Genomic DNA, 57,671 nt, shown 5'->3' with positions numbered 1-57,671 from the left:
ACGAAGCCAGGCGAATATTATTGGGCGGATTTGATCGGGCTTGAGGTCCGTACGACATCCGGCATTAGTCTGGGTGCCGTGACCGGCATGATGGAAACCGGTGCGAACGATGTTATGACGGTTCACGGCGAGCGAGAGCGCTTGATCCCTTTTGTGGTCGGCGAATTCGTTAAGAGTGTCGACTTGAATGAGGGTGTTCTAATCGTAGATTGGGATCCGGATTTTTAGAGCCGTAGCTCAATGCGTTTCGATGTCGTTACCCTGTTCCCCGAAATGGTCGAAAGTGCCGCCAGGTGCGGTGTAACCGGGCGGGCAATCGAAAGAGGGATTGTCGATCTCAAGCTCTGGAATCCGCGGGACTGGACCTCGGATCGGCATAGAACGGTAGATGATCGTCCCTACGGCGGTGGGCCGGGCATGGTTATGAAAGTCGAGCCGTTGCGCAGTGCAATCCGTGCGGCACGAGCTGACTCGAATCTAGCCGCAAAGACGATTTATTTGAGCCCGCAAGGCGGTTTGTTGACTCAAGATGTTGTCGTTCGTCTTTCTCGGCAGCCGAGACTTGTTCTGGTTGCCGGACGCTACGAGGGAGTCGACGAGCGCCTGATCGAAGCCGAAATCGACGAAGAGTGGTCGATAGGTGACTATGTCTTGAGCGGTGGCGAGTTGGCGGTGCTGGTGATGTTCGATGCGGTGGTTAGATTGCTGCCTGGTGTTTTAGGGCATGCAGATTCGGCTGTTCAGGACTCGCACATGGCGGGGTTGTTGGATTGCCCCCATTACACTCGGCCTGAAATGCTCGATGGCCGGCGAGTTCCTGAGATTTTGCAGAGTGGAGACCATGCTGCGATCAGACGCTGGCGCTTGAAGCAGTCCCTGGGCCGAACTTGGTTAAGAAGACCAGATTTATTAGCTAAGCTTGAGCTCGATGCGGAGCAGCGGAATTTGCTGGAAGAGTTTAAACACGAATTGAAAGCCGGAACGAATTAAGGGGAATCGCAATGTCCAGTCACATTATTCAGCAACTTGAGCGCGAATGGATGAGCCAGAAAACGGTCCCGGACTTTGGTCCAGGCGACACCGTGGTCGTACAGGTGAAGGTGAAAGAGGGAAATCGCGAGCGCCTGCAGGCCTATGAAGGCGTGGTCATCGCCAAGCGGAACAGGGGATACAATTCCGCTTTCACGGTGCGTAAAATTTCTCATGGCGAGGGCGTGGAAAGGGTTTTCCAAACCTATAGTCCTCAGGTCCAGGATATTCAGGTTAAGCGCCGCGGCGACGTTCGTCGCGCGAAACTTTATTATCTCCGCAGCCGCACCGGCAAGGCCGCCCGTATCAAAGAAAAAATTTGATCGGAACGAGAAATCGCCGCGGCGATTGATGCGGGAATCGAGGACGGGCAGCGAGCGCTGCCCGTTTGTCGTATGGGGACCGAGATAAATCAGGCGCGTTTTGTGAAAACGCCATCGTTCATAAGGCATGAAGGCTGTTGGCTCGATTGAACCTCGCATTGCCGATTCGGATGGTGATCTGATCCGGCGTTTCATGAACGCCCTCTGGGTCGAAGAAGGATTAAGCGAGAACACTCAAAAAGCGTACGGAAGTGACGTCAGCCTGTTTGCCGTTTGGTTGAGCAATACGCACAAAAAATCGCTTTGCCAGGTAGAGGCGGGCGAGATAGAAGGCTACTTGGCGCTGAAATATCGTCAGAAGGCGAGTGAGCGGACCAGCGCCCGACTCCTTTCGAGCCTGCGGAAGTTTTACTTATTCGCCACTCGCGAAGGCTGCGTAGATAGAGATCCGACCGTGTCCATAGAGGCGCCTCGCATCGGGCGCCCGCTACCGAAAACGCTCACGGAGAAGGATGTGGAAGCCTTGCTGGAGGCTCCGAACACCGATGAGCCTTTAGGCTGCCGGGATCGGGTTATGCTGGAAGTCCTTTATGCCACCGGACTTCGTGTAAGCGAATTGGTCGGGCTTACGCTCGGGCAATTGAATCTCCGCCAAGGTGTCGTTCGCGTAGTGGGTAAGGGACGCAAGGATCGCTTGGTACCCATCGGCGAAGAGGCGGAAGATTGGGTGAACCGTTACCTGAAGTCGGCACGGCCGATGATCCTGAGGGGGAGACGCAGCGACGATGTGTTCGTCACGGATCGCGGAGCCGCAATGACGCGCCAGGCCTTTTGGCACCTCATTAAGCGCTATGCTTTGCTGGCCGGCATTCATAAGCCGCTTTCGCCCCATACTTTGAGACACGCTTTCGCTACACATTTGCTGAATCATGGCGCTGATCTTCGGGTGGTTCAACTCTTATTAGGGCACAGTGATTTGTCGAGCACACAAATTTATACCCACGTCGCCCAGGAGCGCTTAAAAGACCTTCACGCCCGCTGTCATCCGCGCGGTTGAAACCGTTCTGAGCTTAGCCGAGGATTTATGATTGCGAATATACATCCTACCGCCTGCATCGCTCCGGATGCCAAACTAGGGATAGGCGTTTCGGTGGGTCCTTACGCCGTGATTGAGAGCCGCACCGAAATCGGGGAAGGTTGTCGCATCGAGGCCCATGCCGTCATTCATTCGTACGTTCGCATGGGTAGGAACAACCACGTCTGTCCACAGGCGGTCATCGGCGGATTGCCCCAGGATCTGGGGTTCGATCCTCTAACGGAAACCTATGTGGAGATTGGCGACGCCAATGTTTTTCGCGAAGGCGTGACCGTGAGTAGAGCCACCCGAAAGGGCGACGCTACGCGGATCGGCGCGAATAACTATCTGATGAACAATAGTCACGTGGCACACGACTGCCGGCTGGGCGACAACAATATTTTCGCCAGCGGTGCCACACTCGGCGGCCATGTTCAGGTAGGGGACCGGGTTTTTTTCGGGGGCGGGGTCATGGTTCACCAGTTCTGCCGCATCGGTAGCTTCGCGATCTTGCAGGGACTTGCGGGTATCAATAGAGACGTTATTCCCTTTACGATGGTAGGTGGAAGACCGGGTAAGCATTATCGGCTGAACCTGGTAGGTATGCGGCGCGCGGGGATCGACGGAGAACGTCTGAAAGCCGTATCGACCGCCTACCGGCGTTTGCGGAACAAAAAGAGCCTGGACGACTTGCCGGATACGCCGGAACTGGCCTATCTTCGACGTTGGCTGGCGGAAGAATCGAAGCGCCACGGGACTTTGGGGTTTATCGATATACATGCCCGTGGTGAAGATTGAATCGGTCGATACATCGACGCATCCACTTTCTTTCTCAGTTTAAAAAGCGCCATGAGTTCACTGAAATGTGCCGTGATCGGAGTCGGTTACTTGGGGAAGTTCCACGCGGAAAAATATGCTGCACTTCCTGATTGCGAATTGGTCGCCGTAGTCGATACGGATCTGCGGACAGCCCAAGCCGTAGCGGATAAGACCGGTAGCCAGGCGCTGACTGACTACCGGGAACTGCTCGGCCGAGTCGATGCCGTGAGCATCGTGGTACCGACCAGCTTGCATCACCAAGTGGCCAAGGATTTCTTGGCGGTGGGAGCGCATGTGCTGGTGGAAAAGCCGATCACGGTGACGGTAGAGGAGGCCGATGAGCTTATCCGCATCGCCGAAGAAAAGTGCCGCGTGCTCATGGTGGGGCATCTGGAACGCTTCAACGCCGCTCTATTGGCTCTCGATCTGACCGAGGACAAGCCGATTTTTATCGAATCGCACCGTTTGGCGCCGTTCAAACCACGCGCCAACGACGTCAGCGTAGTGCTTGATCTTATGATCCACGATATCGATATCATCCTGGATTTGGTCGATTGTGAAGTCGACCGCATCGACGCCAAAGGCGTGCCGGTATTGACCGGTGACGTCGATATCGCCAACGCGCGCATTGCGTTCAAGAATGGCAGCGTGGCCAACGTTACGGCCAGCCGCGTCAGCCAGAAAGTCGAACGCAAGATGCGTATGTTCATGCCCAATGCTTATATTTCCGTTGATTTCCAAAATCGCGCGCTGACGCGCCATCGTAAAGGTGATGGCGAGATGTTTCCCGGCATACCGGAAATCGTCAGTGAAGAGTCCGTGTTCGACAACGGAGATGCTCTGATGGAGGAGATCAAGCATTTCGTCGCTTGCATCCGGAACGGACGCGAGCCTTTAGTGTCCGGGCATGCCGGACGGCGCGCTCTGGCAACGGCTACCGAAATCACCCGGCTACTCAACGCCTGACCATTCACGCCTGAATGGTTTTCCTGCCCCTGGCGCTGCGGTCGCGGGGGCATAATGTCGCTACGCAACGCTTGTCATGACAACGCCTACAGGAGAGATAGATCTCATGATCCCCATGGTCGACCTAAAAGCCCAATATCTGCAAATCAAGGACGAAATCGATCAAAGCTTGAGGCAGGTCTTGGATAGCTGCGCCTTTGTTCTGGGGCCGAACGTCAAGGCCTTTGAAGAGGAAACGGCGGCTTATCTGGGGGTCAAGCACGCGATCGGTGTCGCTTCGGGAACCGACGCCCTGCATTTGGCCCTTTTGGCAGCCGGTATCGGCGAAGGGGACGAGGTCATTACGACACCGTTTACCTTTATCGCGACGGCGGAAGCCATTCGCTACGTTGGCGCCAAGCCTGTTTTCGTGGACATCGATCCCAAGACCTTCAATATCGATCCTGATGCCATCGAGGCGGCGATCACCGAAAAGACTGCGGCCGTCATGCCGGTACACTTGTTTGGCCAGCCGGCGGACATGCAGCGGATTTCCGCGATCTGCGAAAAGCACGGGCTCAGGATGGTGGAAGACTGCGCCCAGTCGTTCGGCGCATCCATCGGCGGGCAGCAGACCGGCAGCTTCGGCGTGAGCGCCGGATTCAGCTTTTTTCCGAGCAAGAATCTCGGCTGCTATGGCGATGGCGGTTTGGTCACCACGAATGAGGATGATATCGCCGACAAGGTCAAGGTGTTGCGTAACCACGGGTCCGAGGTGCGGTACTACCACGACGTGATCGGTTACAACAGCCGGCTCGACGAATTGCAGGCGGCAATCCTGCGCATCAAGCTGCGACGTATCGACGATTTCAACCACAATCGCCGCCGTGTTGCCCATCTGTATTCGGACCTGATGGCGGATCTGCCGGTAACCACGCCTTATGAGGACGGCATAGGCGTACACGTTTACCATCAGTACACACTGCTGACCGACCGGCGCGACGCCGTCATGCAGGCACTCCAGAAGTCCGGCATCGCCTGCGCGGTTTATTATCCGGTGCCGTTGCATCGGCAGAAGGTATTTGCCGAAGAGTGTGCCGGGCTAACTCTGCCGGTCACGGAAGCGGTCGCGGCGCGTTGCCTGTCCTTGCCCATTTACCCCGAACTTCAGGAAGCCGATGTCCGCCGCATCGAGTCGGTCATCCGTGCGGCTTTGAATGACTGAGCGCTCGCCTCTCGTCATGTTGAGCGCCGGAGAAGCGTCCGGCGACCTCCATGCCGCCCATCTATTTCGGGAGCTCAAAAAACTCATCCCGAACCTCCGCGGCATCGGCATGGGCGGCGTCAGAATGCGCGAGGCGGGGATTGAACTCCGTTGCGACTCCACCCATCTCGCCGTCATCGGGCTCGCCGAAGTGGCCAAGCATTACGGTGAAATTCGGCGAGCGCTCCGTTCGATGCAGCAGATAGCTTGCGAAGAGAAACCGGATTTGCTGATCTGTGTCGACTACAAGGAGTTCAACTTTCGTTTGGCGCGGAAGGCAAAGGAATGCGGCGTCAAAGTCCTGTTCTATGTGAGTCCGCAGGTTTGGGCTTGGCGCCCTGGGCGGGTGAAGAGCTACGGCCGGATCGTGGACCACATGGCGGTGATATTCCCGTTCGAAGTGCCGTTCTACGAGGCCTATAAAATACCGGTGACCTACGTGGGCCATCCTTTGGCGGGAAAGGTAAAGCCCTCCATGGAGCGATCCGAAGCTATGGCTAAATTCGGATTTGCGGGCAAACGCCCGGTTATCGGACTGTTGCCGGGTAGCCGGGTCAACGAGATTAACCGGCTTATGCCTGTCATTCTCGACGCCGCGGGACGGTTGGCGCACGAGTTTCCGGGAGCGCAATTCGTTCTTTTTCGCGCCCCTTCGATATCGGACGAGTTGCTGCACAGCCATCTTGCGCTTAGCGATCTACCCGTCCGCGTGATCGAAGGGCAGGATTACGATGCCCTGCAATGCTGCGATGCCGTGATCACCGTTTCCGGCACCGCGACGCTTGAAGTGGCATTGCTGGGTATACCGATGGCAATCGTCTATCGGCTGACTCCGCTCAGTTATTGGTTGGGGCGCCTGCTGGTCCGCATCCCTTATATCGGATTGCCGAACATTTTGGCGGGTCGTCATGTGGTCCGCGAGTTTATTCAGCACGATGCGGCGCCGGACAATATCGCCGGCGAGATCACCCGAATTCTTCGGGATCACGATTATGCAGAAGCGATGCGGCAGGCGCTCAGGCAAATCAGGGACGACTTGGGAGACAAGAATGGCGCGCTCAAACTCGCGCAGCTGGCAGCGGAAATGCTGAACTTGGAATCGAAGCCGAAAGCGGCATCCGATCAATCAGTCAGTCAGTGCATGAACAACTTGGTTTGAATGGCGATTTCTTCCAGGGTCGAAGTCAGATTGATTCGTTCTTCGCTCTCGAGATTTTCGATGTACATCGCGTTGCCGCAAGATTCCTTAGCCTTCTTTTTGGCTATCGATGCCAGTTCGGCGATAACTTCCTTGGTCAAGCCATTCTGACTCGCGGCCACCGGCAAAATGCCGATCGAAAGAGATACGAAAGGAAAATATCGTTTCTCTCCATACCTGTCGCACGCTTCGATGCCGCCGATTTGTCGGTCTTTGGCGGTGTAATGTTCCGGTACGAGCGTCTCGAAGGTTTGTAACAGGTGTCGACAGCGTTCTTTCCAGTCGGCGCTCCGGAACAGGACGATAAAATCGTCGCCGCCGATATGCCCTACAAAGTCCAAATCGGTATCGGCCGTTTCTGTCATGAGTCGGCCCACAAGCTGGATGAGATCGTCGCCGCGTAAATAGCCATAAACGTCATTGTAAGCTTTGAAGTAATCGATATCGCAATATGCGACGACGAAATCCTCTCGATTACGCAGGAACTCATCCAGTTTCTGTTGAATCAAAACACTACCGGGCAATAGTGTCAGCGGGTTCGCGTAGCGGGCTTTAGTGATCTGCAAATCGGTGATCGTGCTCAGGAGATCCAGAAGAGTGCCTTTGCCGATCAAACGTCCGTTTTCCGTAATAATGAATTCGTCCGTTTGGTGATTGACCGCGCTGGTCAGGCAGCGACTGACGTCCTCGAGGGATGTGTGGAGGTCGAACTTGAGCGTTGGCCTGAAGGCGAATTCCTGTATGGGTTTTCGACCATGCAAGTCGCGTCCGTATCGGCTCGCCAAGAGATTCATCAGGTCGTTGCGCAAAATCAGTCCCAAGGGTTCGCCAGTGTCTACAATGGCCACCGATTGGAGCGTTTCACTGATTCGGAAGAGATCGCCGACTTCTTCCATGGTTGATTGTGGCGATATGGTCGGAACTTCTTTCAACAGGTGTGCGATAGTCAGCTTTTCCGAATAAACGTTGCGTTTTTGTCGGTCACTGAACAGTTGCGGGTTAAGCGCGATATCGGGAGTCTTTTTCGGTGGAGCAAAATAGAATCCCTGGGCCATGTCGATGCCCAGGTTGCGCAAGGCAGCATATTCGTGTTTATGTTCGATACCCTCGGTTATAGTCTGGCAACCCAGAGACTTGGCGATTTCTATGATGGACTTGATGAATTGGCGCTTGGTTTGGTCTTCGTCGACGCCCTCGATGAAATGCCGATCGATCTTGACGAAATCCGGATTCAGCTCTGACCAGAGCTTAAGACTGGAATGGCCGGCTCCGAGGTCGTCCAAGGCGACTTTGAAACCCATTCCGCGATAGTGCTGGAGGGCATGCTGAAAAACTGTCCAGTCTTGAATGGGTTGCGTTTCGGTGATTTCGACAACGACGCGATCCGGATCCAATTTGTGATTCTGTAGGTACATGAGTGTTCGTCCGTGAATGAATTCGTCGTCGGTCAAGGTAATGGGATTGATGTTGACGAAGAGATGTCCCGACAGAGCGAGTTTGGCGAATTGGCGGATGATGAGCTTGCGGCACAGAAAGTCCAGTTCCACCAGGCGCCCATACTTGGCCGCCGCGGCGAACAGAACGTTGGGCCTATGTAGCAAAGATTCGGACGGTCCTCGAATTAAGCCCTCATATCCAAAAATCGCTTGTTTATCCAATACGACTATCGGCTGAAACAAAACGGTTAGCTGTTCCAGCGCGAGAATACGATCCAGCAGGCTTTTGACGTGGACTTCTTGCTTCTGCACCTAGGACTCGTCGCGATCGGTGAATGAGGCAGTCGTTTAATGATGAACTATAGCAGTTTGTATCATTTTGACCGACAAATATGACAGCAAACGTTTTAGGAACGTGTAAACATAAATTGCAACTGGCCTTGGCATTGGCTTCGGCAATGACGCCGAATGCCTCGGCACTTCCGGGCACGGGATTTTTCCATGCCTCTCTCGGTAAGATTTTGAGGTGGTTATCATGAGTCGCGCTTTTGTCAAAGAACCGGATGGCGAACAGCTTGGTGACGATCTTCCCGAACGGCCTCGGAGCTCGTATACCAATTATGTTACTCCGCAGGGATTGGCGCAGCTGCAACGGCGGGTTCGCGAGCTTAGTGCGCAAAAAGAGGCCCTGATTGGGAACGACGATCTGGGCGCCCGGCAACAGCTTAAGCAGGTGGAGCGCGATTTGCACTATTACGAGGAGCGTGTTCAAAGCGCCGTGGTGGTGCAGCCGGAAGCCCAGTCCGACGACAAGGTACGCTTCGGTTCAACGGTCGAGGTTCTCGATTCCGACGGCCAGACGCTGCGTTTTACCATCGTTGGCGAGGACGAGGCGGATGCGACTCATGAGAAGATCAGCTGGATGTCGCCTTTGGCACGGGCTTTACTGGAGGCTCAAGTGGGGGATGTAGTGACGTGGAAGAGACCGGTGGGGGATAAGGAATTGGAAGTCGTCGCGATTCGAAAAGGCTAGGCCGTGTCGTCAGGCTTTCCTTTGCCTTACAGCATTCGCCATAGCCGACGGGCCAAGCATCTTCGTTTGGTCGCGAAACCCGAAGGAATCGAGCTCGTCGTGCCGCCCACGATCAGCGAAGCTCGAGCCCTGGCGTTCTTGCACAAGCATCGCGACTGGGCCGAACGCAAGCTTTCGGAGATGCGTTCGACGACTGCTCAATCCGGGCCGGCGCAGCGTTTGGAGAACGGTTCGACCGTTCCGTTTCAAGGTCGTGAAGTGCCGCTCGTGATCCGCGAGCATACCGGGCGGCGGACGCATATCCAGTATGATGGCCATTTCCTGGTCTCCGTACCTGCGGGTACGGAGAACCAGCCGCATCTCGCCAGGAATGCACTTTTTAACTGGACGAAGTTGTGGATACGAGATCAGGCCGGATTCATCATACAAAGACATGCTGTTCGCTTCGGATTGTATCCGCGTCAAATCAGGGTCAAGCGGATGAGTAGCCGATGGGGGAGTTGCGGCCCTAGGAACGACATCAACCTGAACTGGCTTCTGGCTTTTGCGCCGCCGTCGGTATTGGAATACGTGGTTGTGCATGAACTATGTCACATCCGCCATCGGAATCACTCGGCCGATTTCTGGGCCTTAGTCGCCCGGCATCTGCCCGCCTATTCCGGCGAACGCCAGTGGCTGCGCCAGAACGGTGCTGCTCTTTTGAGACGGTTCGAGTAGCGCCGTGGCAAACAAGCTGAAGCAAATAGTGGTATTCGGCAGTACCGCGGTTGTGCTGTACATCGGTGTGCAGTTGATCGCCACTCGCAGCTTGGTGTCCGGGATGCCGCCCCCGATACGGGCAACTGCTTTGGACGGCACGGCGTTGGATGTACCCAAGCCGGAAGGACGGCCGGCCGTAATCTACTTTTGGGCGAGTTGGTGTCAGATCTGCAAGGCGATGCAGAGCTCCATTCGATCATTGGCACGAGATACGCCGCTGGTCAGCGTGGCGCTGCTTTCCGGGGACGAAACCGAGGTCCGTGAGTACGTCAAGCGGGAAGGATTCGAGTTTCCGGTAGTTCTCGACCAGGATGGCGCTATCGGCAGAGACTACGGAATTCGGGGTGTGCCGGCCGTGTTTATTTTGGGTCCTGACGGTCATATTCGTTTTTCCACCATCGGCTACACCAGCGAATTGGGGCTTCGGTTTCGGCTTTGGCTGGCGGGTCTATAGGAGTTTTTTGATTTGACTGGTATTTTCCCCGGCACGATGGCGGCCGTCGAGATCGCCCAATCGGGCGGTCCGGAGGTTTTGCAGTTGTGTCGGCGACCGATGCCGCAGCCGGGGCCTGGCGAAGTGCTGATCAAGGTAGCTGCGGCCGGGGTGAACCGGCCGGATGTCATGCAGCGCAAAGGGCTTTACCCGCCTCCGCCGGAAGCGTCCGATATACCGGGCTTGGAAGTCGCGGGCAAAGTGGTAGCTTTGGGCGAAAGCGTGCGTGAGCCCGCCATCGGCGAATCGGTTTGTGCCCTGGTGAGCGGCGGGGGATATGCTGAATATTGCGTGGCCGCCGCGGCACTCTGTTTACCTATGCCGAAAGGATTTGGGCCGATCGATGCCGCCGCCATGCCTGAGACGTTTTTCACGGTCTGGACCAATGTATTCGAGCGGGGCGGGCTGAAACCCGGAGAAAGCATGCTGGTACACGGGGGCAGCAGCGGCATCGGCACCACGGCGATTCAATTGGCCCGTGCATTCGGCGCCAGCGTGTTCGTAACCGCGGGAAGCGCGGAAAAATGCCGGTTCTGCGAGCAGCTCGGGGCTACCGCGATCAACTATCGCGAGGAAGACTTCGTCGACCGCATCAGGGCACTGACCGAGAGCAAGGGCGTAAACCTGATTCTCGATATGATCGGCGGCCCTTATCTCCAGCGGAATCTCAGTTGTCTCGCCGCAGATGGCCGCTTGGTCGTGATCGCGGTTCAGGGCGGACCCAAGGCGGAAATCAACCTGCTCCCCATTTTTTTGAACCGTCTGACCTTGACCGGCTCAACCTTGCGGCCGCGGAGCGTGGAAGAGAAGGCCACGATTGCCGATGCGCTGAGGCGGAAAGTGTGGCCGCTGCTCGAATCGGGTCAGGTCAAGCCGGTGGTGCACGCCACGTTTACCTTGGCCAAGGCAGCAGAAGCCCATCGACTGATGGAAAGCAGCCGGCATATGGGCAAGATCGTCTTGTCGGTCGCTTGAGTGCGGACAGGCTAGCGGCTTGCGCGCTTTTTTAGCTGAATTCAAGAAACCGGAATAAATCGTGATCTCAGTTGGCTACAAGAAATTTCCAGTTCTGACGTTATTGGCGGCGAGCGTCTGGCTGGTCTCCCCGGCATCGGCTTGGGCCGGATTCGAGGAAGGTATGGCGGCCATCGAACGGCGTGACTATTCCGCGGCCTTCGCTGAATTCAAGCCTATGGCGGAGCAGGGCATGCCGGAAGCTCAAGTCAATTTGGGCAATCTTTACATGAAAGGGCTAGGTGTGCCGCTGGACTATGTCGAGGCGCGGCACTGGTACGAGCAAGCGGCCAGGCAAGGCGATACAACGGCCGAAAGCAAGCTCGGCGTTCTTTACTTCTATGGTCTGGGAGCTCCGATCGACATGGGCGAAGCTGCGCGTTGGTTCAGCAAAGCGGCCGAGCAGGGCGATGCCAGCGCCCAAGCCGTGCTGGGTTCGCTTTATGCATCCGGCAACGGCATCGACAAGGACAATGCTCAGGCGTATTTCTGGTACACGCTTGCGGCAGAACAGGGTAATCAGAACGCGGCCGATGCCAAGGACAGCCTGGTCGAGGAAATGGCTCCCGGCGAAATGGCCCTGGCTTTGGACCGTCTCGCCGAGTGGCAGAAGCAAAAGGAGAATGCTGAGGCGCTTTCGCTAGAGAAGCCAAAGGCAAAAAACGCGCACGTTAAGAAAGCATCGAAGAAAGCGACTCAAAAGACCAAGATGAACCGCAAGAGCCAATCGCGTTAGTTTTTGTTTGTCTCAGGCGAAGTGGCAAACATAATCCAGCATGTCAATCACTTCGATATCGAATCGGCTGTTGCCAGGAATTTCAAATGAATCGCCGGCCCCGTAAGTTTTCCATTCTGTCTCGCCCGCTAAGCGCACTCGGCAAGCGCCGGCATTAATTTCCATGATTTCCGGCGCGGCGGTGCTGAAAGTCAGGGCCGACGGGAAGATCACGCCGACGGTCTTGCGGCTGCCGTCCGGAAAAAGGACGGTATGGCTGACGCATTTGCCGTCGAAATAGACATTGGCTTTCTTGACGACGCTGACGTTGTCGAATTGCGACATGGTGGCTCCTTAAAAACAAAGGCCGCCATTATACGTGACGGTTCGGCGTCTTGAAGAATCTCGCGGTTTCACGGAGAGCGTAATCGATATCGAGTTGGTGAATGAGCATTCAGGCCACCTGGCCGTCAAAGTCCTTGCCGGTTAATATGAAAGGTTTCGTAAACCTCGCACCTGTCGAATGTTCGAGCAACTCCTCTGGTCCTTGATCCATCGTCCGTACATCACGGTTTTTCTGATCGCATTCCTGCTGCTTTCCTGGCTGGAGCAAGGCGCTCGGCGAACGGTGATCTGGGTGATCAGCAGCTATTTGGTGGCTCTGCTGGCCGAATGGGGGAGCATCAACCATGGAATTCCGTTCGGGAAGTATGTCTACCATTACGAGGCGCTGAGCAACGATTTGGTCGTTTTTGGCGTTCCGTTCTTCGACAGCCTGTCGTTTTCATTTCTCAGCTATGTCAGTTTCTCGCTGGCGCAGTTCTTTATGTCTCCCCTATGGATCAAGGCGTACGACGTGCAGCGCGTAACCTCGGTAGAGGTCCGAAATTCGGTGTCGGTGTTGCTGCTCGGTGCATTTCTTATGCTGGTCGTCGACCTTATCGTCGACCCGATCGCCAACCTCGGCAAATATTGGTTCTTGGGGGACATTTATCATTATCCTGACCCTGGCGTTCATTTCGGCGTGACCCTCGAAAATTACGCCGGCTGGTATATCGTCGCGACGGTGACGATTTTGCTGAATCAGCGCATCGATCGGCTGTTGCTGGACCGGGAGCAAAGGCGCGGAGAGCCGGTTAGACTGGTCTATGTGCCGTTGAAGGGATTGTTCGCTCCGTGTTTCTGGAGCGGCATCGTGATTTTTCAACTGGGAGTGACTTACTGGCTCGCCTATGGGGTAGAGGCGGTTCCCGATCAAGAACAATTGAAGTTACAGGCGCTGACCGGCAGCTTCATCATCGCGCCGATCCTGGTACTCGCCGCGGCGCAGCTGACCAAGCCTTCCAACCGTGTAAAGGGCGACGATATACGGGAACGAATCGGTACCTATCCGTTGGGTTCTGCTGTCCGCAGCGACGACGAACCACGCGGGGCGTCGCCGCCGGCAACGCTCGTTGCGGCGTCGCAAGACCATGAAGGTTTTTGACAGCTCCGGCGTCGCACAAACCGGCGCGGCCCACATCCGACCGGAGATAATTCTTGACATAAGATCCGGGCAGGGTTACGAGGCCTTGGCGCGTGCCGGCTTTGCATGTGAACCGGTGTCGGCGTAGCGCCAGGTCAGGCCCAAGGATTTTTGCAGGCTGTTCAGCAAATCCCCGAGATCTACCGGCTTGGTGATGAAGTCATCGAAGCCCGATGCCAGGCACATGTTCTCTGATGTCATCGAACGCATGCGCGGTGACTGCGATGACTTTGACGTTTTGCCCGGATTCCGTCTGCCGTAAATGTTTGACCGTTTCTGCCCCATCCATATCGGGCATCAAGAGATCGATCATGATCAGGTCAGGTTCGAAAAGCGCGAACTTGTCCAAGCATTCTCTGCCGTTCGAGGCCGTTTCTATGACAAAATCCAGTGATTCCAGAAGCGCCGACAGCATCGTCAGATTATCCGGATTATCGTCGACGATCATGATCCGTCGCGCTTTTCCGGTGTAACCAATGACCTGATTCTCATCGGCTTTCGGTTTCGACGGATTCGATGCTGCCGGCAACGCCAGCGAAACCGTAAAAACACTGCCTTGGCCGCGAGTGCTTTGCACGTCGATTTGTCCGCCCATGGCATCCACCAACCGCTTGCTGATAGCTAGCCCTAAGCCTGTTCCTTCCGTAGAGTCGTGATCGGCCACTTGCTCGAAGGCCAGGAAAATTCGTCCCATATCCTCTTCGGCGATACCCTGGCCGGTATCTTCAATCCGGAAATAGACGGTTTCTCCATGACTGAAGACTTTCAGAGCGGCATACCCCTGATGGGTGAACTTTATGGCGTTGCCGAGGAGATTGATGAGTATCTGCCGTAAGCGCTTTTCATCACCGATAACGTATTCGGGTAGAGTCGCGGCCTTTTCATAGATAAAACCAACGCCCTTATTTATTGCTCGGAATTCGAACATCTCGGCAATGCCGTCGAGAAACTCTACGAAATGGAAAATGGAATTTTCCACCTCCAGTCGCCCCGCCTCGATTTTGGATAAATCGAGCAGATCGTTGATCAATGTCAGCAAATGATGTCCGGAGCGGCCGATATAACCCAGATATTCCTTGTGTTTTGAGGTGAGATCGGTCTGTTTTTGAAGCACCTGGGTAAACCCGAGTATTCCGTTCAAAGGAGTTCTCAACTCGTGGCTGATGTTGGCGAGAAACTCGGTTTTGGCGCGATTCGCGGCTTCGGCGGCCTCTTTTGCTTCCTTTAGGGCCAGTTCGCCTTGCTTGCGTTCCGTAATATCGACCCAGGCGCCGATCGCTTCGATCATGTTTCCCTCGGAATCTCGAAGCGATCTAAGCTTGTCGTGAATCCACCGGTACGAGCCGTCCTTGTGTCGAAACCGGTATTGATGCGTGAGTTCGCCTTGACTAATCAGGAGGCTTTGATTTTCCAGAGCGGCAGCACGGTCGTCCGGATGAACATGATCGATCCAGAAGGTCTCGTCGCAATACCATTGGTGCGGTTCATAGCCGGTCACCAGGGTTATGGTTTCGCCCATGAAATCGACCTTGAAGGGGCATTCCGGATTGCCCGTTCGGGAGAGTATGTAAATTACGGATGGGCTGGTATTGACGATATATTCGAGCCGATTCTGGGATTGCTCCAATTTCTGCTGTTGGGTGCGCAGAGCAAGCTCAAGCTGTTTGTAGTCGGTGATATCTGTGAATACCGCTTGGATCAATTTTTTTTGATTGAGCTGAATGACCTTGGTGGTGACGCGGATATTCCGTACGATGCCGCTTTTTGTAATATGCTCGGTTTCGAATACATCTTCCCCGGTATCACGAGTTTTCTCGATATGTCGTCTGATGTCCTCTTCCGATTGCTGCCGATCGATATCGCTTATTCGCAGTTTCCGGAATTCGTCACGCCTATATTCGAGATTTTGGTGAGCCTTCGGATTGAAGTCGATCAATTTGCCGCTTTCGATATCCATCAGCACCAGCGCATCGGGCATTTGCTCGAATAACGTGCGATAGCGGCTTTCCGATTCGCGTAACGATTCCTCGATGCGGAGGCGCTCCAAGATTTCGTCCTCGAGTTGGGCGTTTGCTTCGACCAGTTGCGCGGTGCGTTGCTCCACCATTTTTTCGAGATTGGCGTTTAGTTGTCTGATTTCCTGCTCCTTCCCTTTGCGCTCTTCGATCTCATGCTGCAACTGGCGGTTTGTCTCTTCGAGCTTGGCAGGACTCGGGAGTTTGAGGGCGTGGGGAATCAGCGGCCAAAGCAGGACCGAGGTCGCGATCGAGACTAGGCCGGTAAACAGTTTGACGAATCCTTCCAGCACGTAATTGGGATGCCAAATCGTCCAGATTTCCATTAGATGCGTTGTCCCGCACGCCATGATGAAGATGCCGAACAGGACAAAGATCGAGCGGAACTCAAGGTCCCGCCGCTTGAGGACGAAGAAAATCAGTGCCGCGGGGATGGAATAATAAGCCGCCGTAATCAGCGAATCCGATAGGACATGAAGAAGCAGCAAATCGGAGCGCCAAAGAAGGCACGTCCCGTGAGGTATGAAATCTTTGATCGTCTGAGAATCGAAGAGATTTTCGAACATGGTAGGCTCACTTGAAGTGAAAACCGCATCCGGTTGCGCAGTCAGATCCGATTAAGGATTAACCTTTACCAGTTCCACATCGAAGATCAGAGCCGCGTTTGGCGGAATCACGCGGCCTGCGCCACGTTCGCCGTAGGCCAGTTCAGGGGGGATGAAAAAGCGGTATTTGGCGCCTTCCTTCATGAGTTGCAAACCTTCGGTCCAGCCGCGAATAACCCCGTTCAAAGGAAAACTCACGTTTTCGCCGCTGTCGAATTCCTGGCCCGAGATCAGGCTGCCGCGATAGTTAACGGTTACGGTGTCGGTGGCCTTCGGTGAAAGGCCGTTGCCCTCGCTAAGGATCTGGTACTGCAACCCGCTCGCGGTACTCAAGATGCCGGGCTTTTTCTCGTTGTCGACCAAAAATTTCAAGCTTTCCCGCTTGTGTTTTTCTGCATCGGCAGACGGCGAAGGGGTGCAGCCGGACAGCCCGAATATGACAAGAGCAACTGCTCGGGCAAAAGATCCGAGTTTCTTCATAGTGTTTACACTCCATTTTAGGTTTGATGTGCGAACCGGATGCCGTGTTGGGCGCCTCGAAAAAACTACTTGCGGCCCGAGTCCAAGACGTCCGGACAAATCCGCCGAAAGCGACCATTCCGCAGGGAGCGGAATGAGACGAACCGCGTTCGTCCGAAGGGCAAAGTCCACGGAAGGACATTGCCAATTTGGACTGCCAATGGCAGGCCCCGTTAAGGGCGGCTCCCACGGATGGGAGCCGCGACACAGGAACCGGAGTGTACATGGAGTACATGAGGATTCCGCAGTCCTGTGCGGCGTACGTCCCTGTGCCGCAGGACTGTCCGAGCACGCGCAACACAGCAATCGGGCCGCAAGTAGGTTCTTCGAGGCGCACTGTCGCACGGGCTCCAATGCGCGGCATATTGTCGGACAAGAAAAAAAGCCGAGTCCGAATAGCAGCTCGAATCATCGAGCGAACCACGTTTTTACTCGGCTGGGCCTGCTTCTGCAAGAGTGGCGTCAAGTAAACAGTCTCGCTACTGCGCTGCATAACGCGAGAGATCTGTGCTCGTATCGGGAAGAAAACCCCCTGCCTGCATGGTCCACAATTTGTGGTAAAAGCCTTTTGCTGCAAGCAATTCCCGGTGATTCCCGTCCTCGACGATGCGGCCTCGGTCGAAGACCAGGATACGGTCGAGATGCGCGATCGTGGATAAGCGGTGGGCGACGACGATGACCGTTTTTTGGCCCATTAGCCGATCGAGATTGTCCTGAATCGCCTTTTCCGTTATCGAATCGAGACTGGACGTAGCCTCGTCGAGTATCAAAATCGGCGCGTCTTTGACCATGACCCGGGCAATTGCGATACGTTGCCGCTGGCCGCCGGACAACTTGACGCCGCGTTCGCCCACCAGGGAGTCGTAGCCGTCTTTCATGCCGTCGATGAACTCGTCGGCGCGCGCCATTCGCGCTGCGGCGGCGATTTCGGCATCTTCGGCGTCCGGCCGTCCGTAACGTATATTTTCCCGCAGCGAACGATGGAATAGGCTGGGATCTTGGGGAATCAGACTGACTTGCTCGTGAAGCGAGTCCTGGGTTACGTGAGCGATGTCGGTGCCGTCGATCAGGATCTGACCGCCTTGAGGTTCGTAGTAGCGGAGGATCAGCCCGACGAAGCTGGATTTTCCGGAGCCCGAGAATCCGACCAGGCCGACCCGCTGACCGGGCTCGATGACGACGCTCAACCCGTCGAATACCCACTGTCCCGGCACATAGCCGAACCGGACATCGCGGAATTCGATCCGTCCGCGCGTTATTCGCAATGGTTGTGCCTTTGGCGTATCAACGATGTCATGGGGTCTGACGATGGTGGTGACGCCGTTGCCGACATTGCCCACATATTCGAAGAACTCCAGAAAGCGGCGGCTGAGATTGCGGGCATCACCGATGATCAGAAGCGCCAGTCCGGCGCTCATCGCGAAGTCGCCGACCCCGATCAGACCTTGGTCCCAGAGCCTCAAGGCGAAGTATATCGTGCCTACCTTCAAGGCAGCCGCGGATATGAACTGAAACCAGCGCACCCGCTCCATGTACCAGAAAGTCCGGCGCCCGGCTTTGACCTCCGTTTCGAGATAACGGTCGAGATAATCCCGCTCGTGACGCAGTCGGGCGAACAATTTGACATTCAGGATATTAGTCACGGAGTCGACGATTTTGCCGTTCACTTGGCTGCGGGTTTCGGCATAAGCCTGAGCGTAAGGACGGCAGCGTTTGGCCAGCCAGAACGATACGCCTACGTAGACCAGCACCCAGGCCGCTACGAACCATCCGAGATTATCGTGAGTTCTCAGCAGCAACGCGACGGACACGGCGAATACGACTCCGACCGGCCAGAAATCGAAGAGAATCGCCCAAGCGGTATGATTGACGCTCATGGCGGTTTCGGTGATCCGGTGCGCGAGTGCGCCGGCAAAATGCCCGCTGAAATACCGGACGGAATGGTGCTGCAGGTAGGCGTACAGTATTTGCGTTGTCCTTTTGCGCAAGCGCGGTCCCACCATGATCAGACAGGCGCCGCTGGCCCGGCTGAACAGGATTTCGGCGATATTCAATGCGGCGAAAAGCATCAAGGGCGTTTTCAAGCGCTCCGTCAAGGGAATCGAATCACCGCTTGCCTCGGTCACGCCATCGATGATTTGCCCGATGGCGTAGGGTACGAGGATGTTGCTCATGGCCTGTCCCGTTTCCAGAATCAGCATCAGCAGAAACCATCCACGAAACCCTGCCATACAGTGAATAATGAAGCGAACGCTGGTATTCGGCAGAGCGGGGGCGTCAGTTGCGCGTTTAAAAGCGAACCTTGTCGAATCGTTCATGATGAAGGCAGTGTGTTTGGGGAAACGGTGGCGGCGGTCAGTTTCAGGGCGACTCAGGCGCTATCTATCCGCACGAGCCCGGAAAATCTCGTCGATTACTGCTTTTGGGGCAAGAGGACAACTCTGTCGCGAAAGTCGCAAGACAGGCGTTGTTGACGACATGAGCGGCGGGCGGACTACGCCCGCGTCTGTGGTTAGCTTCGTTGCCCGAACGGATCGGGCAACGAAGCGAGGCGGAGCCTCGGGTCCTCGGGATTATAGGGATAGCCGAAATGCTCGGACGAGTGGGGTCGCGTCAATCCGTAAGCATTCGCTAACGGGCTTGCGCGTGGAAGCCAGACTCGAAGCCGATCGAATGGGGGCGTTCATAGCGGTCTTCGTTGTCTGCATCCATTTCGTCATCGGGTTGAATCCGGATATCCAGCCTATCAACATCGTCTGCCCATTTGTCTAAAAGCGCTGGCAGACTCTTCCTCAAATAGTCTCCTTTGATTCTCATGGTACTTTCCTTATTTTGAGTGAGTTTGCGAATTAAGTCCTGCACCTCGGCAAAGCCTCGGTAGTCAATTTATAAAAAAATTCAAGTCGCAGGTAAATCAGAATTCCTTATGAATATCGAGTTATAGATAAGTAACTATGAGTCATTCCTGAGACAGTGAACGTAAAAAAACCTTACGGATTCGAGCTCGAATCCGCCGGTTTCAGTACTGCCCGCAAGGGCAGATGATCGGAGGTTTCGCGCGCCAGAGGCGTTGAGTATGCCGCAATGTCCGCAAGAAGCTCGCGGGGTTTGACCCAAATTCGGTCGAGAGGGAACAGAGGAAATATGGACGGGTAAGTGGCGATATCGGGTATGTGTCCGAAATGGTTGCGCAGCCAGCGAAAAGGCCTTCCCCATAGAAACCACTCGTTCAGATCGCCGAAGAGAAGCGCGGGCGGCGGGGCATCGGCCAGTATGCTCAGAAGCCGGGACATTTGTTTCCGCCGTTCGCCGGGAAACAATCCCAAATGAGTCCCGATCGCGCGAAGAGGCCCGCAAGGACTGTCGACCGACAAATCGATCGCTGCACGGGGTTCCCGGTGCGGTATGCTGAGATCGACACGCCTAATGTTACGAACCGGCAGCCGGGTAAGGATGGCGTTGCCGTAGTGCCCGTTGCGGCGGAGCAGCGTCGGGCCCGGAACGGCCCGGTAGTGCAGACGGGAGGCGAAATGCTGAAGCAGGTCGAGAGCGACTTCAGGCTCCCATTGCAGTTCCTGGAGCGCGATGAGGTCGGCATCGAGTTCCCGAATGATGGTCAGGACTCTCTCCGGATCGTAACGTCCGTCTCGTCCGATGCAGTCGTGAACATTGTAAGTTGCAACGACTAACGACATGCCGGACCCGTTACCCGATCGAGCCGCCGGCGCATGCCGTGTTTTCCGCTTCGCGCCGACGCAGCCATCGGTGCGTAGCGAATGCGGCAGCCCCGATAATGGCGGCGGCGGCGACGAGCAAGGCGATATTGATCGGACTCGGGTGATGGACCGCAGCAGCCAAGCGATCCGAAAAAACCGTGATGGCCATGGCGCCGGGGACCATCCCAAAGATCGTTCCCAATAGAAAGTCGCGGAAACGGATATGGGAGGCTCCCGCAACTAAATTGACCACGGTGAACGGCGCGACGGGTATCAACCGGACCGTAAGCATGGCCAGCAAGCCACGATGACGCAGCCAGCGGCTGAGCGTATTGAGTCGGGCGCCGCCCAGGCGCCGCACGATATCTCGACCGAAAACGTGGCCGAGCGCAAAGGTGAGAGAGGCACCTACCAGTGACCCGAGAATCGCATAAACAAAACCCGTGATAGGACCGAACACAACTGCCGTCGTGAAGATCACCAATGTGATCGGTATCGCTGTTATAGCGGCAAGTATATAGGCGCCGATGACCCATACCGGCGTTGCCGGAGTCCGTTGCAGTGTGCGTCCGACATTGATCAGCGTCTCCTTGTCGAGCCATTCGTGCAGTGGTCCCCAGCGCCACGCGGCCGCAAGCGCCCCGATAGCTGCGAGCAGGCTGAGGGTGGCGGTAATCCGTTTGCGGGCGGAAGGCCGGTGTTCCACGGGGATGAGTTCGTCGATCAATCGATCGGGATCGATGGGCGCTTCCGGATCGACTACGCTGGCCTGGGGTAGAAGGGCATCGGCCTCGGGCGATACTTCGCCTTCAAGGTGCCGAAGCGTGTGCGGGTTTCCCCGTAAGCTTTCTATGGCGACAATCAGCGAGCCCGCCTGTCTGATAGCCAGTTCCATTCGATCCGTTCCGACGCCCAAATGCTCGGCCAGCAAGCGATTTCTTAAACCTGTAATCGCTTTTGCCGTATTTGGCTCGGTCGCTTCGATGGCAAGATTGCATTCCGTGTCCAGCCCCATCGAGCGATTGTTAAGATTCGCCGAGCCGACGAGCGCAAGGCGGTCGTCCACCACCATCAGTTTGGAATGTACGTTGATGCACTGATCGTTCAGCCCATCGCAGTCGGGATAATAGATCCGGAACTTGCCATGTCGGTCGGCTGCGCGAAGGCGGCGAAGCAATCGAGCCCGCAAGACTTCCATTGTCGTTTGCTCGAGCCAACCGCCGCCGGTCAGTCGCGATACGACGACGATCTCCGGCGGATTCGGCTCACGAAGTCTCAATTCGAGCAGAGCGCCGACCGAAGAAGCCGTCAGATACTGGTTCTCGATATAAATCGTGTTCTTCGCTGACCGGATTGCATCGACGTACAGTTCCCGGAGTTCGAGAATTTCGACACCGCCGTTGAACCGTGGGACCGTTCGGACGATTGCGACATCGACATCGCTGATGTCCGGGACGATCGACGGGGGCCAGGGATCGGTTCCGGCATCGCTGTCGGCACGGAGTTGGTTGCCTGTCGCATTGCGCCAGCGCTCACGGGCTAACATGCCGAGCGCCGCAGCTGCTTCTCCGTCCACCATCATCTGCACATCGTGGACCGGGGCGTAGGCTTGGCCGTTGGATCTTCGACGGTAGGGGGCGTTGGGTTCATGGTCCGGCGTATCCCAACGTTCCTGGGCGAGATCCATGCCACCGACAAAGGCCACGGCGTCATCGATCACGACGATTTTCTGGTGGTGCGAGGCACCGACCGGATGCCGGCCATCCAGATAAAAGTGAAGGTGCCGATGTCTTTGCCAGCCAAGCGTGTAAATCGGCAGGACTTCGCGGCCGGGTGCATAAAGCATTGCGAAGTCCCAATTCAAAATATAGACATCCAATCCGCGGCGGTCTTCGATAAGCGCTTTCAGAAAGTCGCCGAGCTGGATCGGAAATCCATCGCTGACGCCGTCTTGGGCTAACTTGGTTCGGCTGTCGATATCCCAGCCGATGATGAAAATAGATCGCTGAGCACGAGTCGCTGCCGCTCGCAAGGCCGGAAAATACGCCGAGCTGTCGATCAAAAATGAAGCTCGACGGGCGCGGGCAATTCGCCAACAGTTGCGTCCAGGTTGCAGTATGCGGTTCTCGCCTTCTCGTTGGGCATCGAAATTCCTCATTCTTGTCCCTTGGTGGTGATCTAAAGGCATTGAAAATTGCCGGAGCAAGTCTGCCGGCTTGTATGATCGAGATCGCGGAAACAACGGTCGGATCTCTTTTTAGAGTGTTTGACAAGCTCTAGCCCGCATTTCTCACACCCTCTCGTCGCGAGGGCGTCGAGACGATGCTGTGGGCGCTGCATGGACCGAGCGACGGCGAAGGCGTAGCCGGCACATCAGGCTGTAGGATGTGCCGACGAAGGAAGGGGTGCGACTAAAGCAACCGTTTGCGATTGGAAGGGCGGCTCCGGTGCTCCAGGAGATGCCGTTTGCGATTGGAAGGGTCGCGACTAAAGCGACCGTTTGCGATTGGAAGGGTCGCTTCGGCGCTCCCGAAGCGACCGTTTGCGATTGGAGGAGTGTGAGAAATGCGGGTTAGCGGCTAGCTTTCCAAACAATGCGGATTCGATTGTCTAAACGAAAGGGGGGCGGGTTCAATTCGGCGTTGCTGTAGCCGTTTGCGAGGTGCGGGATGGGTTGATCGCTAAGATGCATGCTCTTCGCTTCGGAAAAACGATCCGCTGTCTCTTCGTGATGCAGCTTGTCATTCTTACGAATATGGTCTCTCGAAACCGATATAGACGTAAGCCTAGGTTTACAAAGCTGTATTTGGGGAGATAGGATAACGTATTCATCGATCATATTTCGGGCCGGTTTGGCTGCATATTCGTATATACAAATGCATGACCTTCATGGAAAATACCGACCGCATACCCTCGAAACCATACTAATTGGAAAGGCGTTAGATATGGCTGTTAATGGACTAACAGTTTTCATCGTCGACGATGACCCCGACGTGTGCGATGCCTTGGCAGCGCTACTGAGGGCTGAGGGATTTGTTGTTGAAACCTACCTGTCCGGGCCTGATTTCCTGGCTTCGGTGAAGCCCGAGCAACAAGGATGCCTCATTCTGGATATCAATCTCCCGCAAATTTCCGGGTTGGATTTGCAACAGATCCTTACTGAGAGGGGATTTAACCTTCCTATCATTTTTCTGACGGGATTTGGCGACGTGCCCAAATCGACAGCAGCCTTCAAGGGTGGAGCCGTAGATTTTCTTGAAAAGCCCGTCGATGCCGACGTCCTGATACCGGCGATAAGAAACGCACTCGCTCTCAGTTATCAGCGTTACGAAGAAAAGTCGCGTCAGCACGAGCTTGATGCTCTATACGCTAATCTGACACCGCGTGAAAAGGAAATTTTGGTGTACCTAGCACGTGGCTATTCGGCCAAACAGGTCGGCAAGGCATTGGGCATCAGTCATCGTACCGCTGAAATCCACCGTGCCCGCATTATGGAGAAGCTGGGCGTTCAGTCACTCGCCGATCTCGTGGCACTCGCGATTCAGATGGGAATCCGTTAATCGTCACGACGAGATTTGACCGGGCGAGCCATACTTGGGCTGAGTTGGTACGGTTTGTAGCGGGTTGATGACTGTCGTTTGGCACGACAGCGTTGGCTTGTGTCGCCGCTTGGGAACCAAAGCTTGTCGCCTATTTGCGAAACCTAGAAGCGTTGCGCTCCAGAATCAGTTCCGGCGTCGGTTAACCGAACGTCACCATCAGGAGCCTATTCCAGTAGGCCATAGAAACCCTTTGACAAGCTTCGAGCGAACGGCTTATTCCATTCGGCATTCGAGTGAACATTACGTAGGGTGGGTTAGCGGAGCGTAACCCACCGATTCGAGGTCGCTCGGTGGGTTACGGCCTCGCGGCCTAACCCACCCTACAAAAATTAATGCCTTATTGAAAGCGATTTGGAATTACTGGCATAGGCCGTAAATTCCTCTTGGTTCTGCGTCACGGGTCCTTTTGGTAGCAGATAAGGCAGAGAGCGTAATCCAGACATACGTAAGAGTACGTACATTCGAATCGGCGTTAGACATCGTACTCTACGGCCACAGAGCGTTCAGGTCTTTCATATGAGCCGAAATGTTCCAATAAACTCGGCGTGACTGAACGAATCGTTCTTATCTTCGAAATATAAGCTACCGATCGTCGCAGCCTGACCGCAGTGCCGCGATGGCCGTTATTCAATCTGTAGCTGATACAAATACGTAGGAGCTTTTATCGTCCATTCCGTCATCGTATTCGGGTTGGGATGGATAAATGTGCTTAGGACTTGGCAAGTGTTGCCCGGGGTTATCGGAATGGAGGTCAGGCGTGTCCAGCTTCAATAAATCCAGCGAGACGTTGAAGCCCAGCAATCCATTCGCCGTTCTTAAGCCCTATATTGCCGTGCTCGCCTCTCTGATGGTTATCCTAGGGTTGATCGCCGCGACCCATGCGATGAACCGACCGGCTCCGATCAGCCTATTGCTGCTAATTCCGGTTGCCGTGGGTGCCTTCCTAGGCGGATTCGGCGCCGGGATATTGGCGCTGATTCTCGGGCTGGCAGCGGATCATTTTCTTTTCGGAGAATCCGCTTTCGGCATCCAGCGACTTTTTCCCTATATGGATGAACAGGTTCGGCTCGTATTTTTCGTAGCCGAGGGGCTGTTGCTGAGCGGGATCGGTCACTGGCACCGGCTTTCCAGATTCCAAGCCCACGAGTCTGCGCGCCGCCAACAAATGCTGGAGCAAGAAATCGTGCGTCGCCGGAAATTGGAGGAGTCGGTGGTGCGCAGCCAGCGTGCCGTCAAATCGCAACTTGCAGAAATCGAGGGTATTTATGCCACGGCGCCGGTAGGTCTCTGCTTTCTCGACCGGGATCTGCGCTTTGTCCGAATTAATCGTCGGCTTGCCGAAATTCATGGAGTTCCCGTGGAAGCACATATCGGGCGGGACATACAGGAGGTGGTACCGGAGGTCGGTCGAGCAATCATTCCCTTACTGCGGCGGGTGATCGTATCGGGCGAGCCGATTCTGGAAAAAGAGATTTCAGGGACAACGCCGAACAGTTCTCAAACACAGCGGGTTCTGCTGGCGAGTTTTTTTCCGATAAAAGAAAACGATGGCTTTGTGTCCGGCGTAAATGTTGCCGTTAAAGATATCACCGGGCAAAAGCGCTTCGAGGACACGCTAAGGGAAAGCGAAGAAAGATACCGGCTTCTCGCGGAGGTGTCTCCTCTCGTGATCTGGACGGCTGCGCCGGATGGCACTTTGGTCTACGCAAGTCATCATTGGCTCGAGTACAGTGGTTTGACCTTGGAACAGAGTCGTGGGCAGGGATGGACGTCGGTATTGCACCCCGAAGATCGCGAGCGAGTATTCACCGAGCAGCCGGAGGCGCTAAGAAAAAAGCGCCCTTACGAGACAGAACTCAGATTCCGCTGTCATCGGATCGGAGAGTATCGCTGGCATCTCATCCGCGCTTTGCCGCTTTGCGACGAACGCGGCGAGGTCCGCCAGTGGGTGGGTATCGCTATGGATATCCATCAAATGAAATGCGGTGAGAAAGCATGGAGGGACGGTCAAGCACGCCTGCTGCTGGCCCTCGAAGCCGGCCGCATGGCGGTGTGGGAGCGTGATTCGTCGAGCGGCGGAATAACGTGGCTGGACCCGACGGATATGCATTCAGCTATCGGTTTCGAGAACCAATTTCTGGCCTGGGTACGGGATATCGCGGAACGGAACTTGCCCTCGGTTCCCGAGAGCGGCGATCAGCCCGCCGAGAGCTATAGCCAGGAATTCCACATTGTCTCGCCGGATGGACAATTGAACTGGGTCGAAGCGCGGGGACAGCATGTTTTGGGCAACCGGGAGAGCGGCCGGAGACTGGTTGGCGTTCTTTCCAATGTTACCGACCGGAAACGCGCGGAAGAGAGCTTGCGTCACGTCAAGGAGGTTGAAGAAGCACTGCGCGAGGCCGATCGAAGAAAGGACGAGTTCATTGCCCTCTTGGCTCACGAACTCCGGAATCCGCTCGCGCCGATTTTGACTTCGGCGCAATTATTGAAACGGCGTGGCTCGGAACGGCCGGAATTGCTCGAATCGGCTACCGATAGCATCGAGCGCCAGGTTAAATATTTGACTCGGCTGATCAACGATCTTTTGGATATATCGCGGGTCGCGAGGGGCAAGTTACAGCTGAGTTTTGAAGTCACCGATATGGCTTCGGTGATCGCCCATGCTATCGAAGTCTGTCGGCCGGTGATCGAAAAGAACCAGCAGGAGTTGGTGCATAGTGCAGCCGGCCAGCCGATTTATCTTTGGGGCGACCCGGCACGGCTCTCGCAGATCATCGCCAATCTATTGATGAACGCCGCAAAATTTACGCCTGTAAAAGGCCGGATAGAGTTGGCGATGAAGCAGACGGGACGGGAAATCTCGATTAAGGTGAGAGACAACGGCATCGGGATTGAGCCGGACGCGCTCGAACATATCTTCGAACCCTTCGTTCAGTTCGAACGGCCGCTGCATAGTGGCCATAGCGGACTCGGTGTCGGCTTGGCTCTCGTAAAAAGCCTGGTGGAGATGCATGGCGGTAAAATTTCGGTGGCTAGCGCCGGCAAAGATCAGGGCGCCGAATTTTCGATTCGATTGCCTTTGTTCGACCAATCGTCCGGGCGAAAACCAGATCGGACCGAGGCCGAGGACGAGGCGCAGCCTATTAAAGCCTTAGCTTCAGATCTTCAGTAGCAATCTGACCGGATCTTCCAGCAGTTCCTTTAACGTGAACAGAAAAGTCACGGCTTCGCGGCCGTCGATGATGCGATGATCGTAGGAAAGGGCCAGGTAGATCATCGGTCGAATCACGATCTGTCCGTCCTCGACCACTGGCCGGTCCTTGATGACGTGCATGCCGAGAATGGCGCTCTGCGGCGGATTGAGGATCGGGGTCGAGAGCATCGATCCGAAAATGCCGCCGTTGGTGATGGTGAACGTGCCGCCGCTCAACTCTTCGAAGCTGAGTTTGCCGTCCCGCGCTTTTTGTGAAAAATCGATGATCGCCTTTTCGATTTCGGCGAAATTGAGACGGTCGGCGTCACGCAGGATCGGCACCACTAGCCCGCGATCGGTGGATACTGCGATGCCGATGTCGTAATAATCGTGGTAGACGATGTCGTTTCCGTCGATCGAAGCGTTGATGATCGGAAAGCGTCTGAGGCCTTCCACCGCCGCCTTGACGAAAAAGGACATGAAGCCCAGCTTGATCTTATATTCCTGCTCGAAACGTGCGCGGTGCTGATTCCGCAGGTCGAAGATCTTCTGCAGATTGACTTCGTTGAATGTGGTCAATGTTGCGGTCGTGTGTTGCGCCTCGATCATGCGCTCTGCGATGCGGGCTCGAAGCCGGGTCATCGGCACACGTCGTTCGCCCCGGCCTTCCGTCGCTCTGACCTCGGGTCTCTCCTTCGGTGCCGGCTCCGGCCTCCGAGCCGGCGCAACCGCTTCGACGGTCTTGCGTTTTTGCGATTCCAGATAATCCAGGACGTCCTGCTTGGTCAAACGGCCCTCGCGTCCCGTGCCTTTTATCTGCGCCGGATCGAGGTTATGCTCCATGATCAGCCTGCGTACCGAAGGTCCCATGGGTTGGGCGAACCTCACGGGTCTGGGTACCGCCTCGGGCACAGCCGCCGGTTCCGGCTTTGCCGGTATTTCCGGGGGCGCGGCAGTTTCGGCGACCGCGGGACGGGCCTCTGTTTCAATGACCGCCAGAAGCTCACCGCTCCCGACCACGTCACCCTTGGCGTGTCGGATTTCCTGCAGCACGCCGTTGTCCGGCACGGGAACTTCGAGGATCACCTTGTCGGTTTCCAGGTCGACGAGAGTCTCGCTTTTCTGCACCGTATCGCCCGGCTGTTTACGCCAGTCGAGCAAGGTCGCGTCGGTGATGGACTCGGGCAGATTAGGCACGGTGACTTCGATGCGCATGAACTATTCCTAAAGGCTCTTGACGGGGCACGGTTCCAAACAATGCGTCTTCGACAACTTTCTTCTGCTGCTCCAAATGCCGGTGGAATTGGCCTACGGCGGGCGCAGCAGACATCGGCCGTCCAGCATAGCTGAGGACGATGTCCTTTTCCAGCAGGCTCAGGAAGCGGTGCTTGATCTGGTGCCACGCGCCCTGATTTTCCGGTTCTTCCTGACACCAGATCAATTCTTTCATTTGGGGGTAAGCCGCCAGTTCCTGCATGAAGAGATCGTAAGGAAAGGGATAGAGCTGCTCTATGCGGATAATGGCGACGTGGTGAAGGTTTTCCTTGCGCCGAGTCTCCAGAAGATCGTAGAACACCTTGCCGGTGCAGAGGATGACGCGGGTGATCTTGGCCGGGTCATGGGCGTCGATTTCGCCGATGATGTTGCGGAAGCTTCCGTCCGACAATTCTTCCAGCCGCGACGTGGCCAATTTGTGCCGCAGCAGGCTTTTGGGCGTCATGATGATCAGCGGCTTCCGGTAAGGTCGCAGCATCTGCCGGCGCAAAAGATGAAAGATCTGAGCCGGTGTCGTCGGCACGCACACCTGAATGTTCTGTTCGGCGCATAGTTGCAGATAGCGCTCGATCCGGGCCGATGAATGTTCGGGGCCCTGGCCTTCGTAGCCGTGTGGCAGAAGCATGGTCAGTCCGCTGAGCCGTCCCCATTTGGTCTCTCCCGAGGTGATGAATTGATCGATCACAACCTGGGCATTGTTGGCGAAGTCTCCGAATTGGGCTTCCCAAATGACCAGGGTGTCAGGCTCGGAGCTGCTGTAGCCGTATTCGAACCCGAGCACGCCTTCTTCGGACAGCAGCGAGTCGTAAATGTAAAAACGCGCCTGGTTGTCGCTGAGGTTCTGAAGCGGAATATAGGTATCGCCGGAATCTTGGTCATACAGAGTTGCGTGACGATGAAAAAACGTTCCGCGTCCCACGTCTTGACCGGTCAAACGTACGGCGTAACCCTCGGTCAGCAGCGAGGCATAGGCCAGAGTTTCAGCATATCCCCAGTCGAGAGGTATTTCCCCGGCCGCCATTTTGCGCCGGCTTTCCATGATCGCCGCCGCACGCGGATGAAGGGCAAATCCCGGCGGAATGCCGATCAGTCGCTGCGACAGGTCTTGAATCGTTTTCTGTGGCAAACCTGTATCGCAGGGCAGCGTCCACTCGGTGCCGAGGTAGTGATCCCAGCGGGTTTTGTAGTAGCTCATGGCGTCGTGAACGATCGGCCGGAGGAATGTTTCGTCTTTCTTCAGACCATTTTGGTAATCCTCCTCCATGCGCTGGACGACGTCGGGGGTTACCACTCCTTCGGCGATCAATCGGTCGGCGTAAAGCTTCCGAACCGGCGGATGGTTGCGGACAAACCGGTACATCGAAGGTTGAGTCACAGCCGGTTCATCCGCCTCGTTATGCCCGTGGCGGCGATAGCAGATAAGATCGATCACCACGTCTCGCTTGAATTTCATCCGATAATCGAGAGCGAGCCGGGTGACATAGAGCACCGCTTCGGGATCGTCGCCGTTTACGTGAAAAACCGGCGCCTGAATCATGTTCGCAACATCGGTGCAATACAGCGTGGATCGGGCATCGAACGGGTTGCTGGTGGTGAAGCCGATCTGGTTATTAATGACGACATGTATGGTTCCACCCGTCGTATAAGCACGGGTTTCGGCCATGTTGAGCGTCTCCATGACGACGCCTTGCCCCGCAAAAGCGGCGTCGCCGTGAATCAGGACCGGGAGTACGGCGGTCTCGCCGTCTTCGTCCTCGCGCCGGTCCTGGCGTGCGCGCACGGAACCTTCCACGACCGGATCGATGATTTCGAGATGCGAAGGATTGAAGGCCAGGGCAAGATGCACCATGCCGCCGCCCGTTTCGATGTCCGATGAGAAGCCCATGTGATATTTCACGTCGCCTGCGCTGGCATATGGCGGTGCGTTCGGATATATGCCTTCGAACTCCTGAAATAGCGAGCTGGGCTTTTTCCCAAGGATGTTGATGAGCACATTCAGCCGCCCTCGGTGGGCCATGCCCATCACGATTTCCTTGGTTCCTTTTTCGCCTGCCCGCTGGATCAGATCGTCCAGCAGCGGAATCAGGCTTTCCGCTCCTTCGAGCGAGAACCGCTTTTGGCCCACGTACTTCCGATGCAGGTATTTTTCTATACCCTCGGCGGCGGTAAGGAGCTTCAGCATCCATTTCTTTTCCTCGGCACTGAAGTTTCCGCGGGCGCGCGTGCTTTCCAGCCGCTTTTGGATCCATCGCTTGATGTCGCTGTCGACGATATGCGTGTATTCCGCACCGACGTGACCGCAATAGGTCTGCCGCAGCATCGAGAGAATCTCGCGCAATGGCAGCCGTTCCGGGCTTCGCAGGATGTCGATGTAAAACGGACGGTCCAGCTCATCTTCGCTCAGCTCGTAATGGGCAGGGTCCAAATCCTTCAGCGCTGCCGGGGGGGATAGCTTTAACGGGTTGTTGTCGGCGGACTGATGGCCACGGGTTCGGTATTGATAAATCAGCCGGTCTACAGCGGATTGCTTGCGCAGCATTTCTTCCGCTTCGGATTCCCCGATTGCCGCTTTGACGACGCGGCGCTCTCTTTCGGCTGCGGGCTCCTCTCTTGTCAATTCGTGCTGGATCGACCGGAATTTCTCCCGCCAGCTTTCATCGACGGACTCGGGATCCCGCAAGAATCTCTCGTAGAGATCTTCGAGAAAACCGACGTTGTCTTCGCTGAAAGCCGATGCGTCTTTAAAGAGTTGTAAGAGCTTATTCATTAGGTTGTCTCGTGTGTCCGTCCCGTTCTTTGAGATTTTAAACGAAGGTCTTGCGCCTACCGTGTGGTGGTCAGTCCGTTTGGCCAGACTGTGGGACGCGTATACGTATGCGTATACTTAAAGACAATTTTGAGCCGAGTTTTATCTCCGATAAAGCCCGGAAAATTTCCTGCTACCAAGCTGCCGGAGGGACCGACACGGCACCGGTGCCGTCGTTTCTCGCCATTGCGGCAGTCCGTTGTTTCCGTCCACGTCCGTCACAGTCTAAGTCTACGTTATTAACCCGGCTTCTAAATTAGGCCGGGTTAATCCGGGGCGGCGATCAGCCGCGTGAGCTAGGCCTAAGCGTGTAACCGGCCTGGGCGGCGGCCCGAAAGACCAGGAGGGTATTTACGGGTCTGATCGATATTAACCCGGCCTATAAATATAGGTCGGGTTAATCCGGGGCAGGGATGCCCCGGCGCGGCGACAAGCCGCGTGAGCCCAGGCCGGGCGTGTACCGGCTTGGGCGGCGGCCCGAAATACCAGGAGGGTATTTACGGGCCTGATTAATAAATTATTCCGGAGCAGGCTAAACGACCGGTAGTCGGCCGATTTTGGTCGTCATTCCACGCGGCGACAACACGTCGAGCGCATGAAAGTTTCTTGTGCTAGCCTCTTGCTTGGTTTCATTTTGGACGAAATACGGTGGGGGAGACAGTATGTTCGATGGGTTGATCGGCCGTGTGCCCATATACACGCACACTCTCGATGTATACGGCTACGAGCTTAGCTTTTGCAGCGGTGAAGCTCTGAGCGTAGGGACCAAAGACAGCGAAGATCGGTGGACCGAAGCGGTGCGGCAGGCCGGCCAGGCGCTGGATTTGAGAGATTTGGTCGGCGATAGCCGAGCGATGCTCCGGGTGCCGTCCACTTCTTTAACCGTATGCGAAGGATTGGCCTGGCCGAAGTCCCAGGTGGTTCTGGCGGTATCGGGAGACGTCTTGAATGATAGTGCGGCGGAGGAAACCGTATCCCGCCTGGCCGACGAGGGTTTTACCATCGCGCTTCATAATCCGTCCTGCGATTTGGTCGAACTTAGGCGCGAGGCCGACTTCGTATCGATCTGCTCCCTGGATGCCAGAAAGCTGAACGGTTTTAAGATCAGTTGGACGGCCCGCCACGACCAAAATCTGCATCTTCTGGTGAGAGACATAGAAACGCCGGACGAATACGATCGTTTCCGCAAGCTGGGTTTCGATTATTACGAAGGCATGTTTTTCGAGCGGCCCCGACATTTGCGCAGTTGCGATATACCGGGAAACCGCCTGGCCGTGCTCGAACTGCTTGCGCGGCTCCAAAGTCCAAAGGTCGACGTCGCCGAGGCCGAGGCGATCATCACGCGCGATATGACCCTGAGTTATAAGCTGCTCCGATTAGTCAATGCCGCATTTTTCGGTGTGACGAAGCGGATCGACTCGATCCGCCGGGCCGTGATTTTCTTCGGCGTACAGCGGATCAAAAACTGGGCGTCGGTCATTCTGGTCAATTCCGTCGATTACCGCCCGCGCGAGTTGCTGACCACGGCACTGGTACGGGCGCGAACCTGCGAGCTGCTGGCCGAACGAATGAAACGGCCAAATACCGAGCTTTATTACATAACCGGGTTATTTTCCCTGCTGGACGCCGTCATGGACGTTCCCAAGGAGGACATTCTGCGACACTTGAACCTCGATGACCGCATCGATGAGGCGCTGCTGCATGGTAGCGGCCCGATCGGCGATGTGCTCCGCGCCGCGATTGCATTCGAGCGCGCCGAGCCCGGTGAAATTCAGGGTTGCAAGTTTGAACAGGGCGTACCGGCGAGCGCTTACGTGGAATCGATCCGCTGGGCGACGGACGTTCGAAAGGCGCTGGAGGTTTCTTAACCGGGACTTTATGAACGGAAGAAGATGGAGATGAAATCCTGAGTGATTTGCTTGGCTATTGGGCCGCCTTCGTGGGAAAATCGTGATTTAAGCTTTCGAACCTACCCGATCGGAATGACTAGACTATGGCGGCTTTACCCGCGCAATTGATAGACCGCTTCGGGCGGCGTATCAGTTACGTTCGCATTTCCATCACCGACCGCTGCGACTTTCGCTGCATTTATTGCATGAGCGAGGACATGGCTTTTTTGCCCCGCGCTCAGATCTTGACGCTCGAGGAAATCCTGGCCGTCGCCACGGCGTTCGTGGAACTCGGCGTCGAAAAGATACGCATCACGGGCGGAGAGCCCCTGGTGCGCAAGGGCGCGGTCGATCTATTGCAAGAAATCGGCAAGCTGCGGGGCTTGAGAGAGCTGGTTTTGACGACCAACGGATCGCAGCTGGAAAAAACCGCATTGCTGCTGAAGTCCGCCGGAGTAAAGCGCATCAATGTCAGTCTCGATTCGCTGGATGGCGACCGGTTCCGGAAGATGACCCGGATAGGGGACTTGGATCAGGTGCTCCGCGGGATCGACGCCGCGCTGGATGCCGGTTTCGAACGACTCAAAATCAATGCCGTCGTGCTCAAGAATCGCAACCATGACGAGGTGAGCGATCTGGTCGACTATGCGATAGCCAAGAACATCGACATCAGCTTCATCGAAGAGATGCCGCTGGGCGCGGTCGATGGGCACGACCGTGCCGAGGAGTATTATTCCAGCGACGACATCAAGCGGGATCTCGACCGGCGTTTTGTCCTGCTGCCCACGCCGGAAACCACAGGCGGACCTTCCCGTTATTACCGCGTGTCCGGCACCCACACACGTGTGGGGTTCATATCCCCGCACAGCCACAATTTCTGCGGAACCTGCAACCGCGTGAGAGTGACGGCCGAAGGCCGGTTGCTGCTCTGTCTGGGCAACGAACACTCGATAGATCTGAAACGGGTCTTGCGAGCCAATCCCGGCGATATGCACAAGCTGAAACATGCGATCGTCGATTCGATGGCGATCAAGCCCGAACGGCATTATTTCGACATCAAGGCACAGCCCGTTATCTTCCGCCACATGAACGCTACCGGCGGCTGAGCCCGCCGTCGAGGGGCGGCGCGCTAGAGCGTTTTTCATCGCTTTATAGCGGCGTGGACGGGGACACCGCCCGTACCCATTCGTAGGTCGGCAATCCTTTGCCGACGAACGTGTTTGAAGGAACTACTCCAGAGCGATCTCGCCGTCTATGACGTGATGGATGTTCAGGGCCGGAACTTCCAAGGTCATCTTGACGGCGAATTTCTCGTTTCCGACGAGCTTGCCGGCTTGCAGCGCGTCGTGCACGGCCAGCTCGATCTCCCGCTGCGAAGTCACACCGACCTTTTTCAGGAACTTGCGGATGTCCATGTTGAAAGTATCGTCGTTCATTGCCGTGACTCCTTAATTTCAAGAATCTCAAGTTTCGATGCAAAATTTCGGGACTTGATCCCGGTGCTGTTATTAACCCGGCCTATCAATATAGACCGGGTTAATCCGGGGCAGGGATGCGCCCCGGCGCGGCGACCAGCCTCGTGAGCCAAGGCCTAAGCGTGTAGCGGCCTGGGCGCCGGCCCGAAATACCAGGAGAGTATTTACGGGCCAGATTAATAAACTCAGAAGAGCGGCGAAACTCCGAATAGTTTGCTGTGGAAATGCAGTATTGCGAGATAAAGCACTACGGCCAGCGTGATGCGCCACCAACCGATCTCGGTCAATTTGAGCTGATTGCGCCCTTCTCGGATGGCGTTGAAAGGTATATTGGATGTAACGGCCGTGAATTTCGCCCATTGCTCTCCGAAGTGCCTTTGACGCTTGGCGTCTATCGAGCGGGTTCCACCTATCGTTAGGATCAGCAAGGACCCGAACAGTACGAGTGCTGCGGCATCGCCGTTGGCGATCAGGTGCACGATGGCCCACAGGCCGATTCCCCAAAGAAAGGGGTGACGGGTGATCCGCAGAATGCCTCGTGCCGGCTCTGCTTCAGAGAGTAGAGACTCACCGTTTACCGCAGTCGGATTGGGTGTCGTTAAGCCGACGACAGCCAGGAAAAAAGCGACCAGCATCAAAAGCGCCGCGACGGGTTTGAACCACGCGAGCTGTCCCCAGGTTTCGATGTAAGGCGCACGGCGGTAGGCGTAAATCAGCCAGACTAGGCCGAGCAGCGAAAGGCTGGAAAAACCGATGCGGTAGATCCGCTCGCCGTATTTCTCGATCAGCCGATCCCGCCATCGGGTGCCGGCGATCAAGAAATGAATGCCGACGAAAAACAAGGCGGCAAGCGTAAGCTGGGTCATGAGGATGCTCCGGATTCGAGTTGGCTGCGGTTCATGGGTGTTTACTTAAGTTGTCAGCGTCGTCGCGCACTCCCTGTTCGGCTCATTTCTCCAGCAAGCGGGGCATCAATTCCACCAGATTGCACGGACGGGTACGGTAATCGAGCTGATCTCGAATGAGCTGGTCCCAAGCGGTTCGACATGCGCCCGAAGAGCCCGGCAGACAGAAGATATAGGTCCCGTTGGCTACCCCGGCAACGGCGCGGGACTGAATCGTGGACGTCTTGATATCTTGATACGAGACGGCGCGAAAAACCTCGCCGAATCCGTCCAGAGTCTTGTCGAACAGGACTGAAACCGCTTCCGGTGTGCCGTCCCGTCCGGTCACGCCGGTGCCGCCGGTGGTGATGACGACCTGTATCGTCTCGGAGGCGATCCATTCCGATACCACGGCGCGGATTCGGTAGATGTCGTCGGCTACGATGCGTTTATCCGCCAGGCGATGTCCGGCGGCGCTTAGCCGGTCGACCAGGGTTTTCCCGGAAACATCGGTGTCTTCCGTGCGCGTGTCGGATACCGTCAATATCGCGATGTTGAGGGGAACGAAATCTCTTTCCTGGGACATTGAGATGCTTTCCTGTGGTACGTGTTGTAAATTCCGTTCGTGAAACGGTCGGTGCCCTCTTCATTCGCGCGCGCGAGACTGCGGGCAGAGGGGCGAACATTAAAAAGCTATCGAACATCCCGAGGGGGTGCAATCCTTTCGAACAGGATGCGGACTTGATTAAATATTAGCAAATGCTTATATTTTCGCTTGTCCATGATCGAGCGGTATTCGCATTACGGAGTGTGGCGACAGATCCGGGGTAGGCATTCGAGTTTCGAAGCACTTGGCGGTTTTCAAGCATCAAGGCGCAAGACGATGAGGAGCAAAGGCAGGATATGAGTTTGAAGCTTTTCCAGTCGAGACTTTTGGCCGCGGGTTCGACGCTCTGTCTGATACTGATCGGAGCCGGGTCTGCCGCAGACGCGCTGGCGGAAACAAGCGCTCGCCATCCGCTCAAGCTGGAGGAAGCCATCGATTTGGCCTTCGAGCAAAATCCCGATCTTCTCGCGGCCGCCGCCCGGATCGGCGAGGCCGAGGCCAAGGTTGCCGAAGCCGCCGCGAACTTCTATCCCAAGCTTATGGCGCGGGTCGGTTACGCCTATTCCGACGATCCTTCCCAAGCCTTTTCCTATATCGTGGCACAGCGTCGTTTCAACTTCGGCGTGGATATCAATCATCCGGGCTGGGTGGAAAACTTTCGCCCCGAGATCGTCGGCACCTGGTCGTTGTATCGAGGCGGGCAGGATAGTTATCGGAAGAAAGCCGCCGAATTGGGCGTCGAAGCGGCCGAACTGGAGCGCTCGGCGATTCGCAACCGTCTGGCTGCGGCAGTGACGGCGGCGTATTACGCGCTGCTGTCCGCGCCGCAGCAAGTGGATGTGGCGCGCCATTCGATCGAGGCCGTCGAGCGCGAACTGGAGCATACCAAACATCGGGTGGCGGAAGGCATGGCGCTCAAGGCGGACGTTTTATCCTTGGAAGTCCGCGCGGCGGAGGCCCGCGAGTCCGAGTTGAAGGCCCAAAACGCCATCGAATTGTCCCGTTCGGCGCTTAAGACGCTCCTCGGCATCACGACGGGCGAAATCCTGGAGCTGCGCGAACCCGCGGACAGACTTGCCGACCATCCAGCTCAAGATTATGCGCGGCTGCTGGATCAAGCCTTGGCCCAGCGTCCCGAGATGCAGGCCGCGATACATCAGTCGCAGATCCGGCGCGAGGAACTTCAGGCCGAACGGGGAGCGCGCTGGCCGCGGGTCAATGCCTACGCTGCTTACGGTCAGAACAGCCGCTCGCCGGATTTCGCGTTCAGCCGGGACAACGTCACCCTGGGCGTCAACGCCGAGGTGGATCTATTCTCGGGCGGCGCGGTCAGCGCCCGTATCGCCCAGGCGGAACGCCGGCTGACCGAAGCTCAGGCCCTGGAGCAGCGCACCCGGCTGGAGATCGGGGATGAAGTCCGGCGCGCCTATACGACCCTGGAAGAAGCGCTGCAACGCCTTAAAGTGGCCGAAGCCGGCGCTGCCGCCGCCGACGAGGCTCTGCGACTGGTCAATGAGCAATATCGAGGCGGCGCTGCTACCGTGACGCGGTATCTGGAAGCGGAAACCGATCGTGCCGATGCCGCCCTGCGCGTCATCGTCGTCCGTTACGAAGCGGAGGTGGCGCAAGCGCAGCTGAAGAAGGCGGTGGGACACTGGCGGTAAAGTCTCCGGACAACCTGTTCTTCAACCCCCGCTCTGGCCGGCTTTCATGCAGGTGCCGGGGGCTTTTGCCCGACTACGAACAAGCAAGAAACCGATAGGCCAATTCATGACGCATGCCACGCATTCCCGGACCAAGCTTATCTACGCCCTGATCGCGGTATCCGTTTTGATTCTTCTTCTCGTCTGGATGCAGGGAGGCTTTAAGGACAAGGTGGAACCGGGGGTGAGCGAGTCCGTGGCGAATGGGAAAGCCGACGAGCGCACGCCAACGGCCAAGGTGGTTCGAAAGGAAGTCGAAAAAGTCTTTGCCTGGCCCGGAACCGTCGCGGCGCGGACGGTGGCGCAGATCGCTCCCAAGATTCCCGGCAGGATTCTGGAAATCACGGTTCGCGCGGGCGACCGCGTCAAGCAAGGCCAAGTGCTGGCACGCCTCGACGAACGGGAAACTCGGTCGCGCCTCGGCCAGGCGCGCGCCGCTCTCGCCGCCGCCGAGGCGCAAGCCGGACGCGCTCGTGCGGATGCGCGCCGAATCCAAAACCTCTACGACAAAGAGGCCGCGACCCGGCAAGCCCTCGATGCCGCCCTGGCGGCGGCCCGGACCGCGGAAGCGCAAGTGCGGGAAGCCAGGGACGCAATTCGCGAGGCGGAATCCTCTCAGACGGAAACGGTGCTGCGCGCGCCCTTCGACGGTGTCATCGTCGAACGCCGTCTGGAACCGGGCGACATGGCCTTGCCCGGTGCGCCGATACTGGTTCTTCAGGAATCGCAGCGGCTTCGGATCGAGAGCGCCGTTCCGGCCCAATGCGCCGGTCTGGTCGAAATCGGGAATGAACTCAAGGTCCGCATCGCCAATCCGGAAAGCGAGTTCAAGGCCGTGGTGGACGAGATCCAGCCCGCCGCCGATCCGAAGACCCGAACCGTGCTGGTGAAAGCCCGTTTGCCGGAAGATTCGGGCGTGCAGCCCGGAGCGTTCGGCTGGCTCTACCAGCCCTGCGGCCAAGCGGACGTGCTGCTGGTGCCGGTTTCCGCGGTGAGTCGCGTGGGGCAACTCGAGAGCGTGCGGCTGGTGGTGGACGATAAGGTCCGGCTGCGCCACGTCCGCACCGGCAAGCGCTACGATGGGCGGATCGAAATCCTTTCGGGGCTCAAGGAAGGCGACACCGTGCTGCTCCCGGAGGCCGGCCGATGAGCGCGGAAACCTCTGTCGAGCGGGGTTTGACAGCCCGCATCGTCGAGCTGTTCATCACCTCCAAGCTGTCGGTGCTATTGCTGATCGCGTCCTTTCTGGCCGGGTTCGCCGCGCTGGTGCTGACGCCGCGCGAGGAAGAACCGCAGATCGTGGTGCCGGTGGCGGACGTTCTGATCAGCGCGCCCGGTGCCGATGCCGAGGAAGTCGAAAAACTGGTGTCGACGCCGTTGGAGACGCTGCTGCGGGAAGTGGACGGCGTGGAATACGTGTATTCCGCTTCGCGGGAAGGCGAGGCCCTGGTGACGGTGCGCTTCTATGTCGGCGAAGACCGCGAGGACAGCCTGGTCAAGGTATGGAACAAGCTGATGTCCAACCAGGACCGGATACCGCCCTTGGTCAGCTCCTGGACCGTAAAGCCGGTGGAAATCGACGATGTTCCCATCGTTACGCTGGCTTTGTCGTCGGACGATCCGGCTTACGATGCGGCGGCGCTGCGCCGTTTGGCCGACGAGACGAAGGACAAACTGGCCGTGGTGGAGGATGCCGGCAAGATCACCGTGGTCGGCGGAGAGCGCCGGCAGGTCTCGGTTTATCCCGATCCCGCGCGTTTGGCGGCACACGGCGTAACCGTTCTGGACGTGATGCGAGCCTTGCAAGCCGCCAATATCAACCTGCAGGCCGGGACCTTCGAACAGGCTAACCGCGCCGTCCGCTTGGAGGCCGGTCCGTTCTTTACCAGCGCGGACGAGGTCGCCGGCACGCCGGTGGCCGGGCAGGGCGGCAAACTGGTTTATCTCCGCGACGTGGCGGCGGTTATCGACGGTCCGCAGGAAGCAGCGAGTTACACTCGGATCGGCTACGGGCCGGCAGCCGCCGAGAGCCCGCGCCTGGGCGAAACGGAAGCCGCGAAGCCCGGCGAAGAGCGGCAATCGGTCACCGTAGCCGTGGCCAAGCGGAAAGGGGCCAATGCGGTTGCGGTGGCCGAAGAGGTCATCGGGGCGGCGAAGGAACTGTACGGCACCGTCATTCCGGAAAACGTCACCGTCAATATCACCCGCAATTACGGCGAGACCGCCAATCACAAGGTCAACGAACTGGTCCGGCATCTCTTCATCGCCATCGCCACGATCGTCGTCCTTTTGGCTTTCGCCTTGGGGCCGAAGGAGTCTTTCATCGTCGCCCTGGCGGTGCCGATGACTTTGGGCGTGACCCTGTTCTGCGATCTCATCTTCGGCTACACCATCAATCGCGTGACCCTGTTCGCGCTGATTCTGTCGCTGGGGCTCCTGGTGGACGATCCCATCGTCGATGTGGAAAACATCTTTCGCCATTTCCAGCTGCGCCGGGAGCCGCCCCTGGACGCCACCTTGACCGCGGTCGACGAGGTCCGTCCGCCCACCATCTTCGCGACCTTTACCGTCATCGTTTCCTTTCTGCCGATGTTCTTCATCACCGGCATGATGGGGCCGTACATGGCGCCCATGGCTTTCAACGTACCTATCGCGATGCTGATGTCGCTCCTGGTGGCGTTCACCGTAACCCCCTGGGCGAGCTATTACCTTCTGAAGAGCGAGTACGGCAAGGGCGAGGAAGCGTTCGATCTCAAGCAGAGCACGGTGTACCGGTTTTATCACCGCACCTTGGGCGGACTCCTGGCGACTGCCGGTCGGGCGAAGATTTTTCTGTGGCTGGTGCTGGCGGCCTTCGTAGTTTCTGCCTTGCTCGCGGTCTTCCGCATCGTGCCGCTCAAACTCCTGCCTTTCGACAACAAGAACGAACTGCAAATCGTCGTCGACATGCCGCGCGGCACCACACTGGAAGCATCCGACGCCGCCGCGCGGGCGCTGGGCGATTATCTCGCCACCGTCAACGAAGTGACCGATTACGAGACCTTCGTCGGACTCGCGTCGCCCATGGATTTCAACGGTTTGGTGCGGCATTACTATCTGCGGCGCGAGCCCCATCAGGCCGAGATTCGGATCAACCTGCTGCCCAAGGAACGGCGCGAGCAGCAGTCTCACGAAATCGCCCTGCGCATCCGTCCCGATATCGAGCGGATCGCCAAGGCTTACGGCGCCAATGCCAAGATCGTCGAAACCCCTCCGGGTCCCCCGGTGCTGTCCACCTTCGTGGCCGAGGTATACGGGCCTCTGGACGCGGCTTATTCCGATCTGGCGCGCGTCGCCGAGCGGGTGAAACAGGAGATCGCCGGGATAGAGGGCGTCGTGGATGTGGACGATACCGTCGACGAGCCGCAGACCGTGATCCGCTATCAGTTGGACCGTCAGCAGGCCGCGCTGCACGGCGTAACCGTGGCGGAGGTCGCGGAAACCCTGCGCGCAGCGTTGAACGGAATGTCCATCGGCGTCGTGCACATTTCGTCCGAGCGCCAGCCCTTGGAAATCGTCATGCGGCTGCGGCGCGCGGAACGCTCCTCCATGGCCGATCTGAATACGCTCCGGGTGAAAGGCCTGGACGGCTCGCTGGTGCCGCTGGGAGAAATCGGCCACGCGATCGAGGAGCCGGCCGATCTCACGATTTATCATAAAGATCTCAGGCGCCTGAGCTACGTTACCGCCGAAATGGCGGGGCGAAGTCCCGTGGAAGCCGTGTTCGACTGGTGGGACATCGAGGACGAAAAACCGCTGCCCGAAGGCTATACGGTCGATCTGGCCGGGGAAGGGGAGTGGAAGATCACGGTGGATGTGTTCCGGGATTTAGGGCTCGCGTTCGGTGCGGCCCTGCTCATGATTTACGTGCTTCTGGTGGCGCAGACGGGTTCCCTGGGGATGCCGCTCATCATCATGGTGGCCATTCCCTTGACCGTCATCGGCATCATGCCCGGCTTCGCGCTGCTCAACCTGCTGTTTACCGAGCCCGTGGCGGGTTTCGACAATCCCATCCTGTTCACCGCAACGGCCATGATCGGCATGATCGCTCTGGCCGGCATCGTGGTCCGGAACTCCATCATTCTCATCGACTTCATCGAGCGGCTGCGGGCTCAGGGCGAAACCCTCGTCGATGCCCTCATCGAGGCCGGTGCCACCCGTCTCCGCCCGATCTTTCTCACCGCCGCCGCCGCGCTGTTCGGCTCTTTCGTCATCACGCTGGATCCCATCTTCTCCGGCCTTGCCTGGAGTTTCATCTTCGGCATCTTCGCGTCGACCGCATTCTCCCTCTATGTGGTGCCGGTGGTTTATTACCTGCTGAATCGGAAAGCGGCGCAATAGCCGCCATCAGAGCCTTTTCCGGTATGTCGTAGCACTATCGGGAGGCCTTCGTCAGCAAGGGATTGCCGATCTACCGCATCTTTTCCAGGCTATATCTCTTGAAGGTGGAAGGCGCTTTGCCGGTCCGCGCCTCATCCGATCACTTCCTCGGCATCGGCCGGGATCTTCGCTCACGCGGCGGCACCTTTGCCGCAACAATTTGTACACAGCAGGCAACAAAATTTCGTGTGCGCATGAACTAACGGGCTGCCACGCTGTCTACATGTATGTGTTCTTCCTCCTCTTGACCCACCGCATGGTGGGTTTTTTTATTTTCGGGGATGCTGAAAGATAAGAGCTTGAAAGCTCGGATAATTGAGCAACGAACTCCGCGACCGTCAATCCTCTCTCGCTCCGAAAGCGGAAAACGGGAAAGGCATGCGGTCGGTGCTGTAGGACATGAAGAGCATCATGTTGTAAATCCACGCCGACAGGGCTTCACCCCATTTCACGCCGAGGCGGGTGGCTCGGCCGGTAAAGAGATGGGCGATGAACTGGAACAGCACGATGGCCCACAGAACAAAACGTACGATACCGAAGAGCGCAAAAAACAGAGCCATGAACAACAGGCGTTTAAAGGCGTTCATGCTGACTTGATTGTTGTCGATCGGGTCTTTCATAAAATGCAAAGGATAAGAAACATAGTGGAGCTACTCAAAAAGGTATTGCCAACGGTCTAGCACAGCCATCGGGGACATGGCGCATGCCAGCCGGCGTTAAAAGATGCGACGTGGATCATATTCGCAATCCAATCGCTCGATCCCGAGTTCATTTGCTCAAAAAGTTGGCGGCCAAGGATTTTAGGAGGCGCGTGGTCATGGGACAACTATTATCTGCCAAGCAAAATAGCGCCGTCAGGTCTTCGCGCTCGCCGGGAGGCTTACGCGTGATCGCGATAGTCGAGTTGAGCAAAGGTGTGCTGATCGTGCTGGCGGGATTCGGACTCCTCTCGCTTATCCATCATGATGTGCAGCAACTGGCTGAGGAAATTGTCGGTCATTTTCACCTCAATCCAGCCAGCCGGTATCCGCGAATTTTTATCGATTTGGCAGGACGGCTTTCGGATAAGAGGCTATGGCTTTTTGCCGGTTTTGCATTTACGTACAGTGGGTTGCGGTTTATCGAGGCTTATGGATTATGGCGAGGACGGCGCTGGGCCGAGTGGTTCGCGGTGGCGAGCGGTGCCATCTATATTCCCATAGAGCTTTTCGAGCTGCTGGCCGGCGTCTCGTGGATCAAGGTCCTGACTTTCGCCGTCAATATCGGGATTGTGTCTTATGTGGGCTTTTCTCTATGGCAATCTCAAAGGAATAACCTGAGCCTGCCTGCGTAGGCGGTTCGAACTGAAGTGAAGCAACTTTGATGTTCGAGGATGAAGAAGGTGGGGGACGTGGAGCGGGTGATGGGAATCGAACCCACGTCATCAGCTTGGGAAGCTGAGGTTCTACCATTGAACTACACCCGCTTGTCTTCGTGATTTTAAGCGCTTTCGCTGGCCAGGATCAATCTTTTCGACCACTTTTGCGGTCTATAGCCTGCATAAGATAAATTGCGTCTTTGGTCGGCCTTAAGTCCGTGGCATGATGTGGTCAGAGCGCCAAAACTTTGGGGTGGAACATGGGGCAAGAGATAGAAAAAGCCCGGTTCTCCGATGCCGATTTCGATAATTTTCGCCAGCGCCTGGAAGCGGAAACGGGATTACTCAGCCGCTATGTCCGTAAGGGCGTGTGTTCGTCGCTGGGACCGATTACCGGGTTCGAGCTGGAATCCTGGCTAGTGGATTCGGAAATGAACCCCGCACCGGTCAATGCCGCGTTTCTCGAAGCTTTCGGCGGCTCGCTCGCCTGTCCGGAACTCGCGAAATTCAATGTGGAGTTCAATAGCGTGCCGCAATTCCTGCGGGGACAGGTGCTTTCGCAGCTTCGCCTCGATTTGGGCGAACTCTGGCGAAAGGCCTGCGCGGCGGCGGAATCTTTGGGCGTCGAACTCGTCGCGATCGGAATCTTACCTACTGTGCCCTCGGCGGTGCTCAATCTGAACAATATTTCCGAGATGAACCGATACCGGGCGCTAAACGAGCAGATTCTATCGGCACGTCGCCAGGAGCCTCTAAAACTCGACATTTCCGGTCATCAGCATCTCGCGGTCGAACACCAGGATGTGATGCTGGAATCGGCGGCAACATCGTTTCAGATTCATCTCCAGGTTCCGCTTGAACGGGTACGGGAGTATTTCAATACCGCCATTCTGGTCTCCGCGCCGCTGGTAGCTGTTTCCGCCAATTCGCCGTTCTTGTTCGGAAAGGATCTGTGGGCGGAGACGCGGATTCCTCTGTTCGAGCAAGCGGTCGACAGCGGCGGTTTCCATGAGGCGAGCCACGGCCCCTTGCATAGAGTCGGCTTCGGCAGCGGTTATGCGAGGCACGCTATTACCGAGGTGTTCGAGGAGAATTTTCAACATTATCCGGTTTTGCTGCCGATACTGTCGGAGAGCCCGCCCGAGCAGTTCGCCCATTTGCGGCTGCACAACGGCACCATCTGGCGCTGGAACCGCCCTCTGGTCGGTTTCGATCCCGACGGCCGCCCCCATATCCGAATCGAGCATCGCGTTATTCCCGCTGGGCCGAGCATTGTGGATATGATCGCCAATGCGGCATTCTTTTACGGTTTGGTGGAAGCGTTCGCGAACGAGTACCATGAGCCGTTGATTCCGTTCGCTCAGGCCAAGGATAATTTTTATCAGGCGGCTCGATACGGCCTGGGGGCGCACGTGATTTGGCGGGACGAGACAAAGCTGCCGCTCAAGCCATGGCTGCTGCATGAACTGCTCCCGAAAGCGGAATCCGGTTTAAAGCGATTGGGGTTGGCGGAAGCGGATATCGCCTATTTTTTGGGCATTATCGAGCAACGGATATTATCCGGCCAGACCGGCAGCGAATGGCAACGCCGCTTTATAGAGAAACATCCTGGGGAATTTTCGACCATGACTCGCGAGTATCTGAATCGTCAGAAGAGCGGGGAGCCGGTTCATCGATGGCCGCTCTGATGGATGCTCCGTCTCTGACTCAACTGGACCATGTCCCGCAAGGATTGACCGAGATAGCCGCGGAACGCCTCTATACGATATTGCCGGGACCTACGCTCATTCATCTCCCGGGACGTCAGGAAAGACCCTTGTTCGTGTCCGTTCTGCTTCACGGCAATGAGCCTACCGGCCTACTTGCTGTGCAAAGCTTGCTCAGAAAGTATTCGGACCAGACTTTGCCGCGCGCGCTGTCGGTTTTCATCGGCAATGTCAGTGCGGCGCGGAATGGTGTGCGGCGGCTGGATGGGCAGGTGGATTACAATCGCATTTGGCCCGGAACTACGCATTCCGCTTGCCCTGAGACGGCCATGATGCAGTCGGTAATGGAAGAAATGGCCAGGCGTCGCGTTTTCGCCAGCATCGATGTGCACAACAATACCGGGGTGAACCCTCATTACGCCTGCGTCAACCGGCTGGATCACCGGTTTTTTCGATTGGCGTCCATGTTCAGCCGGTTGGTGATTTATTTTACCTATCCCAAAGGCACCCAAACCTCTGCTTTCGCCCGGCTGTGTCCTGCGGTTACCCTGGAATGCGGCAAACCGGGACAAAAATACGGGAGCGAGCATGTCTTCGAATATTTGGACGCCTGCCTGCACCTCACCGATATACCGGACCACCCGGTTGCATCGCAGGATCTGGATTTTTATCACACGGTCGTACAAGTCACCGTGCGCGAGAACGTGTCCTTCGACTTTTCATCCGAGGACACCGACCTTCGGCTGAACGAAGATTTGGATCATCTTAATTTCACGGAATTGAGCGCCGGGACGGCTTTGGGAATGGTCAAGAACGGCTCGTCCACTCTTCCGTTCATCGCCTGCGACGAATCGGGGCACGATGTCGCCGCCGACTATTTCGAAATTCGCGAAGACCGGCTGGTGCTGAAAAGGGCGGTGATGCCGTCCATGCTGACCTTGGACAAGCGAATTATCCGACAGGACTGCTTCTGCTATTTGATGGAGAGGAAATCGCTCAATCTTTGACGGTGAAAGGGGTACGGATCTTTTGTATCGTACGCTGTTACGAAGCGCTTACCATCTCCCGGAGCACGGTCTGGACAAGACAGCTTCGTGATGCCGGAACAACCGGCAAATCTACAACTATTAAAACAATATCACTCAGAGGAGAGGCACCATGATAGGCGGCGTTGTCGCAGTGTTGATCGTATACTGGTTTTATCGGAGCGCGGAAGATCGCGGTCTTCCGACTTTTCAATGGGCTTTCGCGGGACTATTGGCGTTTTACGTACCCAATTTCGCTTGGAGCTTGTTGGTCGCAAAGCCGTGGATTGCTTCAACCCACGTACAGCAAGCAAGCTTCTCGACCGGGCTGATCAATTTTTCATCGGTTGCCCTCGGTCTCGTGTGCGCCGTGCTGGTTCGGCATTTTTTCTTGCCCAAGGCAGCTAAGGCGCAGTAGCAGAAGACAAAAACGCCCCGCCGGCGTGCGCAGGCGGGGCGTTGATGCGGGAAAAACCCGGATTTTAGAGATTGGCCGCGTTCTTGCTCAGGTAATCGGCCACGCCTTCGGGGTTGGCGTTCATGCCGGTCTTGCCTTTGTTCCAGCCGGCCGGGCAAACTTCGCCGTGCTCTTCGCAGAACTGGAGTGCGTCGACCATGCGGACGAGTTCGTCCATGTTACGGCCCAGCGGCAAATCGTTGACGACCTGGTGACGGACGATGCCGCTCCGGTCGATCAGGAAACTACCGCGATAGGCCACGGCCGCGCCTTCCACTTCTACATCGTAAGCCTTGGCGATGGCGTGGCTGACGTCCGCCACCATGGTGTACCGCACCTGGCCGATGCCGCCTTTTTCAACCGGCGTGTTACGCCAGGCGTTGTGGGTGAACTGGGAATCGATGGAAACCGCGATGACTTCTACGCCGCGCTTTTTGAATTCGTCGATACGGTGATCGAGGGCGATCAATTCGGTCGGGCAGACGAAGGTGAAATCCAGCGGATAAAAAACAATGGCGGCGTACTTGCCTTTGGTTTCCTTCGAGAACCAGTAGTTGTCGACGATCTTGCCATCGCCAAGAACAGCGGCCGCTTGAAAATCGGGGGCGGGTTTACCGACTAATACGCTCATCAATCGTCTCCTTTAATTGTGAATTGTGTCAGGTTTAGATGTACTGGCCATAAGCCACGGAAACCGATCCGGTGGCTTCAAAAGCTTCGGTCATCCTTAAAATGACGGCCGAAAGATCAAAATCAAGAGCCATCGATTCTACACAAAAATAGTCAGAAATTCTTCCCGCAATCCACGCGGGATGACGAACGGAAAAGCCTGCCGCGCTTAGATTGTTGCCCGTCGTTTTGCCGGCGACACAGTATTTTTCCGCCGGCAACAATGGCAGGAATACCGCTTGCTCGTGAATTATTAACCCGGCCTATAAATATAGGCCGGGTTAATCGGGGGCAGGGATGCCCCGGCGCGGCGACAAGCCGCGTGAGCCCAGGCCGGGCGTGTACCGGCCTGGGCGGCGGCCCGAAATACCAGGAGGGTATTTAGGGGCCTGATTAATAAAAGAACAGCCCTGATTCGGGTGAGGAAGCCGAAGCGTAGCGGCGGCGCGGCATGCGGCCGGCGAGAAACGCCTCGCGGCCCGCTTCCACGGCCTTTTTCATGGCTTGTGCCATCAGTACGGGGTTTTTCGCCTCCGCAATGGCGGTATTCATCAATACGCCGTGGCAGCCGAGTTCCATGGCGACGGCGGCGTCGGACGCCGTGCCCACGCCGGCGTCCACCAGAATGGGAACCTTGGCGTTTTCGATGATGGTCAGAATGTTGTAGGGGTTGCGTATACCCAATCCGGAGCCGATCGGCGCAGCGAGCGGCATGACGGCGACACAACCGAGCTCTTCGAGTCGTTTGGCCACCACCGGATCATCGCTGGTATAAACCATGACTTCGAATCCTTCCTTGATCAGAATTTCGGCAGCCGCCAAAGTGCCGGTAACGTCCGGATACAGCGTTTTGGGATCGCCCAGCACTTCCAGCTTGACCAGCTTGTGGCCGCCCAAGAGCTCTCGGGCGAGCCGGCAGGTACGCACTGCGTCTTCCACGGTATAACACCCGGCCGTATTGGGCAGCAGGGTGTAACGATCCGGCGGAACCGCATCGAGCAGATTGGGCTGACCGGGGTCTTGCCCGATGTTGCTGCGGCGTATGGCGATCGTGACGATCTCGGCCCCGGAAGCCTCCACGCAACGGCGGGTTTCGTCCAGATCCTTGTATTTCCCGGTCCCGACCAGGAGCCTCGAATGATAAGTGCGGCCGGCGATGACCAAGGGATCGGCTTGTCCGCCGCCAATGGCATGTACGATTTCTATTTTATCGTCCATAGCGAGTCGATGATCTTCATAGTGCCCGTGAGGCACGATTTCTCGGTTGAGTTCTACGGCGATGCGTTTGCCGCCCAGATTCAATTCGGCGATAAGTTCCGCGAGCGTCGCTCCATCAGCTACGGTACGCAGTTCGCCATTGACGAAAATACGCATGATTCAGGTGCTCGATCGGATAAGCTCTGCGGCGGTTTCTTGGCGGCCATGTCGGCGCCGGCGAGCCACGCCTTTCGCCAAGCGTTGCAGCAGAGAGTTGCTGTCGTCCCAGCCGAGGCAGGGATCCGTAATGCTGAGGCCGTATTCCAGCGGCTTGCGCGGCTCGAGTTTCTGATTGCCGGCTTTCAAATGGCTTTCGATCATGACGCCGAAGATGCGGTAATCGCCGGCTTCGAGTTGCATCGCCACATCCGTTCCTACGCTCAATTGGCGGTGATAATCCTTCATGCAGTTGGCGTGACTGAAATCGATCATGATGTTGGGTGGCAGGCCCGCCTTTTCCAGAGCCTGAGCCGTGGCCTCCACGCTCTCGGCATCGTAGTTCGGCTGCTTTCCACCGCGGAGAATTATGTGACTGTCTTCGTTGCCCGTGGTCGAAAAAATGGCTGAATGGCCCGCCTTGGTCAAGGACAGAAAATGATGCGGACGTCTAGCCGCGCTGATGGCGTCGATGGCCACTTTGATACCGCCGTCGGTGGCATTTTTGAAGCCGACGGGGCAGGAAAGGCCGGAAGCCAGTTCACGGTGCACCTGGCTTTCCGTGGTGCGGGCGCCGATCGCCCCCCAGGCGATAAGGTCCGACACGTATTGCGGCGTGATCAGATCGAGATATTCGGTGGCGGACGGCATGCCAATCTGGTTCAGATTGAGCAGCAGTTGCCGGGCTAATCTCAGCCCTTTGTTGATATTGAAGCTCTCGTCCAGACATGGATCGTTGATCAACCCTTTCCAGCCTATCGTGGTCCTGGGCTTCTCGAAGTAAACCCGCATGACGATCACCAGATCGTCGACCAGCTCCCGCTTCGCTTCCAGCAAGCGTCTGGCGTACTCCAGCGCGGCTTCGGGATCGTGAATGGAGCACGGGCCTATGACGACGAGCAGACGGTCGTCCTGGCCAGCCAGAATACGGTGGATTTCCCGGCGCGCTTGTAAAGTCGTCAGCGCGGCCTCTTGGGTGATGGGAAATTCTTCGTGAACCTGTACGGGCGGAATGACCTCCTTAACTTCGCAAATGCGCAAATCGTCCGTGTTGTATTCGTTATGCATTACCGCCATGATCTCCGAGAGCTGTTTCATAGCCTTGTCTTACCGCAGGAATCGCCTCGTTTGCCCAAATAGAAGCGCGTTATAAAAGGTTAAGTATTGTACTCTCCCGAGGAGGGTGGTTCTACCCGATGCAGTGTTTTCCAAAGAAACGGTCCCGAGCGATATTCCGGTTCGGTTTAGGCCGACAAGAACACCGATACCCTACCCGTGAGAAGAACGCTGCCGCTCGATTCGACGGCAAAAGCGTACAGCAAACCGGTTTCATTTCCGTGAATTTTTTCCGCTCGAATTACGAGCGTGGATTCGATTCTGTTCAAGCACCCGACGGCGAGTTCGAACTCGCGAACGGCCGCCAGATAGCCCTGTTTCACCGGAGTATCTTGTTTTCCGGCCAATAGGCTCCCATGTATCGCGGCCGCTTGAGCGGCGTATTCGACGCCGCATACGGCGCTCAAACCCTCTTGGCGGCGTAGCGGATTATCCGACCGCCGGTGGCTGGTGGCCGACGCGACAATGCGGGTTTCATCCCAGTCGAGTATGTCATCGAGCAGGCACATGGTACCCGCATGAGGGAGCAGGCCGCTGAGCTCCGATCGGTCTAGGCGCATGGCTTAAGCCCGACCCGCGCTTGGCCATAACTCAGTTCGGCAGTCTCGGAACGGGCCAGAGCCGCCAAAAGCGGCAGGCTTCGAGCCGCGGGATTGCCGGCGCGCAAGGCCTCGAGCCCCGCATCGTCCATGTGGCCTATGTCGCCCGCATTGGCGGTATCGAGGCCGATCGTCAACTCGCCGAGGCTGTGCTCGGATCTTTCCGAAGCAAGCAGCAGGGAGACCGCAAACGGTGCCAGCAACGGACGAGCCCGGAGAATCGGATCAAGCGGCGGGAAATCATAGGCGACGAGTAGAACCTTCGTGTCTTCGACGAATGCCTGGCCGGCGGTTTCCAGCAGTCCCATGGCGAAGGAGTCGTCGAAGCAGGACAGGCTGGTGGACGCCTGCCGCGAACCGGTCGCGATGCTCCAGTATCCGGAAGCCGCGTTGTGGACCGAGTTGTGGAATTGGGTCGGCGAGATCTGCCGCTCGACGGTGGCCAATTCCTCGAAAATCCGATGAATGATTTCGACTTCGCCGCCCGAGGACGTGAATACCGTCGCGATATCTCCCGCGTTTACGTCCGGCGGTAGCGCTTGTTCCGCCACGTCGATCGCGAGCCGGGTAACGGCGGTGCTCCTTCGTCGCTCGGCCGCAGGAAGTCGGCTCGCCAGGAGCCGCGGCAGTTCGCCGCCCGCATAGGCTTGCCGTCCGGCCAAAATCTCGCGGTTCTCCTTCCAGGAAGGAAGTCCGGGACCGATGATGCCGACGCCTTCGACGAATACTCGGATCATGAGCGTTTTCCCAGAACCAGGCTGGCGTTGTTTCCGCCGAAACCGAAGGCGTTGCTGAGGACGGTCCGGACCGGCCGCCGCAGTTCCTCGGTGGCGATCCAGGACGCGATCTCCGGATCGACCCGCTCGGTGTTCAGGCTGCGCGGCACGAAATTTTCGCGAATGCTCAGGCAACCGACGATAACATTCACGATTCCCGCCGCTCCCAGGGTATGGCCCGTCCAGCCCTTGATCGAGCTGCACGGTACCGCTGCGCCGAAGAGGCCGAACACGGCTTTGTCCTCGGCGGCATCGTTGGCTTTGGTGGCGGTGCCGTGCAGATTGATGTAATCGATAGCGCCCGGATCGACCCCGGCCCGCTGCATGGCCTTGTTCATGGCCTCCGCCGCACCCAGGCCGTCGGGATGGGGCGAAGACATATGGTAGGCGTCGGTGCTTTCGCCGTAGCCGAGCAGCGCGATATCGCCGGTGCCGCGTTCCGGTTTTTCCAGCAGGGCGAAACCGGCCGCTTCTCCGATGGAAATGCCGTTGCGGTCCGCATCGGCTGGACGGCACGGGGTGGACGATACCAGTTCGAGCGCGGTGAAGCCGTATAGGGTGGTAAAGCAGAGACTGTCGACGCCTCCGACGACTGCCGCATCGCACAGCCCCGTCTGAATCAGGCGCGCGGCGCTGGCGAAAACCTTGCTGCTGGACGAACAAGCCGTGGAGACGACGGATGCGGGGCCCTGCAGATCGAGATAGCGCCGGGTGAAATCGCCCACGGAAAACGTATTCTGGGTCTGCCGATAACGAAAATCGGGCGGCAGCGCCCCGGTTTCGGGATTGCGCCTCCGATAAGCGGATTCCGTTTCCAGGATGCCGGATGTACTGGTGCCGAGGATCACCGCGATTCTTTCCGGCCCATAGCGCCGCCGGGCGCTTTCCACGGCTTGAACGAAGCCGTCCTGCTCGAGACCGATCCGGGCCAGGCGGTTGTTGCGGCAATCATAATCGCTTAAGCGTCCGCTTACGGGTTCGTTTTCGATTCCGTCGATCCGGCCGATGTAAGTGTCCAGTTCGGTACCCGGAAAGTCGCAGTGGCGAAGACCGCTGCGCTGTTCCCGAAGCGCCGCCGAAGTCGCATTCAGCCCCCTTCCCAGACAGTTGGTCAGGGTGAATGCGGAAATAATCAAAGGCTGCATCAAGTGGGTGTGGAGAAAGATAGCGTGAGATGGCGATGTGAAGAATTCAAGTATTATGCCGAAGACGGATTCCGTCTGGCCAGCATCGCTGCGAAAAGAACCGCGAGAGCCGCGCCCATGGCCACGGTGCTGCCGATGGCGTTGAGAATGTTGACGCTCGATGTTGCCAGAATGCCGAAAGCCATTACTGCGCTGAAGCTGCAAATCAGAAGCGACAGGAGGGTCCGGTTGCGCTCCTCCGGGGTTCGGCTGGGTTTGTTGAAGAACAATGCCTGGTCCATGCCGAGCCCCATTACCAGGAGCAGCGAAACCAGGTGATAAAGCGACAGGCCTCCGTACAGCCTCATCAATACCGCTGCGGTGACGAAAGCCGCGGCCGCCATGGGCGTCACAACCCGCAGCATGCCGCCCGGCGAGCGGAGTCCGAAAGTCAGCAGGATCACGATGGCTGCCACGCTCGCGCCGAGCAAGTGAACGGCTTCGCGCCGGTAATCCCGAAGCAGCCGGCTCGATGCCTCGCGAAGATCCAGATAGATGAGGTTCTTGTCCGCCGCGAGCGCCGCCTGCAACTGCGCGGCATCGGCCACGCCGACGAGCGGAACCAGGCCGACCCAGAGTTCGCCATGCCGGAAAAGGAGCGATTCGATCTTGAGCCGGAACGAGGTTCCGGCAAAGCTCGTTTCATCGAGCAGCGGCGTATGTTTCGCATGCGATACGTCGGCGATGAAGGGTTCGAAGGCATTGGGCTTGAAAGACGTTTTCCGGAGCGCTTCATCCAGGTTGCGCCGCAGGATTTCCGTCTCGGGCAAGGCCGACTGCCGATGGCTTTGCGTTTCATGGCTGGGCAGGTAAAGCGCCGCCATGTCGAATCCGGCCATCGTTCCGTTGTCGGCCAGGGGCTGTAGGATTCTTTTCAGATCCTCGCTCCGCCTCAGAACGGTTTCGGCACCGGCGCCGGTTACGACGATCAACTGGCGAAGATCCGGTGCGCCCAGATCGCGGCGCAGGGCTTCGTCCAGCGCTTTGCGGGACTCGGGTACCGGGCTCAGGGCATCGATATCGTCGTTCCAGAGCGACGCGCCGGAGCCGGTTATCCATGCAATCGCGGCGAAGATCAGCAAAGGCGGAACGAAGCGGAACCGGCTTAGCCTTCTGAGAAACTCATCGGCATGCAACCCTCTGACGATCCGGTCGGGTAGGGCGATATGCTGGGGCATGAGCGCCGGCATGATCCAGCGGCAGGTCAGCCCGGCGGCCAGGAGTCCCGTCGCCGCGAAAACGCCCAATTGTGAAAGGCCTTCGAAGCCCGAAAACAGCATCGCGGCAAAGCCCGCCACGTTGGTGAGTATGCCAAGGCGTAGCGTCGGCCAGATCAGGCTTACCGTCTGGCGGCTGGTCTCTCCACGGCGCACATGGGTGAACAGATGGTTGGGATAATCGGCGGCGACGCCGAGCAAGGTCGCGCCGAATCCCAGGGTGATGCCGTGTATCCCGCCGGACCAGAGGCTCACCGCGCAGGTCCCTGCCAAGGCGCCCGTCGCCAGCGGCACCAGGCCGAGCAGGATGACCCGCAGCGACCGGTACACCGCCGCCAACAGCAGCGTGATCGCCAACGTATTGAGCAGGGACAGCCTAACGGCATCCTGCGTGATGGTGGCGTTGGCTTCCACCGAAAACGCGCCAGGGCCGCTCAGGAGCAGCTCGACCGAGCGGTTTCCCTTGACCGCCGCGAAGCTCTCCCGAATCGCAGCCACGGCTTCGGCCTGGGCATCCAGATCGAAGGCTGGCTCTTTCGTCTCCGCCACGAGCAGCGCCCGACGGCCGTCCGGCGAGAACCAGACGCCCTGTCGGAGCGAAGGCCCCGCGGATTTCATCCAAGGCCGCAAGGTTTCGAGGAATTCGCCGGTCGGATCGCGGGGCAGGAATTCCTTTTCCAATAAACCGGCCGGCGAGGCCAGTTCCGCCAGGCGCGCTTCCAAGGCTTGCCGGAGCCCTTCCGCGCCGAACCGCTGTTCGCTGACCTTAGGGCTCAAGAGATAGCGATTTTCGAACAGAAATTCCCGGTCTGCCGCGGAAAGCCCTTGAGTCCCGTTGTCGATCCGCACGAACGCGCGGTTCTCCCGCAACCGTTCCGCCAGGCGTCGACTGACCTCGGCCAGATCGGATTCCTTGTCTCCCTCCAGCGCCATGAGCAGCAGGCGGGACGCGACTCCGTGACGCAACTGCTCGACCAGGATCTGCTCCGCGATTCCCGCCTTTTTCGGGAGAAAATGCGTGAGGTCGGTGGAAATTGGTGTGCGGAACAGCGCGATCCATGCGCCTGCCGCCATGAGGACCAGCCACACGAAGACCGGCAGGCGCTCCCTCACGGCCGATGCTCGATGGTCATGACGGAGGTGTCGCCCCCGGTTTCCTCGATTTCGACTCGATCGATGCGGTCGCCGCTGCCTCGAATCCGGATGAACCGAACCAGCTTGGCCATATCCGGTTCGGTGGGCACCAGGGCCAGCAGCCAATTACGTTTCGATCCGCCGAAGCTGACTTTGTAAAAGCGGTTCAGGGTCGCGAGATCGCCCGCCAGCGGCGCCCTGATGCTTTCCACGAAAGCCCAGATGGCGGGTTGGGAAGCCAGCGAAAGGGTCTGTTTGACGCCTTTTGCGGGATTCTCGATGGTCAGGGAGTCGCCATCCACCGTATAGCGCTCCTCGAAGGGGGAAAGCACCCGTTTTTCGAGGAACGACGGCGCGCGGTAGATCAACGTGCCGCTCAGGCGCATGGGTTCCTTGAGGAGCGCCATGGTCTTGATTTCGGTATAGCGTTTCTCGCCGCTCTCGATGCGGGACAGTGCGCTCATCAGCGCATCGATGTCCCAGCGCTCGGCCGCGCCAGCCAGGGTTACCGCCAAAATGAAGCTGAGCGGAATGACGAGCCAACGCGAGATATACGGTATGCGTCGCGCCAGGCAGCACGCCCGGCCCGTTCTTGTCCCAAAAGTCATAGGATGCCTATTGTTCTGATTCTTCGAGTAGGTTTCGGCGATATATCGAACGCCGGAAGGGTATCTGAATAATCAATGATCGCGATGGGTGATGCGAGGTTGCCTACATGATAGTAAGGCGTCCCCCGGCAGGGAATAGCGGCGCGCTTTATCCGCTCCCATCTGGACGTTTCTCAAGGTCTAGCCCGGATTTCTCACGTCTCTTCGTCGCGATGGCGCCGAGGCGCCGGTGTGGCGCGCCGCACGGATTGAGCGACGGGGAAGGCGTAGCCGATACTACGTCGAGTCGGCGCGAGGGGCGAGGCGGAGAAGCCCATCCTCCGGTGAAGGATGGGCCTGCCGATCGGGCGGCCAAGGAAGGCCGCCCTGGACGTTGCGCGCAGCCGGATGGCGCAGCGCAAAGACGGCGCGTCACGGCGAGCGAATAGGCGTCCGCAGTAGAAGGGGGGTGAGAAATGTGGGCTAGAGCATTTTCATACCGACCGTACGGGCATTCGCGCGTAGGTCGGGAATCCTTCCCAATCGCAAACGGTCGCTTTATTAACCCGGCCTATAAATATAGGCCGGGTTAATCGGGGGCAGGAATGCCCCGGCGCGGCGACAAGCCGCGTGAGCCCAGGCCGGGCGTGTACCGGCCTGGGCGGCGGCCCGAAATACCAGGAGGGTATTTACGGGCCTGATTAATAGTCGCGACCCTTCCAATCGCAAACGGGCCTTTAATCGGCCCCTTCCAATCGCAAACGTCGCTTTAGTCGCGACCTTCCAATCGCAAACGGCGTCGTCGGGAGCGCCGAAGCCGCCCTTCCCGACGCCACGTCCCGGCCGAGCGTCTTCGTCGGAAGGGTCGCGACTAAAGCGACCGTTTGCGATTGGGAAAGGATTGCCGACCTACGAATGCTTGAATCAATTCACCCGAGCCGAAGGCGCCAACGACTTTCGCCAAGCCTGTTTTGCCGTACGAGCGAGATGCAAACGCTCTAGGGGCTATTCGCCGCCGGTTTCGCTGCTGAAATACGCCATAAGAGTTTGGATGTGGATAACGGCGTGATCAGCGACGTGGATCGCCGCTACATGAATTGCATTTTCATCCTGTGAAGCCGTTTTTCAAGCCCGGGTGTGAAGTTTCTTATAAGTACCTGTTTTTACGTTAAAACCGAATCGAATAAGCTTGGCACATAAGCTGCTACCTGCTATAGGCCTGTCCGTCAGGCTTGTCCTAGAACTGATAACCTTTTATTCCAGAGGAGATGTTTCATGTACGAGGACAGACCCCCACTCGATCCCCATCCGTTGAGCCCCTACGTGGCTTGGGCGGGGCATCGCAACCGTGATTCCATCTTGGAAACGCTGAAAACGCTGCTCCCGAAAAACGAGGCCCACGTGCTCGAATTCGCCTCGGGGAGCGGCATGCACCTGCATTACTTCGCGCCGCATTTCGAGCATCTGCAATTCCATCCCACGGACATGAACGAGGAGGTGTTTCCGAACATCGAGAAGCTGACGGCGGAGAGCGGCCTCGGCAATATCCGGAAACCGCGCCGGCTGGATCTCACCCAGCCGGACACATGGCCTGATCCGGACGAGGAGGAGTTCCACGCCATTTACTGCATCAACATTTTTCAGGTTGCACCGGTCTCCATCGCCGACGGCATGATGCAGTGCGCTTCCGAGGTATTGGCGGACGACGGCCTTCTGTTCATCTATGGCCCCTTCAAGATCGACGGGCGATTCACCACACCATCGAACGAAGAATTCGATCGGACCCTGCGTTCGGCCGGCGTGCCGGAATGGGGCTTGAAGGATACGGCCGACCTGAACCGGGCTGCCGCCAAACACGGCATGAAGCTGGACAAAGCCATGGACATGCCCGCCAACAACTTCGCCCTCATCTACCGCCGGGGCTAATAGGCGGCTTGTCTTTTACAACAACAATCCTTAGGAGGAAATCATATGAGCCAGATCCTGACCGAAGTTCTAAACGCCAACCAAGGCTATGCTGCCAGTTTCAACAAGGGCCATCTTCCCTTGCCGCCGGGGCGGCATTTCGCGATCCTGACCTGTATGGACGCGC

At 57.3% G+C, this 57,671-nt stretch carries 51 protein-coding genes and 1 tRNA gene (2 of these 52 cut by a window edge); 27 read left to right on the top strand and 25 right to left on the bottom strand.

Annotated elements, in window-relative coordinates; all coding sequences use genetic code 11:
* The 8 genes from rimM to lpxB form a co-directional block, all read left to right on the top strand.
* Positions 1-228, top strand: the 3' end of a protein-coding gene (rimM, locus tag ACR2R1_RS10620) for a ribosome maturation factor RimM (protein ID WP_240507009.1). Its footprint begins 273 nt before the window's first position; only the last 228 of its 501 coding nucleotides appear in the window; its start codon lies off the left edge, out of view; its stop codon occupies positions 226-228.
* Between the two features lie 12 nt (positions 229-240).
* Positions 241-990, top strand: a complete 750-nt coding sequence (gene trmD, locus ACR2R1_RS10615) for a tRNA (guanosine(37)-N1)-methyltransferase TrmD (RefSeq protein ID WP_086134462.1) — start codon at positions 241-243, stop codon at positions 988-990.
* Positions 991-1,001: 11 nt separating this feature from the next.
* Positions 1,002-1,352 (top strand): 50S ribosomal protein L19, encoded by a 351-nt coding sequence (gene rplS, locus ACR2R1_RS10610; RefSeq protein ID WP_077731246.1) that lies wholly within the window; start codon positions 1,002-1,004, stop codon positions 1,350-1,352.
* Positions 1,353-1,545: 193 nt separating this feature from the next.
* On the top strand, positions 1,546-2,409 hold the full coding sequence (gene xerD, locus ACR2R1_RS10605; RefSeq protein ID WP_240502572.1) for a site-specific tyrosine recombinase XerD: 864 nt from the start codon (positions 1,546-1,548) through the stop codon (positions 2,407-2,409).
* A gap of 27 nt (positions 2,410-2,436) precedes the next feature.
* Complete coding sequence (lpxA, locus tag ACR2R1_RS10600; protein WP_205781085.1) at positions 2,437-3,225, top strand: acyl-ACP--UDP-N-acetylglucosamine O-acyltransferase; 789 nt, start codon at positions 2,437-2,439, stop codon at positions 3,223-3,225.
* Positions 3,226-3,276: 51 nt separating this feature from the next.
* On the top strand, positions 3,277-4,212 hold the full coding sequence (locus ACR2R1_RS10595) for a Gfo/Idh/MocA family oxidoreductase (RefSeq protein ID WP_434114082.1): 936 nt from the start codon (positions 3,277-3,279) through the stop codon (positions 4,210-4,212).
* Between the two features lie 106 nt (positions 4,213-4,318).
* Positions 4,319-5,416: a DegT/DnrJ/EryC1/StrS family aminotransferase gene (locus ACR2R1_RS10590; RefSeq protein ID WP_347257222.1), complete on the top strand. Its 1,098-nt coding sequence runs from the start codon at positions 4,319-4,321 to the stop codon at positions 5,414-5,416.
* Complete coding sequence (gene lpxB / locus ACR2R1_RS10585) at positions 5,409-6,614, top strand: lipid-A-disaccharide synthase (protein WP_434114079.1); 1,206 nt, start codon at positions 5,409-5,411, stop codon at positions 6,612-6,614. Before ACR2R1_RS10590 ends, lpxB begins: the two co-directional genes overlap by 8 nt.
* Here lpxB and ACR2R1_RS10580 read toward each other — a convergent pair.
* The gene (locus tag ACR2R1_RS10580) at positions 6,590-8,401 is read right to left on the bottom strand and encodes a GGDEF domain-containing protein (RefSeq protein WP_434114077.1); all 1,812 of its coding nucleotides are present in this window, start codon (positions 8,399-8,401) and stop codon (positions 6,590-6,592) included. The two genes, lpxB and ACR2R1_RS10580, sit on opposite strands and share 25 nt — an antisense overlap.
* Before the next feature lie 223 nt (positions 8,402-8,624).
* Here ACR2R1_RS10580 and ACR2R1_RS10575 point away from each other — a divergent pair, with 223 nt between their 5' ends.
* The 5 genes from ACR2R1_RS10575 (at position 8,625) to ACR2R1_RS10555 (ending at position 12,124) form a co-directional block, all read left to right on the top strand.
* On the top strand, positions 8,625-9,122 hold the full coding sequence (locus tag ACR2R1_RS10575) for a GreA/GreB family elongation factor (RefSeq protein ID WP_077731240.1): 498 nt from the start codon (positions 8,625-8,627) through the stop codon (positions 9,120-9,122).
* Positions 9,123-9,125: 3 nt separating this feature from the next.
* A complete protein-coding gene (locus ACR2R1_RS10570) occupies positions 9,126-9,839 on the top strand; it encodes a M48 family metallopeptidase (RefSeq protein WP_077731239.1) in 714 nt (237 codons plus the stop codon).
* A gap of 4 nt (positions 9,840-9,843) precedes the next feature.
* A complete protein-coding gene (locus ACR2R1_RS10565; protein ID WP_347257221.1) occupies positions 9,844-10,335 on the top strand; it encodes a protein disulfide oxidoreductase in 492 nt (163 codons plus the stop codon).
* Between the two features lie 36 nt (positions 10,336-10,371).
* Positions 10,372-11,349, top strand: a complete 978-nt coding sequence (locus ACR2R1_RS10560) for an NAD(P)H-quinone oxidoreductase (RefSeq protein ID WP_434114234.1) — start codon at positions 10,372-10,374, stop codon at positions 11,347-11,349.
* 61 nt (positions 11,350-11,410) lie between these two features.
* Positions 11,411-12,124: a tetratricopeptide repeat protein gene (locus ACR2R1_RS10555; RefSeq protein ID WP_133717925.1), complete on the top strand. Its 714-nt coding sequence runs from the start codon at positions 11,411-11,413 to the stop codon at positions 12,122-12,124.
* A gap of 12 nt (positions 12,125-12,136) precedes the next feature.
* Here ACR2R1_RS10555 and ACR2R1_RS10550 read toward each other — a convergent pair whose 3' ends face one another.
* Entirely contained in the window at positions 12,137-12,448 is a 312-nt protein-coding gene (locus ACR2R1_RS10550) for a pyrimidine/purine nucleoside phosphorylase (RefSeq protein WP_434114073.1), read from the bottom strand.
* Positions 12,449-12,626: 178 nt separating this feature from the next.
* Between ACR2R1_RS10550 and ACR2R1_RS10545 the strand changes: the two genes are divergently transcribed.
* Positions 12,627-13,589, top strand: coding sequence for a carotenoid biosynthesis protein (locus ACR2R1_RS10545; RefSeq protein WP_077731234.1), 963 nt, complete (start codon positions 12,627-12,629; stop codon positions 13,587-13,589).
* Between the two features lie 75 nt (positions 13,590-13,664).
* Here the strand turns inward: ACR2R1_RS10545 and ACR2R1_RS10540 are convergent, their stop codons facing one another.
* From ACR2R1_RS10540 to ACR2R1_RS10510, 7 genes are all read right to left on the bottom strand, one after another.
* On the bottom strand, positions 13,665-13,814 hold the full coding sequence (locus ACR2R1_RS10540) for a hypothetical protein (RefSeq protein ID WP_434114071.1): 150 nt from the start codon (positions 13,812-13,814) through the stop codon (positions 13,665-13,667).
* Positions 13,789-16,209, bottom strand: coding sequence for an ATP-binding protein (locus tag ACR2R1_RS10535; protein WP_434114068.1), 2,421 nt, complete (start codon positions 16,207-16,209; stop codon positions 13,789-13,791). Before ACR2R1_RS10535 ends, ACR2R1_RS10540 begins: the two co-directional genes overlap by 26 nt.
* Positions 16,210-16,260: 51 nt before the next feature.
* A complete protein-coding gene (locus tag ACR2R1_RS10530) occupies positions 16,261-16,728 on the bottom strand; it encodes an FKBP-type peptidyl-prolyl cis-trans isomerase (RefSeq protein WP_077731232.1) in 468 nt (155 codons plus the stop codon).
* 518 nt (positions 16,729-17,246) lie between these two features.
* On the bottom strand, positions 17,247-18,968 hold the full coding sequence (locus tag ACR2R1_RS10525; RefSeq protein ID WP_240502571.1) for an ABC transporter ATP-binding protein: 1,722 nt from the start codon (positions 18,966-18,968) through the stop codon (positions 17,247-17,249).
* A 430-nt stretch (positions 18,969-19,398) separates the two neighbouring features.
* Positions 19,399-19,584: a hypothetical protein gene (locus ACR2R1_RS10520; RefSeq protein WP_077731230.1), complete on the bottom strand. Its 186-nt coding sequence runs from the start codon at positions 19,582-19,584 to the stop codon at positions 19,399-19,401.
* Between the two features lie 173 nt (positions 19,585-19,757).
* Complete coding sequence (locus ACR2R1_RS10515) at positions 19,758-20,462, bottom strand: endonuclease/exonuclease/phosphatase family protein (RefSeq protein WP_434114066.1); 705 nt, start codon at positions 20,460-20,462, stop codon at positions 19,758-19,760.
* 10 nt (positions 20,463-20,472) lie between these two features.
* Positions 20,473-22,545 carry a VTT domain-containing protein gene (locus tag ACR2R1_RS10510; protein WP_168175467.1) on the bottom strand — a complete coding sequence of 691 codons (2,073 nt, stop codon included), beginning with the start codon at positions 22,543-22,545 and terminating at the stop codon, positions 20,473-20,475.
* 883 nt (positions 22,546-23,428) lie between these two features.
* Here ACR2R1_RS10510 and ACR2R1_RS10505 point away from each other — a divergent pair.
* Both ACR2R1_RS10505 and ACR2R1_RS10500 read left to right on the top strand, forming a co-directional pair.
* Positions 23,429-24,043, top strand: coding sequence for a response regulator transcription factor (locus ACR2R1_RS10505; protein ID WP_166642602.1), 615 nt, complete (start codon positions 23,429-23,431; stop codon positions 24,041-24,043).
* A gap of 799 nt (positions 24,044-24,842) precedes the next feature.
* Positions 24,843-27,260 carry a PAS domain S-box protein gene (locus tag ACR2R1_RS10500; protein ID WP_434114062.1) on the top strand — a complete coding sequence of 806 codons (2,418 nt, stop codon included), beginning with the start codon at positions 24,843-24,845 and terminating at the stop codon, positions 27,258-27,260.
* Here ACR2R1_RS10500 and odhB read toward each other — a convergent pair.
* Both odhB and ACR2R1_RS10490 read right to left on the bottom strand, forming a co-directional pair.
* Complete coding sequence (odhB, locus tag ACR2R1_RS10495; protein WP_077731224.1) at positions 27,246-28,496, bottom strand: 2-oxoglutarate dehydrogenase complex dihydrolipoyllysine-residue succinyltransferase; 1,251 nt, start codon at positions 28,494-28,496, stop codon at positions 27,246-27,248. The genes ACR2R1_RS10500 and odhB overlap by 15 nt on opposite strands.
* Positions 28,471-31,323, bottom strand: a complete 2,853-nt coding sequence (locus ACR2R1_RS10490) for a 2-oxoglutarate dehydrogenase E1 component (protein WP_434114059.1) — start codon at positions 31,321-31,323, stop codon at positions 28,471-28,473. Before ACR2R1_RS10490 ends, odhB begins: the two co-directional genes overlap by 26 nt.
* A 701-nt stretch (positions 31,324-32,024) precedes the next feature.
* Between ACR2R1_RS10490 and ACR2R1_RS10485 the strand changes: the two genes are divergently transcribed.
* Positions 32,025-33,230, top strand: coding sequence for an EAL and HDOD domain-containing protein (locus tag ACR2R1_RS10485; RefSeq protein WP_077731222.1), 1,206 nt, complete (start codon positions 32,025-32,027; stop codon positions 33,228-33,230).
* Between the two features lie 125 nt (positions 33,231-33,355).
* On the top strand, positions 33,356-34,357 hold the full coding sequence (moaA, locus tag ACR2R1_RS10480; protein ID WP_077731221.1) for a GTP 3',8-cyclase MoaA: 1,002 nt from the start codon (positions 33,356-33,358) through the stop codon (positions 34,355-34,357).
* 123 nt (positions 34,358-34,480) lie between these two features.
* On the opposite strand, the gene ACR2R1_RS10475 is transcribed toward moaA, so the two are convergent.
* The 3 genes from ACR2R1_RS10475 to moaB form a co-directional block, all read right to left on the bottom strand.
* Positions 34,481-34,687, bottom strand: coding sequence for a DUF6494 family protein (locus ACR2R1_RS10475; RefSeq protein ID WP_077731220.1), 207 nt, complete (start codon positions 34,685-34,687; stop codon positions 34,481-34,483).
* A gap of 224 nt (positions 34,688-34,911) precedes the next feature.
* On the bottom strand, positions 34,912-35,592 hold the full coding sequence (locus tag ACR2R1_RS10470; protein ID WP_077731219.1) for an NnrU family protein: 681 nt from the start codon (positions 35,590-35,592) through the stop codon (positions 34,912-34,914).
* 82 nt (positions 35,593-35,674) lie between these two features.
* A complete protein-coding gene (gene moaB / locus ACR2R1_RS10465; protein WP_156880752.1) occupies positions 35,675-36,196 on the bottom strand; it encodes a molybdenum cofactor biosynthesis protein B in 522 nt (173 codons plus the stop codon).
* A gap of 317 nt (positions 36,197-36,513) precedes the next feature.
* Here moaB and ACR2R1_RS10460 point away from each other — a divergent pair, with 317 nt between their 5' ends.
* The 3 genes from ACR2R1_RS10460 (at position 36,514) to ACR2R1_RS10450 (ending at position 42,300) form a co-directional block, all read left to right on the top strand.
* Complete coding sequence (locus ACR2R1_RS10460; protein WP_086134476.1) at positions 36,514-37,881, top strand: TolC family protein; 1,368 nt, start codon at positions 36,514-36,516, stop codon at positions 37,879-37,881.
* 106 nt (positions 37,882-37,987) lie between these two features.
* Positions 37,988-39,070, top strand: a complete 1,083-nt coding sequence (locus tag ACR2R1_RS10455; RefSeq protein ID WP_434114054.1) for an efflux RND transporter periplasmic adaptor subunit — start codon at positions 37,988-37,990, stop codon at positions 39,068-39,070.
* Positions 39,067-42,300 carry an efflux RND transporter permease subunit gene (locus ACR2R1_RS10450; protein ID WP_434114052.1) on the top strand — a complete coding sequence of 1,078 codons (3,234 nt, stop codon included), beginning with the start codon at positions 39,067-39,069 and terminating at the stop codon, positions 42,298-42,300. The genes ACR2R1_RS10455 and ACR2R1_RS10450 overlap by 4 nt, the downstream gene beginning before the upstream one ends.
* Before the next feature lie 377 nt (positions 42,301-42,677).
* Here the strand turns inward: ACR2R1_RS10450 and ACR2R1_RS10445 are convergent, their stop codons facing one another.
* Entirely contained in the window at positions 42,678-42,959 is a 282-nt protein-coding gene (locus ACR2R1_RS10445; RefSeq protein WP_077731622.1) for a DUF4389 domain-containing protein, read from the bottom strand.
* A 197-nt stretch (positions 42,960-43,156) separates the two neighbouring features.
* On the opposite strand from ACR2R1_RS10445, the gene ACR2R1_RS10440 reads away from it, so the two are divergent.
* Positions 43,157-43,672: a DUF2127 domain-containing protein gene (locus ACR2R1_RS10440; RefSeq protein WP_434114232.1), complete on the top strand. Its 516-nt coding sequence runs from the start codon at positions 43,157-43,159 to the stop codon at positions 43,670-43,672.
* Between the two features lie 58 nt (positions 43,673-43,730).
* On the opposite strand, the gene ACR2R1_RS10435 is transcribed toward ACR2R1_RS10440, so the two are convergent.
* Positions 43,731-43,804, bottom strand: a tRNA-Gly gene (locus ACR2R1_RS10435).
* A 152-nt stretch (positions 43,805-43,956) separates the two neighbouring features.
* On the opposite strand from ACR2R1_RS10435, the gene ACR2R1_RS10430 reads away from it, so the two are divergent.
* The 3 genes from ACR2R1_RS10430 (at position 43,957) to ACR2R1_RS10420 (ending at position 46,845) form a co-directional block, all read left to right on the top strand.
* On the top strand, positions 43,957-45,384 hold the full coding sequence (locus ACR2R1_RS10430; protein ID WP_434114049.1) for a glutamate--cysteine ligase: 1,428 nt from the start codon (positions 43,957-43,959) through the stop codon (positions 45,382-45,384).
* The gene (locus ACR2R1_RS10425; RefSeq protein WP_434114047.1) at positions 45,372-46,409 is read left to right on the top strand and encodes a M14 family metallopeptidase; all 1,038 of its coding nucleotides are present in this window, start codon (positions 45,372-45,374) and stop codon (positions 46,407-46,409) included. The genes ACR2R1_RS10430 and ACR2R1_RS10425 overlap by 13 nt, the downstream gene beginning before the upstream one ends.
* Positions 46,410-46,560: 151 nt before the next feature.
* The gene (locus tag ACR2R1_RS10420) at positions 46,561-46,845 is read left to right on the top strand and encodes a hypothetical protein (RefSeq protein WP_434114045.1); all 285 of its coding nucleotides are present in this window, start codon (positions 46,561-46,563) and stop codon (positions 46,843-46,845) included.
* Positions 46,846-46,909: 64 nt separating this feature from the next.
* On the opposite strand, the gene ACR2R1_RS10415 is transcribed toward ACR2R1_RS10420, so the two are convergent.
* The 9 genes from ACR2R1_RS10415 to ACR2R1_RS10375 form a co-directional block, all read right to left on the bottom strand.
* Complete coding sequence (locus tag ACR2R1_RS10415) at positions 46,910-47,515, bottom strand: peroxiredoxin (protein WP_077731627.1); 606 nt, start codon at positions 47,513-47,515, stop codon at positions 46,910-46,912.
* Between the two features lie 34 nt (positions 47,516-47,549).
* Positions 47,550-47,777, bottom strand: a complete 228-nt coding sequence (locus ACR2R1_RS10410; protein WP_077731628.1) for a hypothetical protein — start codon at positions 47,775-47,777, stop codon at positions 47,550-47,552.
* Between the two features lie 169 nt (positions 47,778-47,946).
* A complete protein-coding gene (gene thiS / locus ACR2R1_RS10405; RefSeq protein ID WP_434114041.1) occupies positions 47,947-48,927 on the bottom strand; it encodes a sulfur carrier protein ThiS in 981 nt (326 codons plus the stop codon).
* Positions 48,928-48,930: 3 nt separating this feature from the next.
* Positions 48,931-50,034: a 3-deoxy-7-phosphoheptulonate synthase AroG gene (aroG, locus tag ACR2R1_RS10400; RefSeq protein WP_077731687.1), complete on the bottom strand. Its 1,104-nt coding sequence runs from the start codon at positions 50,032-50,034 to the stop codon at positions 48,931-48,933.
* Positions 50,035-50,210: 176 nt separating this feature from the next.
* Entirely contained in the window at positions 50,211-50,642 is a 432-nt protein-coding gene (locus ACR2R1_RS10395) for a hydroxymyristoyl-ACP dehydratase (RefSeq protein ID WP_347258741.1), read from the bottom strand.
* A complete protein-coding gene (locus ACR2R1_RS10390; protein ID WP_434114038.1) occupies positions 50,633-51,418 on the bottom strand; it encodes a beta-ketoacyl synthase chain length factor in 786 nt (261 codons plus the stop codon). Before ACR2R1_RS10390 ends, ACR2R1_RS10395 begins: the two co-directional genes overlap by 10 nt.
* Complete coding sequence (locus ACR2R1_RS10385; RefSeq protein WP_434114035.1) at positions 51,415-52,602, bottom strand: beta-ketoacyl-[acyl-carrier-protein] synthase family protein; 1,188 nt, start codon at positions 52,600-52,602, stop codon at positions 51,415-51,417. The genes ACR2R1_RS10390 and ACR2R1_RS10385 overlap by 4 nt, the downstream gene beginning before the upstream one ends.
* A gap of 53 nt (positions 52,603-52,655) precedes the next feature.
* Positions 52,656-54,971 carry an MMPL family transporter gene (locus ACR2R1_RS10380; protein ID WP_077731633.1) on the bottom strand — a complete coding sequence of 772 codons (2,316 nt, stop codon included), beginning with the start codon at positions 54,969-54,971 and terminating at the stop codon, positions 52,656-52,658.
* Positions 54,968-55,600, bottom strand: a complete 633-nt coding sequence (locus ACR2R1_RS10375) for a LolA-related protein (RefSeq protein ID WP_086134486.1) — start codon at positions 55,598-55,600, stop codon at positions 54,968-54,970. Before ACR2R1_RS10375 ends, ACR2R1_RS10380 begins: the two co-directional genes overlap by 4 nt.
* 1,254 nt (positions 55,601-56,854) lie before the next feature.
* Between ACR2R1_RS10375 and ACR2R1_RS10370 the strand changes: the two genes are divergently transcribed.
* Positions 56,855-57,505, top strand: a complete 651-nt coding sequence (locus ACR2R1_RS10370; protein ID WP_156880741.1) for a DUF938 domain-containing protein — start codon at positions 56,855-56,857, stop codon at positions 57,503-57,505.
* A 45-nt stretch (positions 57,506-57,550) separates the two neighbouring features.
* Positions 57,551-57,671, top strand: the start of a protein-coding gene (locus tag ACR2R1_RS10365) for a beta-class carbonic anhydrase (protein WP_434114031.1). Its footprint extends 458 nt past the window's final position; the window shows 121 of its 579 coding nt (coding positions 1-121); it begins with the start codon at positions 57,551-57,553; its stop codon lies off the right edge, out of view.

It is taken from the genome of Methylocaldum sp. GT1TLB (genome assembly GCF_051027445.1).
Taxonomy (GTDB): Bacteria; Pseudomonadota; Gammaproteobacteria; order Methylococcales; family Methylococcaceae; genus Methylocaldum.
Note: the sequence above shows the minus strand (reverse complement) of the source record. Positions and strands in the feature narration are given on the sequence as shown.

Coding starts and splice junctions, on each gene's coding strand:
- xerD (WP_240502572.1), top strand. CDS start 1,546: ATGAACGCCCTCTGGGTCGAAGAAGGATTAAGCGAGAACACTCAAAAA.
- ACR2R1_RS10425 (WP_434114047.1), top strand. CDS start 45,372: ATGGCCGCTCTGATGGATGCTCCGTCTCTGACTCAACTGGACCATGTC.
- ACR2R1_RS10485 (WP_077731222.1), top strand. CDS start 32,025: ATGTTCGATGGGTTGATCGGCCGTGTGCCCATATACACGCACACTCTC.
- lpxB (WP_434114079.1), top strand. CDS start 5,409: ATGACTGAGCGCTCGCCTCTCGTCATGTTGAGCGCCGGAGAAGCGTCC.
- ACR2R1_RS10385 (WP_434114035.1), bottom strand. CDS start 52,602: ATGCAGCCTTTGATTATTTCCGCATTCACCCTGACCAACTGTCTGGGA.
- ACR2R1_RS10370 (WP_156880741.1), top strand. CDS start 56,855: ATGTACGAGGACAGACCCCCACTCGATCCCCATCCGTTGAGCCCCTAC.
- moaB (WP_156880752.1), bottom strand. CDS start 36,196: ATGTCCCAGGAAAGAGATTTCGTTCCCCTCAACATCGCGATATTGACG.
- ACR2R1_RS10445 (WP_077731622.1), bottom strand. CDS start 42,959: ATGAAAGACCCGATCGACAACAATCAAGTCAGCATGAACGCCTTTAAA.
- moaA (WP_077731221.1), top strand. CDS start 33,356: ATGGCGGCTTTACCCGCGCAATTGATAGACCGCTTCGGGCGGCGTATC.
- ACR2R1_RS10550 (WP_434114073.1), bottom strand. CDS start 12,448: ATGTCGCAATTCGACAACGTCAGCGTCGTCAAGAAAGCCAATGTCTAT.
- rplS (WP_077731246.1), top strand. CDS start 1,002: ATGTCCAGTCACATTATTCAGCAACTTGAGCGCGAATGGATGAGCCAG.
- ACR2R1_RS10535 (WP_434114068.1), bottom strand. CDS start 16,209: ATGTTCGAAAATCTCTTCGATTCTCAGACGATCAAAGATTTCATACCT.
- ACR2R1_RS10490 (WP_434114059.1), bottom strand. CDS start 31,323: ATGAATAAGCTCTTACAACTCTTTAAAGACGCATCGGCTTTCAGCGAA.
- ACR2R1_RS10595 (WP_434114082.1), top strand. CDS start 3,277: ATGAGTTCACTGAAATGTGCCGTGATCGGAGTCGGTTACTTGGGGAAG.
- ACR2R1_RS10450 (WP_434114052.1), top strand. CDS start 39,067: ATGAGCGCGGAAACCTCTGTCGAGCGGGGTTTGACAGCCCGCATCGTC.
- ACR2R1_RS10530 (WP_077731232.1), bottom strand. CDS start 16,728: ATGAAGAAACTCGGATCTTTTGCCCGAGCAGTTGCTCTTGTCATATTC.
- ACR2R1_RS10515 (WP_434114066.1), bottom strand. CDS start 20,462: ATGTCGTTAGTCGTTGCAACTTACAATGTTCACGACTGCATCGGACGA.
- ACR2R1_RS10420 (WP_434114045.1), top strand. CDS start 46,561: ATGATAGGCGGCGTTGTCGCAGTGTTGATCGTATACTGGTTTTATCGG.
- thiS (WP_434114041.1), bottom strand. CDS start 48,927: ATGCGTATTTTCGTCAATGGCGAACTGCGTACCGTAGCTGATGGAGCG.
- ACR2R1_RS10460 (WP_086134476.1), top strand. CDS start 36,514: ATGAGTTTGAAGCTTTTCCAGTCGAGACTTTTGGCCGCGGGTTCGACG.
- lpxA (WP_205781085.1), top strand. CDS start 2,437: ATGATTGCGAATATACATCCTACCGCCTGCATCGCTCCGGATGCCAAA.
- ACR2R1_RS10470 (WP_077731219.1), bottom strand. CDS start 35,592: ATGACCCAGCTTACGCTTGCCGCCTTGTTTTTCGTCGGCATTCATTTC.
- ACR2R1_RS10560 (WP_434114234.1), top strand. CDS start 10,372: ATGGCGGCCGTCGAGATCGCCCAATCGGGCGGTCCGGAGGTTTTGCAG.
- ACR2R1_RS10440 (WP_434114232.1), top strand. CDS start 43,157: ATGGGACAACTATTATCTGCCAAGCAAAATAGCGCCGTCAGGTCTTCG.
- ACR2R1_RS10520 (WP_077731230.1), bottom strand. CDS start 19,584: ATGAGAATCAAAGGAGACTATTTGAGGAAGAGTCTGCCAGCGCTTTTA.
- ACR2R1_RS10590 (WP_347257222.1), top strand. CDS start 4,319: ATGATCCCCATGGTCGACCTAAAAGCCCAATATCTGCAAATCAAGGAC.
- ACR2R1_RS10545 (WP_077731234.1), top strand. CDS start 12,627: ATGTTCGAGCAACTCCTCTGGTCCTTGATCCATCGTCCGTACATCACG.
- ACR2R1_RS10475 (WP_077731220.1), bottom strand. CDS start 34,687: ATGAACGACGATACTTTCAACATGGACATCCGCAAGTTCCTGAAAAAG.
- ACR2R1_RS10505 (WP_166642602.1), top strand. CDS start 23,429: ATGGCTGTTAATGGACTAACAGTTTTCATCGTCGACGATGACCCCGAC.
- ACR2R1_RS10375 (WP_086134486.1), bottom strand. CDS start 55,600: ATGACTTTTGGGACAAGAACGGGCCGGGCGTGCTGCCTGGCGCGACGC.
- trmD (WP_086134462.1), top strand. CDS start 241: ATGCGTTTCGATGTCGTTACCCTGTTCCCCGAAATGGTCGAAAGTGCC.
- ACR2R1_RS10525 (WP_240502571.1), bottom strand. CDS start 18,968: ATGCTGATTCTGGAAACGGGACAGGCCATGAGCAACATCCTCGTACCC.
- ACR2R1_RS10395 (WP_347258741.1), bottom strand. CDS start 50,642: ATGCGCCTAGACCGATCGGAGCTCAGCGGCCTGCTCCCTCATGCGGGT.
- ACR2R1_RS10415 (WP_077731627.1), bottom strand. CDS start 47,515: ATGAGCGTATTAGTCGGTAAACCCGCCCCCGATTTTCAAGCGGCCGCT.
- ACR2R1_RS10390 (WP_434114038.1), bottom strand. CDS start 51,418: ATGATCCGAGTATTCGTCGAAGGCGTCGGCATCATCGGTCCCGGACTT.
- aroG (WP_077731687.1), bottom strand. CDS start 50,034: ATGCATAACGAATACAACACGGACGATTTGCGCATTTGCGAAGTTAAG.
- ACR2R1_RS10430 (WP_434114049.1), top strand. CDS start 43,957: ATGGGGCAAGAGATAGAAAAAGCCCGGTTCTCCGATGCCGATTTCGAT.
- ACR2R1_RS10540 (WP_434114071.1), bottom strand. CDS start 13,814: ATGTGCCTGGCATCGGGCTTCGATGACTTCATCACCAAGCCGGTAGAT.
- odhB (WP_077731224.1), bottom strand. CDS start 28,496: ATGCGCATCGAAGTCACCGTGCCTAATCTGCCCGAGTCCATCACCGAC.
- ACR2R1_RS10455 (WP_434114054.1), top strand. CDS start 37,988: ATGACGCATGCCACGCATTCCCGGACCAAGCTTATCTACGCCCTGATC.
- ACR2R1_RS10575 (WP_077731240.1), top strand. CDS start 8,625: ATGAGTCGCGCTTTTGTCAAAGAACCGGATGGCGAACAGCTTGGTGAC.